Annotated in this window: 61 protein-coding genes and 1 tRNA gene (1 of these 62 running past the window's edge); 36 read left to right on the top strand and 26 right to left on the bottom strand. The window is 63.4% G+C overall.

The window, feature by feature from the left end; genetic code table 11:
- The first annotated feature begins 88 nt into the window (after positions 1 to 88).
- The 5 genes from FJ492_RS03375 (at position 89) to FJ492_RS03355 (ending at position 5,124) form a co-directional block, all read left to right on the top strand.
- Positions 89 to 979 (top strand): LysR family transcriptional regulator, encoded by an 891-nt coding sequence (locus FJ492_RS03375; protein WP_140768482.1) that lies wholly within the window; start codon positions 89 to 91, stop codon positions 977 to 979.
- A 52-nt stretch (positions 980 to 1,031) separates the two neighbouring features.
- A complete protein-coding gene (locus tag FJ492_RS03370) occupies positions 1,032 to 1,601 on the top strand; it encodes a cytochrome b (protein ID WP_140768480.1) in 570 nt (189 codons plus the stop codon).
- Between the two features lie 69 nt (positions 1,602 to 1,670).
- Complete coding sequence (locus FJ492_RS03365; RefSeq protein ID WP_140768478.1) at positions 1,671 to 2,246, top strand: YceI family protein; 576 nt, start codon at positions 1,671 to 1,673, stop codon at positions 2,244 to 2,246.
- A 124-nt stretch (positions 2,247 to 2,370) separates the two neighbouring features.
- Positions 2,371 to 3,357 carry a Gfo/Idh/MocA family oxidoreductase gene (locus tag FJ492_RS03360; protein ID WP_140768476.1) on the top strand — a complete coding sequence of 329 codons (987 nt, stop codon included), beginning with the start codon at positions 2,371 to 2,373 and terminating at the stop codon, positions 3,355 to 3,357.
- Between the two features lie 108 nt (positions 3,358 to 3,465).
- The gene (locus tag FJ492_RS03355; protein ID WP_140768475.1) at positions 3,466 to 5,124 is read left to right on the top strand and encodes an FAD-binding dehydrogenase; all 1,659 of its coding nucleotides are present in this window, start codon (positions 3,466 to 3,468) and stop codon (positions 5,122 to 5,124) included.
- A 77-nt stretch (positions 5,125 to 5,201) separates the two neighbouring features.
- Here the strand turns inward: FJ492_RS03355 and FJ492_RS03350 are convergent.
- Positions 5,202 to 5,278 (bottom strand) — tRNA-Arg (locus tag FJ492_RS03350).
- A gap of 250 nt (positions 5,279 to 5,528) precedes the next feature.
- Positions 5,529 to 7,016, bottom strand: a complete 1,488-nt coding sequence (locus FJ492_RS03345; protein WP_140508425.1) for a HAMP domain-containing sensor histidine kinase — start codon at positions 7,014 to 7,016, stop codon at positions 5,529 to 5,531.
- Positions 7,017 to 7,293: 277 nt separating this feature from the next.
- Between FJ492_RS03345 and rpmH the strand changes: the two genes are divergently transcribed.
- The 9 genes from rpmH to FJ492_RS03300 all read left to right on the top strand — a co-directional run bounded on the left by rpmH (position 7,294) and on the right by FJ492_RS03300 (position 15,494).
- Positions 7,294 to 7,428 (top strand): 50S ribosomal protein L34, encoded by a 135-nt coding sequence (gene rpmH, locus FJ492_RS03340; RefSeq protein ID WP_008833937.1) that lies wholly within the window; start codon positions 7,294 to 7,296, stop codon positions 7,426 to 7,428.
- 14 nt (positions 7,429 to 7,442) lie between these two features.
- Positions 7,443 to 7,796, top strand: coding sequence for a ribonuclease P protein component (gene rnpA / locus FJ492_RS03335; protein WP_027040889.1), 354 nt, complete (start codon positions 7,443 to 7,445; stop codon positions 7,794 to 7,796).
- 14 nt (positions 7,797 to 7,810) lie between these two features.
- Entirely contained in the window at positions 7,811 to 9,631 is a 1,821-nt protein-coding gene (gene yidC / locus FJ492_RS03330; protein ID WP_140768473.1) for a membrane protein insertase YidC, read from the top strand.
- Positions 9,632 to 10,016: 385 nt separating this feature from the next.
- A complete protein-coding gene (locus FJ492_RS03325) occupies positions 10,017 to 10,235 on the top strand; it encodes a hypothetical protein (protein WP_140768471.1) in 219 nt (72 codons plus the stop codon).
- Between the two features lie 37 nt (positions 10,236 to 10,272).
- The gene (locus tag FJ492_RS03320) at positions 10,273 to 12,243 is read left to right on the top strand and encodes a protein-L-isoaspartate(D-aspartate) O-methyltransferase (RefSeq protein ID WP_140768469.1); all 1,971 of its coding nucleotides are present in this window, start codon (positions 10,273 to 10,275) and stop codon (positions 12,241 to 12,243) included.
- Between the two features lie 213 nt (positions 12,244 to 12,456).
- Complete coding sequence (locus tag FJ492_RS03315) at positions 12,457 to 13,017, top strand: fasciclin domain-containing protein (protein WP_140508415.1); 561 nt, start codon at positions 12,457 to 12,459, stop codon at positions 13,015 to 13,017.
- 409 nt (positions 13,018 to 13,426) lie between these two features.
- Entirely contained in the window at positions 13,427 to 14,065 is a 639-nt protein-coding gene (locus tag FJ492_RS03310) for a CatB-related O-acetyltransferase (protein WP_140716260.1), read from the top strand.
- Entirely contained in the window at positions 14,062 to 14,721 is a 660-nt protein-coding gene (yihA, locus tag FJ492_RS03305) for a ribosome biogenesis GTP-binding protein YihA/YsxC (protein WP_015314400.1), read from the top strand. Before FJ492_RS03310 ends, yihA begins: the two co-directional genes overlap by 4 nt.
- A 71-nt stretch (positions 14,722 to 14,792) precedes the next feature.
- The gene (locus FJ492_RS03300; RefSeq protein ID WP_140768467.1) at positions 14,793 to 15,494 is read left to right on the top strand and encodes a hypothetical protein; all 702 of its coding nucleotides are present in this window, start codon (positions 14,793 to 14,795) and stop codon (positions 15,492 to 15,494) included.
- On the opposite strand, the gene FJ492_RS03295 is transcribed toward FJ492_RS03300, so the two are convergent.
- Both FJ492_RS03295 and FJ492_RS03290 read right to left on the bottom strand, forming a co-directional pair.
- Positions 15,491 to 16,303: a tetratricopeptide repeat protein gene (locus FJ492_RS03295; RefSeq protein WP_246675870.1), complete on the bottom strand. Its 813-nt coding sequence runs from the start codon at positions 16,301 to 16,303 to the stop codon at positions 15,491 to 15,493. The genes FJ492_RS03300 and FJ492_RS03295 overlap by 4 nt on opposite strands.
- Before the next feature lie 140 nt (positions 16,304 to 16,443).
- A complete protein-coding gene (locus FJ492_RS03290) occupies positions 16,444 to 17,163 on the bottom strand; it encodes a TetR/AcrR family transcriptional regulator (RefSeq protein ID WP_140508410.1) in 720 nt (239 codons plus the stop codon).
- A gap of 127 nt (positions 17,164 to 17,290) precedes the next feature.
- Here FJ492_RS03290 and FJ492_RS03285 point away from each other — a divergent pair, with 127 nt between their 5' ends.
- On the top strand, positions 17,291 to 18,481 hold the full coding sequence (locus tag FJ492_RS03285; RefSeq protein WP_140508408.1) for an HlyD family secretion protein: 1,191 nt from the start codon (positions 17,291 to 17,293) through the stop codon (positions 18,479 to 18,481).
- Between the two features lie 74 nt (positions 18,482 to 18,555).
- On the top strand, positions 18,556 to 20,148 hold the full coding sequence (locus FJ492_RS03280; RefSeq protein ID WP_140768465.1) for a DHA2 family efflux MFS transporter permease subunit: 1,593 nt from the start codon (positions 18,556 to 18,558) through the stop codon (positions 20,146 to 20,148).
- 118 nt (positions 20,149 to 20,266) lie between these two features.
- On the opposite strand, the gene msrB is transcribed toward FJ492_RS03280, so the two are convergent.
- The 3 genes from msrB to FJ492_RS03265 all read right to left on the bottom strand — a co-directional run bounded on the left by msrB (position 20,267) and on the right by FJ492_RS03265 (position 22,295).
- Positions 20,267 to 20,770, bottom strand: coding sequence for a peptide-methionine (R)-S-oxide reductase MsrB (gene msrB / locus FJ492_RS03275; protein WP_140768463.1), 504 nt, complete (start codon positions 20,768 to 20,770; stop codon positions 20,267 to 20,269).
- 266 nt (positions 20,771 to 21,036) lie between these two features.
- Positions 21,037 to 21,759 (bottom strand): anti-sigma factor, encoded by a 723-nt coding sequence (locus tag FJ492_RS03270; protein WP_140768695.1) that lies wholly within the window; start codon positions 21,757 to 21,759, stop codon positions 21,037 to 21,039.
- Positions 21,756 to 22,295 (bottom strand): sigma-70 family RNA polymerase sigma factor, encoded by a 540-nt coding sequence (locus tag FJ492_RS03265; protein WP_027143843.1) that lies wholly within the window; start codon positions 22,293 to 22,295, stop codon positions 21,756 to 21,758. Before FJ492_RS03265 ends, FJ492_RS03270 begins: the two co-directional genes overlap by 4 nt.
- A gap of 184 nt (positions 22,296 to 22,479) precedes the next feature.
- On the opposite strand from FJ492_RS03265, the gene FJ492_RS03260 reads away from it, so the two are divergent.
- From FJ492_RS03260 to argB, 3 genes are all read left to right on the top strand, one after another.
- Complete coding sequence (locus FJ492_RS03260; protein WP_140768461.1) at positions 22,480 to 22,911, top strand: SgcJ/EcaC family oxidoreductase; 432 nt, start codon at positions 22,480 to 22,482, stop codon at positions 22,909 to 22,911.
- Between the two features lie 106 nt (positions 22,912 to 23,017).
- Positions 23,018 to 24,514, top strand: coding sequence for an amidase (locus FJ492_RS03255; protein WP_140768459.1), 1,497 nt, complete (start codon positions 23,018 to 23,020; stop codon positions 24,512 to 24,514).
- A 162-nt stretch (positions 24,515 to 24,676) separates the two neighbouring features.
- A complete protein-coding gene (argB, locus tag FJ492_RS03250) occupies positions 24,677 to 25,570 on the top strand; it encodes an acetylglutamate kinase (protein ID WP_027143840.1) in 894 nt (297 codons plus the stop codon).
- Positions 25,571 to 25,597: 27 nt separating this feature from the next.
- Here the strand turns inward: argB and FJ492_RS03245 are convergent, their stop codons facing one another.
- The 3 genes from FJ492_RS03245 to FJ492_RS03235 all read right to left on the bottom strand — a co-directional run bounded on the left by FJ492_RS03245 (position 25,598) and on the right by FJ492_RS03235 (position 28,305).
- The gene (locus FJ492_RS03245; RefSeq protein ID WP_140716246.1) at positions 25,598 to 26,056 is read right to left on the bottom strand and encodes a RidA family protein; all 459 of its coding nucleotides are present in this window, start codon (positions 26,054 to 26,056) and stop codon (positions 25,598 to 25,600) included.
- A 76-nt stretch (positions 26,057 to 26,132) separates the two neighbouring features.
- The gene (gene bchE / locus FJ492_RS03240) at positions 26,133 to 27,719 is read right to left on the bottom strand and encodes a magnesium-protoporphyrin IX monomethyl ester anaerobic oxidative cyclase (protein WP_140768457.1); all 1,587 of its coding nucleotides are present in this window, start codon (positions 27,717 to 27,719) and stop codon (positions 26,133 to 26,135) included.
- Positions 27,720 to 27,828: 109 nt separating this feature from the next.
- Positions 27,829 to 28,305, bottom strand: coding sequence for an Lrp/AsnC family transcriptional regulator (locus FJ492_RS03235; protein WP_140768455.1), 477 nt, complete (start codon positions 28,303 to 28,305; stop codon positions 27,829 to 27,831).
- 139 nt (positions 28,306 to 28,444) lie between these two features.
- Here FJ492_RS03235 and phhA point away from each other — a divergent pair, with 139 nt between their 5' ends.
- A complete protein-coding gene (gene phhA / locus FJ492_RS03230; RefSeq protein ID WP_140508396.1) occupies positions 28,445 to 29,281 on the top strand; it encodes a phenylalanine 4-monooxygenase in 837 nt (278 codons plus the stop codon).
- A gap of 66 nt (positions 29,282 to 29,347) precedes the next feature.
- On the opposite strand, the gene FJ492_RS03225 is transcribed toward phhA, so the two are convergent.
- Positions 29,348 to 29,794 (bottom strand): Lrp/AsnC family transcriptional regulator, encoded by a 447-nt coding sequence (locus FJ492_RS03225; RefSeq protein ID WP_198028776.1) that lies wholly within the window; start codon positions 29,792 to 29,794, stop codon positions 29,348 to 29,350.
- A 430-nt stretch (positions 29,795 to 30,224) separates the two neighbouring features.
- Between FJ492_RS03225 and FJ492_RS03220 the strand changes: the two genes are divergently transcribed.
- The 3 genes from FJ492_RS03220 to FJ492_RS03210 all read left to right on the top strand — a co-directional run bounded on the left by FJ492_RS03220 (position 30,225) and on the right by FJ492_RS03210 (position 33,331).
- Entirely contained in the window at positions 30,225 to 30,989 is a 765-nt protein-coding gene (locus FJ492_RS03220) for a transporter substrate-binding domain-containing protein (RefSeq protein WP_245262126.1), read from the top strand.
- A gap of 72 nt (positions 30,990 to 31,061) precedes the next feature.
- A complete protein-coding gene (locus FJ492_RS03215) occupies positions 31,062 to 32,366 on the top strand; it encodes an FAD-binding oxidoreductase (protein WP_140768693.1) in 1,305 nt (434 codons plus the stop codon).
- Positions 32,363 to 33,331, top strand: a complete 969-nt coding sequence (locus FJ492_RS03210; protein WP_140716238.1) for an amino acid ABC transporter permease — start codon at positions 32,363 to 32,365, stop codon at positions 33,329 to 33,331. Before FJ492_RS03215 ends, FJ492_RS03210 begins: the two co-directional genes overlap by 4 nt.
- On the opposite strand, the gene FJ492_RS03205 is transcribed toward FJ492_RS03210, so the two are convergent.
- Positions 33,328 to 33,840, bottom strand: a complete 513-nt coding sequence (locus FJ492_RS03205) for a MarR family transcriptional regulator (protein ID WP_140716236.1) — start codon at positions 33,838 to 33,840, stop codon at positions 33,328 to 33,330. The genes FJ492_RS03210 and FJ492_RS03205 overlap by 4 nt on opposite strands.
- Before the next feature lie 94 nt (positions 33,841 to 33,934).
- Here FJ492_RS03205 and FJ492_RS28640 point away from each other — a divergent pair, with 94 nt between their 5' ends.
- Positions 33,935 to 34,102 (top strand): hypothetical protein, encoded by a 168-nt coding sequence (locus tag FJ492_RS28640; RefSeq protein ID WP_181166567.1) that lies wholly within the window; start codon positions 33,935 to 33,937, stop codon positions 34,100 to 34,102.
- A 231-nt stretch (positions 34,103 to 34,333) separates the two neighbouring features.
- On the opposite strand, the gene FJ492_RS03195 is transcribed toward FJ492_RS28640, so the two are convergent.
- On the bottom strand, positions 34,334 to 35,095 hold the full coding sequence (locus tag FJ492_RS03195) for a GGDEF domain-containing protein (protein ID WP_140715500.1): 762 nt from the start codon (positions 35,093 to 35,095) through the stop codon (positions 34,334 to 34,336).
- Between the two features lie 161 nt (positions 35,096 to 35,256).
- Here FJ492_RS03195 and FJ492_RS03190 point away from each other — a divergent pair, with 161 nt between their 5' ends.
- Entirely contained in the window at positions 35,257 to 35,961 is a 705-nt protein-coding gene (locus FJ492_RS03190) for a pyrimidine 5'-nucleotidase (RefSeq protein WP_140508386.1), read from the top strand.
- An 84-nt stretch (positions 35,962 to 36,045) separates the two neighbouring features.
- Here FJ492_RS03190 and FJ492_RS03185 read toward each other — a convergent pair whose 3' ends face one another.
- The gene (locus tag FJ492_RS03185; RefSeq protein ID WP_140508385.1) at positions 36,046 to 36,891 is read right to left on the bottom strand and encodes an LOG family protein; all 846 of its coding nucleotides are present in this window, start codon (positions 36,889 to 36,891) and stop codon (positions 36,046 to 36,048) included.
- Between the two features lie 143 nt (positions 36,892 to 37,034).
- Between FJ492_RS03185 and dapD the strand changes: the two genes are divergently transcribed.
- The 4 genes from dapD (at position 37,035) to FJ492_RS03165 (ending at position 39,562) form a co-directional block, all read left to right on the top strand.
- Complete coding sequence (gene dapD, locus FJ492_RS03180; RefSeq protein WP_140508383.1) at positions 37,035 to 37,889, top strand: 2,3,4,5-tetrahydropyridine-2,6-dicarboxylate N-succinyltransferase; 855 nt, start codon at positions 37,035 to 37,037, stop codon at positions 37,887 to 37,889.
- 72 nt (positions 37,890 to 37,961) lie between these two features.
- On the top strand, positions 37,962 to 38,324 hold the full coding sequence (locus tag FJ492_RS03175) for a DUF805 domain-containing protein (RefSeq protein WP_027143827.1): 363 nt from the start codon (positions 37,962 to 37,964) through the stop codon (positions 38,322 to 38,324).
- On the top strand, positions 38,317 to 38,700 hold the full coding sequence (locus FJ492_RS03170) for a DUF805 domain-containing protein (RefSeq protein ID WP_246672860.1): 384 nt from the start codon (positions 38,317 to 38,319) through the stop codon (positions 38,698 to 38,700). Before FJ492_RS03175 ends, FJ492_RS03170 begins: the two co-directional genes overlap by 8 nt.
- 85 nt (positions 38,701 to 38,785) lie before the next feature.
- A complete protein-coding gene (locus FJ492_RS03165) occupies positions 38,786 to 39,562 on the top strand; it encodes a hypothetical protein (RefSeq protein ID WP_140768453.1) in 777 nt (258 codons plus the stop codon).
- Here FJ492_RS03165 and FJ492_RS03160 read toward each other — a convergent pair.
- Positions 39,462 to 40,505: a 2-dehydropantoate 2-reductase gene (locus tag FJ492_RS03160; RefSeq protein WP_140768451.1), complete on the bottom strand. Its 1,044-nt coding sequence runs from the start codon at positions 40,503 to 40,505 to the stop codon at positions 39,462 to 39,464. The genes FJ492_RS03165 and FJ492_RS03160 overlap by 101 nt on opposite strands.
- 125 nt (positions 40,506 to 40,630) lie before the next feature.
- Between FJ492_RS03160 and dapE the strand changes: the two genes are divergently transcribed.
- Together dapE and FJ492_RS03150 are read left to right on the top strand one after the other, a co-directional pair.
- Positions 40,631 to 41,824: a succinyl-diaminopimelate desuccinylase gene (gene dapE, locus FJ492_RS03155; protein ID WP_140768449.1), complete on the top strand. Its 1,194-nt coding sequence runs from the start codon at positions 40,631 to 40,633 to the stop codon at positions 41,822 to 41,824.
- Between the two features lie 2 nt (positions 41,825 to 41,826).
- The gene (locus FJ492_RS03150) at positions 41,827 to 42,459 is read left to right on the top strand and encodes a transporter (RefSeq protein WP_140508374.1); all 633 of its coding nucleotides are present in this window, start codon (positions 41,827 to 41,829) and stop codon (positions 42,457 to 42,459) included.
- A gap of 32 nt (positions 42,460 to 42,491) precedes the next feature.
- Here the strand turns inward: FJ492_RS03150 and truA are convergent, their stop codons facing one another.
- The 6 genes from truA to def form a co-directional block, all read right to left on the bottom strand.
- Positions 42,492 to 43,241 carry a tRNA pseudouridine(38-40) synthase TruA gene (gene truA / locus FJ492_RS03145; protein ID WP_140508372.1) on the bottom strand — a complete coding sequence of 250 codons (750 nt, stop codon included), beginning with the start codon at positions 43,239 to 43,241 and terminating at the stop codon, positions 42,492 to 42,494.
- A 23-nt stretch (positions 43,242 to 43,264) separates the two neighbouring features.
- Positions 43,265 to 43,771, bottom strand: a complete 507-nt coding sequence (locus tag FJ492_RS03140) for an N-acetyltransferase (protein ID WP_140508371.1) — start codon at positions 43,769 to 43,771, stop codon at positions 43,265 to 43,267.
- Positions 43,768 to 44,721, bottom strand: coding sequence for a methionyl-tRNA formyltransferase (gene fmt, locus FJ492_RS03135; protein ID WP_140768447.1), 954 nt, complete (start codon positions 44,719 to 44,721; stop codon positions 43,768 to 43,770). The genes FJ492_RS03140 and fmt overlap by 4 nt, the downstream gene beginning before the upstream one ends.
- A gap of 40 nt (positions 44,722 to 44,761) precedes the next feature.
- A complete protein-coding gene (locus tag FJ492_RS03130; protein WP_140508367.1) occupies positions 44,762 to 45,187 on the bottom strand; it encodes a type II toxin-antitoxin system VapC family toxin in 426 nt (141 codons plus the stop codon).
- Positions 45,184 to 45,471, bottom strand: a complete 288-nt coding sequence (locus tag FJ492_RS03125; RefSeq protein ID WP_140508365.1) for a plasmid stabilization protein — start codon at positions 45,469 to 45,471, stop codon at positions 45,184 to 45,186. Before FJ492_RS03125 ends, FJ492_RS03130 begins: the two co-directional genes overlap by 4 nt.
- A gap of 72 nt (positions 45,472 to 45,543) precedes the next feature.
- Positions 45,544 to 46,074 (bottom strand): peptide deformylase, encoded by a 531-nt coding sequence (gene def / locus FJ492_RS03120; RefSeq protein ID WP_140768445.1) that lies wholly within the window; start codon positions 46,072 to 46,074, stop codon positions 45,544 to 45,546.
- Positions 46,075 to 46,177: 103 nt separating this feature from the next.
- Here def and FJ492_RS03115 point away from each other — a divergent pair, with 103 nt between their 5' ends.
- Positions 46,178 to 47,428, top strand: a complete 1,251-nt coding sequence (locus FJ492_RS03115) for a DNA recombination protein RmuC (RefSeq protein WP_140768444.1) — start codon at positions 46,178 to 46,180, stop codon at positions 47,426 to 47,428.
- Positions 47,429 to 47,431: 3 nt separating this feature from the next.
- Here FJ492_RS03115 and FJ492_RS03110 read toward each other — a convergent pair whose 3' ends face one another.
- From FJ492_RS03110 to FJ492_RS03100, 3 genes are all read right to left on the bottom strand, one after another.
- Complete coding sequence (locus tag FJ492_RS03110) at positions 47,432 to 47,836, bottom strand: GFA family protein (protein ID WP_027143814.1); 405 nt, start codon at positions 47,834 to 47,836, stop codon at positions 47,432 to 47,434.
- Between the two features lie 123 nt (positions 47,837 to 47,959).
- Entirely contained in the window at positions 47,960 to 48,913 is a 954-nt protein-coding gene (locus FJ492_RS03105) for a cation diffusion facilitator family transporter (protein ID WP_140768442.1), read from the bottom strand.
- Between the two features lie 118 nt (positions 48,914 to 49,031).
- Positions 49,032 to 49,841: a transglutaminase family protein gene (locus FJ492_RS03100; RefSeq protein ID WP_140508358.1), complete on the bottom strand. Its 810-nt coding sequence runs from the start codon at positions 49,839 to 49,841 to the stop codon at positions 49,032 to 49,034.
- Positions 49,842 to 50,052: 211 nt separating this feature from the next.
- On the opposite strand from FJ492_RS03100, the gene FJ492_RS29425 reads away from it, so the two are divergent.
- Together FJ492_RS29425 and sugE are read left to right on the top strand one after the other, a co-directional pair.
- Positions 50,053 to 50,178: a hypothetical protein gene (locus tag FJ492_RS29425; protein WP_023772267.1), complete on the top strand. Its 126-nt coding sequence runs from the start codon at positions 50,053 to 50,055 to the stop codon at positions 50,176 to 50,178.
- A 201-nt stretch (positions 50,179 to 50,379) separates the two neighbouring features.
- The gene (gene sugE, locus FJ492_RS03090) at positions 50,380 to 50,694 is read left to right on the top strand and encodes a quaternary ammonium compound efflux SMR transporter SugE (RefSeq protein WP_135921973.1); all 315 of its coding nucleotides are present in this window, start codon (positions 50,380 to 50,382) and stop codon (positions 50,692 to 50,694) included.
- A 223-nt stretch (positions 50,695 to 50,917) separates the two neighbouring features.
- Here the strand turns inward: sugE and FJ492_RS03085 are convergent, their stop codons facing one another.
- Positions 50,918 to 51,346 (bottom strand): DUF6481 family protein, encoded by a 429-nt coding sequence (locus tag FJ492_RS03085; protein WP_015314444.1) that lies wholly within the window; start codon positions 51,344 to 51,346, stop codon positions 50,918 to 50,920.
- A gap of 221 nt (positions 51,347 to 51,567) precedes the next feature.
- On the opposite strand from FJ492_RS03085, the gene FJ492_RS03080 reads away from it, so the two are divergent.
- Positions 51,568 to 52,629, top strand: coding sequence for an LLM class flavin-dependent oxidoreductase (locus FJ492_RS03080; protein ID WP_140768440.1), 1,062 nt, complete (start codon positions 51,568 to 51,570; stop codon positions 52,627 to 52,629).
- Here FJ492_RS03080 and FJ492_RS03075 read toward each other — a convergent pair.
- Entirely contained in the window at positions 52,532 to 53,050 is a 519-nt protein-coding gene (locus tag FJ492_RS03075) for a hypothetical protein (protein WP_246675896.1), read from the bottom strand. The genes FJ492_RS03080 and FJ492_RS03075 overlap by 98 nt on opposite strands.
- A 466-nt stretch (positions 53,051 to 53,516) precedes the next feature.
- Here FJ492_RS03075 and FJ492_RS03070 point away from each other — a divergent pair, with 466 nt between their 5' ends.
- Positions 53,517 to 53,835, top strand: partial view of an AI-2E family transporter gene (locus tag FJ492_RS03070; RefSeq protein ID WP_140508354.1) — the start only. The gene runs 851 nt beyond the window's last position; the window shows 319 of its 1,170 coding nt (coding positions 1-319); the start codon lies at positions 53,517 to 53,519; the stop codon falls past the right edge of the window.

The raw sequence follows: 53,835 nt of genomic DNA, 5'->3' as shown, positions 1-53,835 counted from the left end.
TCCTTGTTGTGATGCGGCAGACATAACGGCTTGCAGTCCGTTCGATAATCGGCTCTTCTTCGTACGGGTCGTTCCAAGAAATAGATCAATGAACCGAGCACATCTCTCACAGCTTGCGGTGCTGGCAACCGTTGCCCAATGCGGCAGTTTTCGCGGTGCGGCCAGGGAACTGGCGATCGCGCCTTCGGCGGTGAGTCATGCGGTCTCCAGCCTGGAAGCACGGCTTGGCGTGCGCCTTTTGGCGCGCAGCACGCGCAGTGTCGCCCCGACCGAGGAAGGCGCGCAGCTGCTGGAGCGATTGCGCCCGGCACTTTCCGAGATCGACCTAGCGCTGGAGACAGCCGTCGAGGCGCGCGACCGGCCGGCCGGGAACCTGCGGCTCAGCGTGCCGCGCACGTCAGCGCATCTGGTGCTGACACCACGGCTCGGCGCCTTTACGTCGGCCTATCCCGACATCGTGCTGGAGATCGTCATCGAGGATCGCTTCACCGACGTGGTGGAAGGCGGTTTCGATGCGGGTGTGCGGCTCGGCGAAAGCCTGCAGCGCGACATGATCGCGGTGCGCATCGGGCCGGACATTCGTGGCGCGGTGGTGGGCGCGCCATCCTATTTCGAGACAAGCCCCAAGCCGCGGCATCCACGCGATCTCGCCGACCATCGCTGCATCCGCTTCCGCTTCTCCAGCGGTGTCCTCTACCGCTGGGAGTTCGAGAAGGACGGCGAAGAGGTCGAGATCGCGGTGCAAGGACCGCTGATCCTCGACGAGGACCATCTGATCGCTCGGGCCGCCGTCGACGGCGCCGGCCTTGCCTTCGTCTTCGAGGAGTATGTCCGCGCGGCGCTTGCCGACGGCCGGCTGATCCGCGTCCTGGAGGACTGGTGCCCGTCCTTCGACGGTTTCTTCGTCTACTATCCGAGCCGCCGGCAAATGCGGCCGGCGCTGAGGGCTTTCGTCGACTTCTTCAAGGTGAGCGGGTAGTCCATCCTCCCCAAGGGTGGAAGAAACCCAGCCTGGCATTCGTTCGCCTCCCATGCAGACCATCACCAACACCGCGACCCGCTATGGCTGGGCAACCATCGTCCTCCACTGGTTGATCGGGATTATCTTCATCGGCCAGTTCATACTCGGCTTCGTCATGGTCAGGACCCAAAGCCAACGCACGGCCTTCGAATTGATCCAGTTGCACAAATCCCTGGGCTTTCTGCTGCTTGGCCTCGTCATCCTGCGTATCGCCTGGCGGTTTGGCGATGCGGTACCGCCCTTGCCGCCTTCAGTCGACATCCTTGAACGGCGTACGGCACCGCTGGCGCATCTGGCGCTCTATGTATTCCAGGTCGCCCTGCCTCTGTCCGGATGGGCGCTGGTGTCGGTTTCGACGCTGGAAATCCCCAGCATGCCGTTCAACCTGTTCGTCATGCCCAACCTGCCGCTGCCCGAATCCGACGCCGCCGAAACTTTTTGGGCGTCGGCGCACTGGTATCTCGCCTATGCCGGCATCGCGCTCGTTGCGCTGCATGTCTGCGCGGCCCTGCGCCACCATTTCCTGCTGCGTGACAGCGTGCTCACGCGCGTGATCACGCCTTCGTCAGCCGGGGAATAGAACGGGCCTTGGTCTCGTTTGTGAGGTGAGGACGCCAGAGAGCGTTGCCTCCTGACAAGGAACAACCCTATGCGTGCGCGAATCCTCGGATTGGCGGCTGCCGCCGCCTGCCTTGCCATGCCAGTCCATGCGGCAGTCGTGCTTAGCGATGCTGCCGGCAACTATACGATCAGCCAGGCTGGTTCCGCGATCCGCTTCACCATCGGCAAAGCCGGCGGCGGCGGCTTCGACGGCGCCTTTGCCCGTTTCAAGGGCACGATCCGCATCGACAACAAGGATGTCGGTCGCTCTAAGGTCGACCTCACCATCTATCCCGAAAGTGTCGGGACCGGCCAGGGCCGCATCGATGCCTTCCTGCGCTCCGACGCGGTGTTCGACGCGGCCAACAGCCCCGAAATCCAGTTCCGCTCTGCCAGCGTGACCCGCACCGGCGACACGACGGCGCTCGTCACCGGCCGCCTGACGGCGCGCGGCAAGACGTTTCCGGAAAAATTCACCGCCGAGCTCGACGGGTTGAAGGATGGCACGATAAAATTCCACGTCACCGGCAAGGTGCTGCGCTCGCGCTACGGCATGGATGTCGGCACGCCGCTCTATTCCAACGTCGTCGATTTCGACATGACGCTGACGGGAAAAAGGGGCTAAGCGCGGCTGCGGTACCTGGTTTCCTCGCCCACTTTCGCGGCGCGAGGAACAGAGCACCCGCATTGGCTTTTCCACCGATTTCAGGCAAACCTCGTGGCCGGTAAAATCGACATGGAGAAGCGTGATGTTCCGATGGGGTGTGTTGTCCACGGCCAAGATCGGCCGGGAGCAATTGTTGCCGGCGATCGTCGGGGCGGAAAACGGCGTGCTCTCGGCGATCGCCAGCCGCGACCTGTCGAAGGCCAAGGCATTGGGCGACCGCTTCGGCGCGCGCCACGCCTTCGGCTCCTATGAGGAGTTGCTCGCTTCCGACGAGGTCGACGGCGTCTATATCCCGCTGCCGACCTCGCAGCACGTCGAATGGACGGCCAAGGCCATCGAAGCCGGCAAGCATGTGCTGGTCGAAAAACCGCTGGCGCTCGACGCCAAGGACATCGCGCCGCTGATCAAGCTGCGCGACGCCAAGAAGGTGCTGGTCTGCGAAGCCTTCATGGTCATCTACCATCCGCAATGGATCAAGGTGCGTGATCTCATCGCCAGCGGCGCCATCGGCCGGCTGCGCCATGTGCAGGGCGCTTTCTCCTACTACAATGTCGACCCCAACAACATGCGCAACAAGCTTGATCTGGGCGGCGGCGCGCTGCCCGATATCGGCGTCTACCCGACCGTGTCGACGCGCTTTTCGACCGGCAAGGAGCCGCTGCGCGTGCAGGCGACGATCGAGCGCGACAAGACATTCGGCACCGACATCTATTCCTCGATCCGCGCCGATTTCGGCGATTTCGAACTGTCCTTCTATTTGTCGACCCAGATGGCGGCACGCCAAGTGATGGTGTTCCACGGTGAGAAGGGTTTCGTCGAAGTGTTCTCGCCCTTCAATGCCGGGCTCTACGACCATCACCGGGTCGAACTGCACAACCAGAACCACACCGAGGCGCAGGTATTCCGCTTCCCCGGCACGCAGCAATACAGGCTCGAGGTCGAGACCTTCGCGCGGGCAGCACTTGGCGGCAAGGAGCGGGTCTTCACGCTCGAAGAATCCGTGCTCAACCAGAAAGTCATCGACGCCATCTTCCGCGCCGGAGACACAGGCGGCTGGGAGACCGTCTGAGCCTTTGTTTGATGCAATTCCCTAGGGAAAGCGCTACGCGCTTTTCCCGGGAAAACCGCCCCACACTTTTCCTGGAATTGCTTGCTTAGCCGGTTAACCGGAGGAAAAATGGCTGACGACGCGGATGTGATCATTATCGGCGCCGGCCTTGCCGGGCTGGTTGCCGCCGCTGAGCTTGCCGAGGCCGGCAAGAAAATCATCATCGTCGACCAGGAGCCGGAGCAATCGTTGGGCGGTCAGGCGTTCTGGTCGTTCGGCGGACTTTTCCTCGTCGATTCGCCGGAGCAGCGGCGCATGCGCATCCGCGACTCCCATGATCTGGCGCTCGAGGACTGGATGGGCACCGCCGCTTTCGACCGGCCGGAAGACCATTGGCCGCGCAAATGGGCGGAGGCCTATGTCGGCTTTGCCGCCGGCGAGAAGCGCTCCTGGCTGATCGAGCGCGGCCTGAAGTTCTTTCCAGTCGTCGGCTGGGCCGAACGGGGCGGCGGCAATGCCATCGGCCACGGCAATTCGGTGCCGCGCTTCCACGTCACCTGGGGGACCGGCCCCGGCGTGCTCGAACCTTTCGTGCTGCGCGTGCGCGAGGCGCAAAAGCGTGGATTGGTCGACTTCAGGTTCCACCATCGTGTCAATGCGCTGACGCGGACGGGGGCAGCCGTGACCGGGGTACAGGGCGATATCCTGCAGCCGAGCACTGCCGAGCGTGGCCACAAGAGCTCGCGCGAGGTCTCAGGCGATTTCGAGCTTCATGCCCAAGCCGTAATCGTCGCCTCCGGCGGCATCGGCGCCAACCACCAGCTGGTGCGGGAAAACTGGCCCAAGCGGCTGGGCAACGCGCCGAAGCGCATGATCACCGGCGTGCCGGACCATGTCGATGGCCGCATGCTGGCCATATCGGAACAGGCCGGCGGCTCGATCATCAACCGCGACCGCATGTGGCACTATGTCGAGGGCATCAAGAATTGGGCGCCTATCTGGACCGATCACGCGATCCGCATCCTGCCCGGCCCGTCCTCGCTGTGGCTCGATGCGCGGGGAAAACGCCTGCCGGTGCCGCTCTATCCCGGCTTCGACACGCTGGGCACGCTCAGCCACATCATGAGCACCGGCTTCGACTATTCCTGGTTCATCCTGACGAAGAAAATCATCCAGAAGGAATTCGCGCTGTCGGGCTCGGAGCAGAACCCCGATCTGACGGGAAAAAGCTGGCGCAAGGTGCTCGGCCGCGCCACGAGCGGAATCCCCGGTCCGGTCAAGGCGTTCATGGAAAAGGGCGAGGACTTCATCGTCGAGGCCGATCTTCCGAAACTGATCGCGCGCATGAACGCGCTGGCCGGCGGCGAACCGCTGCTTGACGTCGCAACGGTCGAGCGCGAAATCCGCGCCCGCGACAGGCAGCTCGACAATCCGTTCTCCAAGGACATGCAGATCACCGCGCTGCGCGGGGCGCGGGCCTATCTCGGCGACCGGCTGATCCGCACGGCAAAGCCGCACAAGATGCTCGACCCCGCGAATGGACCGCTGATCGCGGTGCGCCTCAACATCCTGACCCGCAAGACCCTGGGCGGCCTGCAGACCGATCTCGACAGCCACGTGCTCGATGCCGACGGCCAGCCGGTGCCGGGCCTCTATGCCGTCGGCGAAGCCGCCGGTTTCGGCGGCGGCGGCGTGCATGGTTACGCGGCGCTCGAAGGCACGTTCCTGGGCGGTTGTATCTTCTCGGGCCGCAGCGCCGGCCGGGCGGCGGCACGCTCGGTGGCCTGAGGCGGCAACGGCTTGCCGGCACTTGGCTGAGCCGCCGCCATCGACCGTGCAACCAATAAACCGCAGCTTAGGAGATTTGGCGCGCCCGAAGAGATTCGAACTCCTGACCCCCAGATTCGTAGTCTGGTGCTCTATCCAGCTGAGCTACGGGCGCGCATCAGGCCATGTTTTCGACGGCCCCGCGATCCGGTCCGAAAGACCGGCCGCGAATGTGTGCAGTTCCCTAACGACTGAATTTACGAAAAGCAAGCCGATCCGGCAAAAGTTTTGTCGCAAGCCTGTCACGCGGCGATGCCGGCGCCGATCTCGGCACTTCGAGCCGCTGTGGGGCCGGCCTAAATCCAGACAGCGGACGATCGGGAACGGTTGGGGAGAGCGACGGGGAAAGGCACAGCACGAAACCCTCAGGCCGGGCGGCGCAGGCCACCACGGGCCTGGTCGAGCCGCACCGGCTGGTCGGGGATGGTGACGGCGAATGTGGTGCGCCCGCCGATCGATTCGACCAATTCCACCGTGCCGCCATGCGCCCGGATCAGTTCGTGCGCGATCGCAAGGCCAAGGCCGGTGCCGCCGCTGCGCGCCGAGCCGCGAAAGGCCGCGAACAGGTTTTCGCGCGCCTTCGGCGGCAGGCCGGGACCTGTGTCGGTGACGGCGATGCGGCTGACACTGCCCATGCGCTCGGCCGAGACCGCCAACCGCCGCACCACGGCGCTTTCGGTGTCGGCCGCCATCGCCTGCACCGAGTTGCGGCAAAGATTGGTGAGCACCCGGAAGAGCTGGTCGGAATCGGCATCCACCTCGAAAGCCATCTCGACGGCGTTGATGAACTCGATGCCCTCCTCGATGTCGAGCAGGCCGTGCACCTCCTCGACCAGTTGGCGCAGCCTCACCCTGCGGCGCGAAGGCGGCGGCTCCTGCGTGCGGCCGTAATGAAGCACGCCCTCGGAATAGGAGACGGCGCGGTCGAGCGCGCGCAACAGTTTTGGCGCGAAGGCCTGCACGGTCGGATCCTTGACCTGGCGCAGGCGGTCCGACATCAGCTGGGCCGAGGCCAGGATGTTGCGCATGTCGTGGTTGATCTTCGATACCGCCAAGCCCAGGTCGGCAAGATGCTTCTGCTCGGCCAGCATCCTTTGCAGCCGCTCCTGCATCTGCGACAGTTCGCGCTCGGCCACGCCGATCTCGTCGGCGCGGTCGGCGGGGTGAATGATCCGCCCGGGGTCATCGGGAGCCTCGGAGAAGGACAGCATCGAGCGCGTCATGGTGCGGATCGGGCCGATCATAATCAGGTCGATCGCGGCATAGACCAGCATGGCCGTGAACAGCGAGATCAGGAGCGAGACGAAGGCGACGTTGCGCGAGTAGATGAGCATGGCCTTGCGCAGGGAATAGTCCGGCATGATCAGCTCGAACTCCTTGTCGCTGTCGCCGACCGGTCCGAAAACGCGCAGCATCCTGTCGCCGCCGAAAAACAGCGTGTCCAGCGCGCCGGTCATGCCCTTGACCATGCCGACGCTGGCGAGATCGATGTGCTCGTCGACCTGCGGCGGCATGTCGGCCACCACCAGAAGCCGCGAGACGCCGCCGTCGCGCACCGCGATCGCCTTGGCGCCGATGGCCATCAGCACGTCATTCTGGGCCGTGCGCGACAGCGACGTCGAATCGCCCTGCACCAGCACGATCGACACGGCGGCGGCCGTGCTCAGCCTCTCCTTGAGCCAGCTCAGCCTATAGCTGGCAATCCAGGGCAGGAAGATCAGCACTTCGGCCAGCAGCACGAAAACGATGGTGAGCAGCAGCAATTTGGTCGACAGACCGCGCGACAGCGGTACCGTGCGGACGGCTGCTGGCGCCGTTCCGGTTCCTTCCCCTGCTTGGCTGGCTTCGCTCATGCGACTCGATCTTCACAATCACTTGATCAGCCAAGATTAGGCGATTACGGCTTTTTTGCCAATTTCCCCCTTGGTCGGAAAAATAGATGCTCCAAAAGAGGTGCGTCTTTAGCGCGCCGACGCCGGATTGACTTCCAAAACCCTTCTTTCTATAAGCCCGCTCACGCTCGGGCCATTCGTCCCGGCGCGGTTTCGATCGCGCCAAAGCCGGCCCGGCAAAGCTCCTGTTACAAAGTGACAGAATCAAGAAGGGCCGCACCCCGCGGTATTAAAACAAATGAAGCGTACCTACCAACCGTCCAAACTCGTCCGCAAACGCCGGCACGGCTTCCGTGCCCGCATGGCCACCAAGGGTGGTCGTGGCGTCGTCGCAGCTCGCCGCAACCGCGGCCGCAAGCGGCTCAGCGCCTAAGCGAGACGAGATCGTTGCCCGCAACCGGCAAGCCAGTGGGGCAAAATCCCAAGCGGCTTCTGAAACGCGCGGAATTCCTGGCCGTCCGTCGTGGTGAAAAGCGACGCGGACGGTTTTTCCTCGTCGAGGTCCTCGACCGCGGCGACGGCGGGGTGCCGCGCGTCGGCTACACCGTCACCAAGAAGGTCGGCAACGCTGTTGTGCGCAACCGCGTCAGGCGGCGGCTGAAAGAGGCCGTCCGCGTCCATGCGGCAGATGACATGGTGCCCGGCAATGATTATGTCATCGTCGGGCGCGATGATGCGCTGCGCGCGCCTTTCGGCCAGTTGAAGGCCGAACTCTCCCGCCGACTTCGCGGAACACGATAGGCCAAGGGCTCTCGATGGAAAACAACCGGAACTTCTTCATCACCATCGCGCTGTCGGTGCTGATCCTGGCGGTATGGCAGTACTTCTACGTGCTGCCGCGCAGCGAGGCCCAGCGCGAGGCCGCCAAGGTCGAGCAGCAGCGCGTCGAGGAACAGAAGAAGGCGGCCGAAGCGGCCAATCCGGGCGCATCGACGCCGGCCCCAGGCACTACCGCCCCGGGCGCCATTCCCAACGCCCCCGGCGGTGACGTCGTCACCGCGGCCGGCCGCGATCAGGCGCTGGCGGCATCCAAGCGCGTCAAGATCGACACGCCGAGCCTCGAGGGCTCGATCAACTTGACCGGCGCGCGGCTCGATGACCTCAAGCTCAAGCACTATACCGAGACCGTCGACAAGAATTCGCCCGAGATCGAACTGCTCAACCCGCAGGCTCTGCCCACGGGCTATTTCGCCGAGATCGGCTTTGTCGGCAACGACAAGACCGGCGCGGTGCCGGGTGCCGAAACGGTGTGGAGCGTGGACGGCAATCCGACGCTGACCCCGTCGACGCCGGTGACGCTCACCTATACCAACGACAAAGGCCTGACCTTCAAGCGCACCTTCTCCGTGGACGTCAATTACATGTTCACGGTGTCGGACACGGTGCAGAATTCCGGCTCGAGCGCGGTTTCGCTGTTCAATTACGGCCGCGTCACGCGCTACGACAAGCCGGCCGTCGCCAGCACCTATGTGCTGCATGAAGGCCTGATCGGCGTTACCGGGACCGAGGGCCTACAGGAGCACAAATACGCGGCGATCGAAAAGGACAAGCAATACCAGCCCGGCAAGTCGACCGACGGCTGGCTCGGCATCACCGACAAATACTGGGCGGTGACGCTGGTGCCGACCGAGAAACAGCCGTTCCAGCCGCGTTATGCCTATTTCGAGGACGGCCGCCACCGCTACCAGTCCGACTTCCTGACCGACCCGATCAATGTCGAGGCCGGCCAGTCGGCGACCGTCGAGACCGAGGTCTTCGCCGGTGCCAAGGAAGTCGCCAAGATCAACGCCTATGCCGAAGAGCGCCACATCAAGCGGTTCGACCTGCTGATCGACTGGGGCTGGTTCCACTTCATCACCAAGCCAATGTTCTGGCTGATCGACACGCTCTACAAATTCCTTGGCAATTTCGGCCTGGCGATTCTCGCCACCACCGTCATCGTCAAGGCGCTGTTTTTCCCGCTCGCCAACAAGTCCTACGCGTCGATGGCGAACATGAAGAAGGTGCAGCCCAAGATGCTCGAAATCCGCGAGAAATACGCGGACGACAAGATGAAGCAGCAGCAGGCGATGATGGAGCTGTACAAGACCGAGAAGATCAATCCGCTCGCCGGCTGCTGGCCGGTGGCGCTGCAGATTCCGGTCTTCTTCTCGCTCTACAAGGTGCTCTACATCACCATCGAGATGCGCCACGCGCCGTTCTTCGGCTGGATCCAGGATCTGGCCGCGCCCGATCCGACATCGATCTTCAACCTTTTCGGGCTGGTGCCGGTCACGCTGCCGCACATGCTGATGATCGGCGTCTGGCCGCTAATCATGGGCGTCACCATGTTCCTGCAGATGCGCATGAACCCGACGCCGCCGGATCCCACGCAGGCCGCGATCTTCACCTGGATGCCCGTCATCTTCACCTTCATGATGGCCGGGTTCCCGGCGGGTCTGGTCATCTACTGGGCCTGGAACAACACGCTGTCGATCCTGCAGCAGGGCGTGATCATGAAGCGCCAGGGCGCCAAGATCGAACTCTGGGACAATCTGGTGGCGTTGTTCCGCAAGAAACCCTCGCCGGCGGAATAGCCGGCGCCTTTTTGGCAAAAGAGCCCGCCCGGCAGACTGAACCATAAGTGGGCGGTTTGGGCAGGGGCGGATTTGACGGCTGGGTCCTGTGTTCCACAGGGCTCAGCCTTTTAATTTCAGTGATGCAGCGTGCGATGCCGTGGTCCGGCACGCGCTAGGGACCAGGGACCGAACCGGCATCCTCCTGGCCTGCCGTCATTGATGGCAAACCAGCCGAACCTCGCTGCTGCCGGATTGCCCCGCATGGAACTTATCCTGCATTCAAGAGTTCGCGCAAAAGGCTTCCTAAAGCTCCCGCGTGGGAGGATCAGGTCGACGCGCCTGTCCAAATTCAAGGCAGTGCAGCGGATCGGCCTCATCATGCTACTTGCAGCGAGGCATTCCGATGAGCAGCAACATTCACCCAAAGACACGCAAGCCCTCCGACAAGGATTTGAAGCAGAATCCCGGAATTGGCGCCTCCAGGGGCACGATCAAGGGTGGCAATCTTCTCGAAGAGGACGAGGAACTGGACGGCGAGAATACTTTCAAGGGAGATGTCGATAACGACACCACGCCGCAAGGCGGGGTCAATCCCCGGCAGACCGGGCGAACCAACGAATAGGAGCCTGGCACGACCGGCGCCCTGATTGGAGGCTGTTATGCTGGATTTCGAACACGCCAGGCATCGGATGGTGGAGGCGCACATCGCGCGCCGCGGTGTGAATGACAAGCGGGTTCTGAATGCGTTGCGCCGGGTCGCGCGGGAGCAATTCGTCGACGAGGGTTTTGAGGAATTCGCCTATGAGGACAGCCCGCTGCCGATCGGCAGCGGACAGACGATCTCCCAACCCTTCATCGTGGCGAAAATGGCTGAGATGGCCGAGATCGAGGCGACCGATCGCGTGCTGGAAATCGGCACCGGCTCGGGCTACGCGGCAGCCGTACTGGCCGAACTTGCTGAACACGTTTTCACCGTCGAGCGGCATCGATCGCTCGCGCAACAGGCGGAACGGCGGCTCAATGCCGCCGGTTACCGAAACATCGAAGTCAGGGTCGGCGACGGCACGAAAGGCTGGCAGGAAAAGGCACCCTTCGACGCTATCGTCGTCGCGGCCGCCGCCAAGTCCATTCCCCTCGGCTTGCAGGAGCAGTTGGAGATCGGCGGCAGGCTGATCATTCCGGTCGGTGAGGACCCTTACTCGCAGCGCCTCGTTCGCCTCACGCGGATTGCGGCAAACAAGTTCGAGGAGGAGGATCTCGGTGGTGTCATGTTCGTGCCGCTGATCGGCGAGCATGGCGGGCACGAGGAAAACGCGCCGTCGGCGCGCGAGATACGCCCTCCTCCATTGCCGCGGCAAATCGCGCGGGCGGCCGAAGATTTGCCGCCGATCGACGATCCGGCCTTCGGCGCAATGTTCGACCGGTTCGGCAGCCGGCGCGTCGTCCTGCTCGGGGAAGCCAGCCACGGCACTTCGGAATTCTATCGTGCCCGCGCGGCTGTCACCCGACGCCTCCTCCAGCGACACGGGTTCACCATCGTGGCCGTCGAGGCGGACTGGCCGGATGCAGCACAGATCAACCGGTATGTGCGCGCAGAGGAACGGCAGTCGAAGGCGCAGCCGTTCTTCCAGCGCTTCCCGACCTGGATTTGGCGCAACACCGAGGTGTCCGAATTCATCGGCTGGCTACGCAACTACAATCGGGACTTGCCCGATCACGCGAAGGCAGGCTTCTACGGACTCGATCTCTACAATATGAGCGGCTCGATCGCCACGGTGCTTGCCTACCTAGACAAGGTCGATCCCGAAGCGGCCGCCGTAGCGCGCGAGCGCTATGGCTGTCTGATGCCCTGGCAGAACGAGCCCACCACCTACGGGCGCGCGGCGCTGCGGCCGGGCTACAGAACCTGCGAAGAGGCCGTGGTGCGACAGTGCATGGATCTGTTCGAGCGATCCATGGCCGAAGGCGACGGCGCTCTGCTCGACGCCAAACAGAGTGCACGTCTGGTCGCATCGGCCGAGCGGTACTACCGCGTGATGTATTATGGCGGCGCCGAGACCTGGAACCTCCGCGATCGGCACATGTTCGAAACGCTCGATCAGCTTCTCGAAGCGCATGGATCGGATTCGAAGGCCGTGGTGTGGGCGCATAACTCGCATATCGGCGACGCGCGGCATACCGACATGGGTATCGTCCGCGACGAGTTGAACATCGGCCAGCTCTGCCGGGAACGCTTCGGTGCGCGGACGGCGCTGATCGGTTTCGGAACAGATACCGGTACCGTCGCCTGTGCCTCGGATTGGGACGGTGAGATGGAGGTGAAGGACGTGAATCCTTCGCTGCCGAACAGCTTCGAGCGACTGTGTCACGACAGCGGCAAACCATCGTTCCTGCTGGATTTTGGGCGCCATGGCCAGCTCGGCGACGATCTGGCGGCGCCGAGGCCGGAACGCTATATCGGCGTCATCTACCGGCCGGAGACCGAACGGCTCAGCCACTACATGGACTCGTCCGTCTCCCGCCAGTTCGACGCCTTCGTCTGGTTCGATCGAACGTCCGCTGTTACGCCGCTCACAATGTCGGCCGACAGCACCGGCAAGATACCGGATACATTTCCGTTCGGCATCTGAATGTCCGGAACTCGATGCCAGTGCGTTGGCGGGTCAGACTGTCCTCAACCGCACCGCCTGTCGAAAGCGCCTGGCTCGTCCGGGCTTTTTCTCTGGGCGGCATCCGTTCACGTTCCCGTGATCGGCGAAACTGAAAGCGCTCGCGCGGCGTGACTGCTTGTGCGTTTCCAAAGGCTATCAATTCCGATCAGCCCTCACCCGGAGGAAGACCACATGCGCTTGCCCACATTCAGGACCATCGCCGTATCAGCCCTTGTCGCCGGCATGGCGATTTCCGCTCCCGCCTATGCCAAGAACCCGAATGTCGGCGGCGCGCCGATGTACGCCACCAAGAACATCGTCGAGAACGCGGTCAAGTCGAAGGACCACACGACGCTGGTCGCCGCCGTCAAAGCGGCCGGCCTGGTCGACACGCTGCAGGGCGCTGGCCCCTTCACCGTCTTTGCACCGACCAACGAAGCCTTCTCGGCACTGCCGAGCGGCACGGTCGACACGCTGCTGAAGCCCGAGAACAAGGACAAGCTCACCAAGGTGCTGACCGCACATGTCGTGGCCGGCAAGATTTCCGGCGCCGAGATGATGGAGAAGGCCAAGGCGATGGGCGGCAAATACGAGATGAAGACCGTCTCGGGCGACACGCTCACCGTCGAGATCAAGAAAGGCAAGCTCTACATCATGGACGAGTCCGGCGGCGAGGCGAAGGTGACGATCGCCGACGTAAACCAGTCGAACGGCGTCATCCACGTCGTCAACAAGGTTCTGTTGCCGAAGTAGCGGCTTCCGGCGAAAAGGGGCGCTGGCGGATCGTTGGGGCTTTCTCGGTCCGCCATCCCCGCCTCATGACGAGGTGCCATGTTTCTTGGGAAGCCCTATCGGCGAGGCCGGGGTCCTGTCGTCCCTCGCGGGACCCCGGTTTCTTTTGCTCCCTGTGAGGACGGATTGGCCTCAGCGGCGGTCCACCTTCGACCGCTTCCACCGCCTCGAACGGTCTGGTCTATCAGGGCAATGGGTTCGACAGGCGCGCTGTCCAACCCGATCGTGATCCGCCGCGGCGACAAATCAGCTTGTCCGCCACGGAAGACTCGCTCCCCGGCCGATTGGTGCTATAGGGCGGATCACGCTATTTTGAGCAGGCGCCTCCGGTCACGGATGCGCCTCTCTGCCAGTTCCCGGACGAACCCACATGAACGGACCCAATCCCGGCATCAAGCACCCGATCCCGATGCACACGCGCGTCGGCTTCCTGAAACCGCTGGTGACAGTGCCGAATATCGAGATCGGCGACTTCACCTATTATGACGACCCGGACGGGCCGGACAAATTCGCCGAAAAATGCGTGCTGCATCACTATCCCTTCATCGGCGACAAGCTCATCATCGGCAAGTTCTGCGCCATCGCCGAAGGCGCACGCTTCATCATGAACGGCGCCAACCATGCCATGTCCGGCTTTTCGACCTATCCGTTCAACATTTTCGGTCATGGCTGGGAAAACGGTTTTGACCCGGCGACCTGGTCGAAGGAAGTGCGCGGCGATACCGTGGTCGGCAGCGATGTCTGGATCGGCATGGAGGCGGTGATCCTGCCTGGCGTGGAAATAGGCCATGGCGCCATCGTCGCCGCCAAATCGGTGGTGACGCACGATGTGCCGCCCTATGCGATCGTCGCCGGCAACGCGGCGAAAGTGGTCAAGATGCGTTTCGACGACAGGACGATCCGGCGGCTGCTGGCGGTGGCATGGTGGGATTGGCCGGTGGACAAGGTCGGCCGCAACCTCGACGCCATCAGGGGCGCCGATATCTCTCTTCTGGAGGCAGCAGCTTGAACGTTCCCAACAGCACCGCGATCGGCACCGACCTGTTCACGCGCGGGTGGATCTTCATCCGTGGTGTGCCGGCCATGAAGTTCCTGCCGCCGGAAGGGCCGCCCGAAATCGCCTTTGCCGGCCGCTCCAATGTCGGCAAGTCGTCGCTGATCAATGCCCTGGTCAACCAGAAGGGGCTGGCGCGCACCTCCAACACGCCAGGGCGCACGCAGGAGCTCAACTATTTCGTGCCGGACGGGTTTTCCGGCGAGGGCACCGACCTGCCGCCAATGGCGCTGGTCGACATGCCGGGCTACGGCTACGCCACGGCGCCCAAGGAGAAGGTCGACGAGTGGACCAAGCTGGTCTTCGATTATCTCAAGGGCCGGGTCACGCTGAAGCGGGTCTATGTGCTGATCGATGCCCGCCACGGCATCAAGGCCAAGGACGACGAGGTGCTGTCGCTGCTCGACAAGGCGGCGGTGTCCTACCAGATCGTGCTGACCAAGACCGACAAGATCAAGGCCGCCGGCGTGCCGCGACTGATCGAGGAGACGCTGGCCAAGATCAAGAAGCGGCCGGCGGCGTTTCCGTTCGTGCTGGCGACCTCATCGGAAAAAGGCGAAGGTCTCGAGGAACTGCAGGCCGCGATCGTGCTTGCGGCCAATGGCGGCTAGTCATCCTACGCGATCCGTTGACCGCGCCCTGGCAATCCGTCAACATCGCAATGCCGTTCGAGGGCAACCGGATGCGTATCGTTTTTCGTTGTGATCCCGCGCTTGCCGAAATGCTGCCTCGGCCGGTTCCCGCGCGCGGCGTCCTGCCCGACTGGCTCCGCAAGATGCCTCCGAGAGCCTATTCGGAAATCCATGGGCGAGAGATCAGGACGGTAAAACAGTGTCCGCCCTTCGTCGATGCCATGACGCATGGCTTCATGATCCCGCTGCCATGCGACGTGACCGTTGAGAACGGGGCCTTTGAATGGCGGTGGGACATCGCCGAGCCGTCAACGAAGGGCCACCCGCGTTCGCCGCTCAGCTTCCATGTCGCTGAACAGCTCGCCGGCGCACCGTTATCGAATGGGCTGGCGGCCATAAAATTCAACAGTTTCTGGACGATCGAGCTGGAGGAAGGCTGGTCCCTCTTCGCCACCCATCCGGTCAACCGCGATGATCTTCCTTTCCGCCTGGTGACTGGTGTGGTCGATTCAGATCACTTCCAGGACGCCGGCATCAATTTCCCGGCGATTTGGACCGACCAGGGTTTCTCCGGCGTGCTGGCGAAGGGCACACCGATTGCGCAATGCTTTCCCGTGCCGCGCGCCGCGCCCGAACTTGTCTTCGAAAGCTTCGATGCCGTGCGCAAAGCCTCCTATGAAAAAACCGTCGCCGATGTTCTTGCCGAACCCGGCGTCTACCGGAAGCAGTTTCGCGTAAAGCGCGCCCGCTAACCTGCAAGCAAGCCCTTCAACGTTTCGCGATCGATCCAAAGCTTGCCGTGCGGCGCTGACGTCAGGGCCATCGCGATGATGCCGAAGGTTGTGGCGCGCTGCTCGTAGGCCGCTCGATAGGCCTCGATCGCGGCGTCCATGTCGCCCGCTTCCTGAAGCACTACCCCCAGATTGACCGCCGCCTCGGCGTTGTCGGGGCGTATCTCCAGCGCTTTGCGATAGGCGGCCGCTGCCCCCACATGATCATGCAGATCCTGCCTGACAAGGGCGAGATCGAACCACGCCGATGCAGGCGCGTTTCCCTTTACGGCCCGCTCCAGCAAAGGTGCCGCGTCGGCGGGCATTCCCTCCTCGAACAGCATGCGGCCCAAACGCGCTGCCGCCTCCGCCGACAAGGGATCGGCAAGTGTCACCTGTCGCCATGCCTCGAGCGCCTGGGTCCGATCGCCTGTCTCATCGAGCGTTCGCGCCCGCTCGATGAGCACAGCGGCACCAGGCGCCAATTCGGCCGCGCGTGAGAAATGGAACAGCGCTTGGTCAAAATCCCGTGCCGCCCGCGCCAAGCGGCCGGCGAGCAATTGAGCGGACGCGTTGTCAGCCCGGATCGCCAGACTTGCCTGAATATGGGAGCGGGCTCCCGAAATCTCTCCCTTGGCGAAAAGAACGGCGGCCATGAGGTGGTTGACGGCAGGGTCGTCCGCCGCCTGGCGAAGAGCCTCCTCGCAAAGCAGCCGTGCCTGCTCGTGGCGACCGGCGTTGAAGTCCGCCACGATGCGTCGCATCTCATTCTGGAGCTTCGGAACGCCCATCCCGATCTGCCTTCACACTCGCGAACGAGAACCATTCCCGCGGAATGATCAGTTCTACCCACATCCAGACGTCGACGCTCAGCGCCTTGAGGTCAAGCCGGCTTCCGCAAAAAAATGGACGGCCGTTTCGGAGAGTCCTGTCAGGACGAATGTAAGGTCTTTTCTTCCTCTGCCAGCCTTTCGGTGCCGTAGGCTTTCAGGAACATGTCGACGCCGGACCTGACGATGTGGTCGATCTCGTCCTGGGTCGGGGCCTTCGTTCGGTAGGCGAAGATGCACTGCCGGAAAAGACCGGCCAGGCACAATTCGGTGAACTGATAGGCGGCGAGGTCGACATCTTCGATCTCGAGCAGGCCGCGCTCGATGGCGGCATTGAGGAATGTCACGACCTTGTCATGGCCGCGCTTGGGCCCGCGTTCGTAAAATCGGGCCCCCATGTCCGGTATCCTGTCGGAGGCGCCGATAACCGTACGCTGCGCCTGGATGACCCTGGCCGAGGTGATCTTCATGGACAGCACCTTGCCGAACTTGATCAGCGTCTGGCGCAGGTCGTCGGCGCGTTCGAGCATGTCGTACATGTTCTTGAAGATGGTGCCGCGCTCTTCCTCGATCAGCGCCTCGAACAGCTCTTCCTTGTTGGCGAAATAGACATAGATCGTGCCCTTGGAGACGCCGGCCTCGCGCGTGATGTCGTTCATCGAGGCGGCCTCGAAGCCCTTTTCAATGAAGACACGACGGGCGCCGTCGATGATCTGGCTGCGCTTGACCGGGTCCTGTCCAGCCGCCGGCCGGCCGCGGCGCAGACCTTCCAGCAGGTCTTCGCACGCGTCGATGTCGGCGTTGCCCACGATCTCACCCATATAAGTCGCACCTCGAAATAATTCGAACCAACCGGTTCGATTGCCTCTTGATATGGTCCTCTTTACGCGCTATGTCAACGGCCGGATCGAACCGAACGGTTCAGTATTATAACATTAGAGAGATGTCATGTCCTCGAACACGCCCGCCACCGCCGAAGTCCGTCCTTTCCCCAACGCCAAGGTTGCCCCGGCGACGGAAGCACCCGATGTGCATGTCCAGCCGGCAGTCGCACCGCCGCCGGAGGCCGAAGCTCCGGCCAAGAACAAGCGCTCGGTACGCTCTTTCCTGCTGCCGATCATCGGCCTTGCCCTCTTGAGCGGCGGCGCCTGGTACGGCTATGACTACTGGACCACCGGTCGCTTCATGATCTCGACTGACGATGCTTATGTCCAGGCCGACATGTCGTTTGTCTCGCCAAAAATTTCCGGCTATGTCGATCAGGTTCTGGTCAGCGAGAACCAGCAGGTGAAGGCCGGCGATCCGCTGCTGACGATCGATGCCGGCGATTACAAGATCGCCGTTGCCCAGGCCGAGGCGCAGATCGCCACACTGGCCAAGACGCTCGACCGCATCGACGCGCAGACCAAGGCCGCGCAGGCCTCCCTGCAGCAGGCACAGGCGCAGAAGGTCGCCGACCAGGCCGCCGCTGACAATGCCGGCCGTGCCCAGCAGCGCGCCGCGCAACTGGTCAAGACGCATGTCGGCACGCAGGCACAGCTGGACGACGCCCAGACCGCGCTCGACCAAGCCAAGGCCGCGCTCGTCGGCGCCGATGCGCAGATCGCCGCCGCGCAGGCCAATATCGGCGTACTCGAGGCGCAGCGCGCAGAATCCGCCAGCACACTGGCATCGCTGCAGCTCGGCCGCGACAAGGCCGCGCGCGATCTCTCCTTCACCGTGCTCAAGGCGCCGTATGACGGCGTCGTCGGCAACCGCTCCGTCGAACAGGGCGATCTGGTCAGCCCCGGCCAGAAGCTCGCCGTGGTCGTGCCGATGGACAAGCTCTATATCGTCGCCAATTTCAAGGAGACGCAGCTTGCGCGGCTCGTGCCTGGCGAAAAGGTCAACATCTCGGTCGATGCCATTGATGGCCACCCCATCCAGGGGACCGTCTCCTCGCTGGCGCCGGCGTCAGGCGCGGTGTTCTCGCTGCTGCCGCCGGAAAACGCGACCGGCAACTTCACCAAGGTGGTGCAGCGCGTGCCGGTCCGCATCGAGGTGCCGGCCGACGCGCTGAAAACCGGCAAGCTGCGCGCCGGCTTGAGCGTCGTCGTCGCCGTCGACAGCCGCACCGCGCCTGCCGCGACCAGTAACTAATCGCTTTTCGGAGGGCGGCTTGGTGGCTGATTGAAGCACCGAGCCGCCCGGCCTGCCTCAAGGAGGCTCAGGACATGGCAACCGCAACCATCACCGCAGGATCGCCGCCGGCGATACCGGCCGCGCCCGACACCATCTCGACCCGACGCGTCATCGCCTTCCTGGCGATGGTGTTCGGCATGTTCATGGCGATCCTGGATATCCAGATCGTCTCGGCCTCGCTGGCCGAGATCCAGGCCGGCCTCAGCGCCAGCTCCGACGAGATACCGTGGGTGCAGACGGCCTATCTGATCGCCGAGGTGGTCATGATCCCGCTGTCGGGCTTCCTCAGCCGGATGCTGTCCACGCGCGTGCTGTTCACCGTCGCGGCCGCCGGCTTCACCGCGGCCAGCGCCCTTGCCGCGACCGCCACCAACATCGACCAGATGATCGTCTACCGCGCCGTGCAGGGTTTCATCGGCGGCGGCATGATCCCGAGTGTCTTTGCGGCGGCCTTCACCATCTTCCCGCCCTCGCGCCGCGCCATCGTCTCGCCGATGATCGGCCTGGTGGCGACGCTGGCGCCGACCATCGGCCCGACCGTCGGCGGCTATATCAGCCACGCCTTTTCATGGCACTGGCTGTTCCTGGTCAATGTCGTGCCCGGCATTCTGGTCGCGACCGCGGCCTGGTCGCTGATCGATTTCGACAAGCCCAATCTCAAGCTGTTCTCGAAGTTCGACTGGTGGGGTCTCGCCGGCATGGCCGCCTTCCTCGGCTGCATGGAATATGTGCTCGAGGAGGGTCCGAACAACGACTGGCTGCAGGACCAGGCCGTGTTCATCTGCGCCATCGTCATGATCATCGGCGCGGTGATCTTTTTCTGGCGTGTCTTCACGGCCGAGGAACCGATCGTCGACCTCAAAGCCTTCAGCAACATAAATTTCGCCTTCGGCTCGCTGTTTTCCTTCGTCATCGGCATCGGCCTCTATGGCCTGACCTATCTCTACCCGGTCTTCCTCGGGCGCATCCGCGGCTACGATTCGATGATGATCGGCGAAGCGCTGTTCGTCAGCGGTCTGGCCATGTTCTTCACCGCGCCCATCTCCGGCATCCTATCGAGCAAGATGGATCTGCGGCTGATGATGATGATCGGCCTGTTCGGCTTCGCCACCGGCACCTGGTGGATGACGCATCTGACCGCCGACTGGGACTTTTACGAGCTGCTCATCCCGCAGATCCTGCGCGGCTGCTCGATGATGCTGTGCATGGTGCCGATCAACAATATCGCACTCGGCACCTTGCCGCCGGACCGGTTGAAGAACGCGTCCGGACTGTTCAACCTCACCCGCAACCTTGGCGGCGCCGTCGGTCTTGCCATCATCAACACCGTGCTGATCGATCGCAATGCCTTCCACTATGCCCGGCTCTCCGAGCATGTGCAGTGGGGCAGTGCCGCCGCGCAGACCAAGCTGCAGAACATGACGCTCAATTTCGAGCAGACCACCGGCCTGGATGCCACAAGCGCGGCGATCTCCAAGCTGTCGGGCATGGTCCACCAGCAGGCGGCGCTCCTGTCTTTCATGGATGTGTTCTATCTGCTGACCGTACTGTTCGGGACGCTGGGCTTCTTCACCATGCTGATTAGGAAGCCGGGCGCGCCCGGTGGTGGCGGCGGCGGGCACTGAAGCAAAGAAAAAGTGGGCAGCGGTTTCGGGAAGCTCCTCCAGTCCACGCCCGAAAAGCTCTGACCACGCAAAAAACTCCGGGCCGCAAAGCCCGGAGTTTTTTATTGCCTTGATATCGTCAGGCGGTCGCCGGCTTGAAGGCCAGCGCCACGCCATTGATGCAGTGGCGCAAGCCGGTCGGCGCCGGACCGTCGTCGAAGACATGGCCGAGATGGCCGCCGCAGCGGCGGCAATGCACTTCGGTGCGGGTCATGCCCAGCGACCGGTCCTCGGTCTTGCCGATGCCATTGGCGATCTCCTGCCAGAAGCTCGGCCAGCCGGTGCCGGAATCGAATTTCGTCTCCGATGGGTAGACCGGCAGGTCGCAGCCGGCGCAGGCGAAGATGCCCTTGCGGTGTTCGTTGAGCAGCGGGCTGGTGCCTGGATACTCCGTGCCTTCCTTGCGCAGCACGTCGAAGGCGGCCGGCGACAGGATGGCTTTCCATTCGTCGTCTGTCTTGGTGATCTCGAATTTCTCGGCGGCTTGTGCGGCCTGCGGGCTGCCCATGCGCAGCATCGTTGCCGCGGCCCCTAGGACGCCGATAGCGGCGGCACCACTCAAAAGAAAGTCGCGACGGTTCATGACCAGTTCCTCCTGTCGTCTGTTTTGCCAAACTATGCCGCCGCCCGAAAGTCAAAAGCCGGTGACGGTTGCCCCCAAAACGAGACTCCGCGCCGTACACGGTTGACCGTGGGCGGCACGGAGCATTCGTGTCGATTGCGGAGCAGGGGAGCGAGACGACGCGATCGACGGAGGGCTCTTGCAGCGGGTTCGTCCGCGGCAAGCTCCTTGTTACATTTTCGGCTCCATCACGTTTTCGGGAGCAGAACCCTGTCCGAACGGGTCGATCAGATGCCCTTCAAATCGCCTGCGGCGACGACGGGGCCGGTCGGCTGGCCGGTCGGCGAGCCTCCGACAGGCTCAAGGCTGACGGCCAGCACGGCGCCCCGCGCGAGTTTCTGCTGCACCGCCGGCGCAACGGTCACATGCGCGGTCTGGCCGGCCGCGATGACGCCCATCGAGACCGGAGCATTCTTGCCCTCGATCATCCACAGCTCGAAGTCCTTGCCGGCGGCGCGCTCGCCGGAGACGAGGGAGAGACCGACATCGTGGCGGGCAGCGTCGTAGACGGCCAGATATTTGACGTCGCTGCCCTCGGCCGCAAGCGAGGCGACAAGGCGCGTCTGCGGCTGTGCGGCCGGTGGGTTGAGGTAGGGGACGGCGATGTAGAGCGCCAGAGCAGCGACAGCCGCCGCCGCAAGGCCGCGCCAGAAGGCGAGGCTGGACCACAGGCCGGCGGGTGCTTGAGGTGACGTAGCCGATGTCGACGAGAACAGCCGGCGATCGATCGCCGGCTTCACCGAAGCCGGCGGCTCGATTTCCGGATAGGCTGCGGCCAGCGACGACAGGCGAACTTCCCAATCGTCGACGAGCCGCGCGAAATCGGCTTCGGAATCGATGCGCCTGGATGCTATCTGCCGCTCTTCCGCCGACAGAACGCCAAGAACGTATTCGGCGGCGAACAGGTCGTCGCCCCCACGTTCCGGTCCGTTGTCCTCTGCCAGCGTCATCTTTCCAGACATTCTCTGAGTTTCATCAGGCTGCGGCGCAGCCAGGTACGCATCGTATTCAACGGCACGCCGTGGCGTTCCGCCAGTTCGGCATAGCTTTCGCCCTTGAGGTAAGCACCGCGGACGGCCGCCGCCCGGTCCGTTTCCAATTCATCGAGACAGTGGTGGATGCGTCCGAATTCATCGCCCGCCACCGCCATCGCTTCGGGTCCCGGCGCCGGATCGGCCACCTCGAGCGCGGCATCTATATCGACGGCAGGCTTGCGCCGCGCCCTGATGCGATCGATCGCATGATTGCGCGCGATTGCCACCAGCCAGGAGATCGGGCTCAGATCGGAGACAGCAAAACGGTCCGCCTTCGTCCAAATCTTGACGAAGACTTCCTGCAGCGCTTCTTCCGCATCTCCCCGGTCGTTCAATACACGAAGGCAAACGCCGAAAAGTTTCGCACTGGTCTGCCGGTAGAGCAGGTCGAATGCGGCCCGATCCTTCATCGAAGTCCGGACGATCAGCTTAGTGATGTCCTGCGGCGTCATGCGCGCCAAATTAGGCAAAAGCGTTGTATTTGCAACGACGGAAATATTCCGCGCCCCTAAAGTTTGGGCGTCCGCACACGTGCCTCGGGGCAGTGTCCCAGTTTGAAATTCAAAATTGGCAATCGCATTTGAGGCGATGACCCCAACATGCTAGGCTTTTAGCGGAAAGCAACGGAGATTTGTCATGGGGTTGGTGGTCGCCAAACCTGAGGATGTCGCACCTGCCTTTGCCGATGCTTGGAACAGACATGACATGGACGACTTCGCAGCGTTGTTTGCCGACGACGCTAATTTTGTCAATGTCGTGGGCATCCGGTGGAAGAACCGCACCGAGATCGAAAGGGCGCACCGCGCAACTCATCAAACCATCTTTCGTGACAGCCGATTGGAGGGTGTTATCTCGTCGGTTGTTGAATTATCCTCCGGCCTTGCATCCGTGCACTATACATGGATCCTGACCGGCGCATCCACTCCGGACGGCTCATCCGCCGGAACACGAGAAGGCATTCTGCTTCTGGTTGTGAAGGAAGAACAATCGGGCTGGCGGATAAAGGTTGCCCAGAACACCGACATCGTCCCGGGGGCGATTGCTCCCCCTCCCACCGCTAGAAGATAGCCGTCTTACAAAAAGTCGCCGCTCAACTTCCAAACCGAGACACTATTGGCCTGGATTGCCAAGGGAATCGCCGCTGGCTAGCTTGGCGGACGTGGGGGGAGCGCGCATGTCGGTCGAACGGATCCTGTGGGAAGAAGACGCAACCGGTCTTGCCGGTCTGGTGCGCAAGGGTGAACTGTCGGCGATCGAGTTGACCGAGGCGGCGATCGCCCGTGCCGAGGCCACCCGCCCCGAAATCAATGCAACGGCAGAGCCGCTCTATGAGTCCGCACGGACCCGCGCGAAGAGCATCGACCGTTCCTTGCCGCTGGCCGGCGTGCCCTTTGCCATCAAGGATCTCGGCATCGCCATCAAAGGGGTGCCGTCGCATGGCGGAAGCCGCATTCCGGCCTGGGTGCCGGATTTCAACTCGGTGATGACCGAGCGCTATCTCGCGGCCGGGCTGATCCCGATCGTCACCTCGACGTCGCCCGAGCACGGGCTGCGGCTGATGACCGAATCCAAAGCCTTCGGCATAACCCGCAATCCCTGGAATACCGGCCACACCACCGGCGGCTCGTCGGGCGGTTCGGCAGCGCTGGTCGCCGCCGGCGTCGTGCCGGTGGCGCACGCCTCGGATGGCGGCGGCTCGATCCGCGTGCCGTCGGCCTGCAGCGGGCTTGTCGGCCTCAAGACCTCGCGCGGCCGCATCCCGCTGTCGCCGCTGGTGAGCGAAAGCTGGTACGGCATGGTCGTCGATCACGCCGTCACCCGCTCGGTGCGCGACTGCGCACTGCTGCTCGACCTCACCCATGGTCCAGACACGCTGGCGCCCTATGCCGCGCTGCCGCCAAAGGGCACATTCGCTGCGGCTGCCGCGCGCGATCCCGGCAAGCTCGGGCTGGCGGTGTACCGCAAGTCGCCGCTTGGCCTGCCGATTTCGGCCGAGACGCTCAGGGCGCTCGACATTGCCGTGGCGCTCGCCCGTGAAGGCGGCCATTCGGTCGAGGACATCGAGCTGCCCTTCATCGGCCGTGATTTCTTCGCCGACTTCTGCACCACGGTCGCCTCCGCCGTCGCCGGCTCGTTGCGGTCCGAAGCGCTGCGCGTCGGCCGTTCCGTGACGGGCGACTTAGAGCGCGCCACGCGGGTGCTCGGCCGCTTGGGCGAAATGGTCTCGGCCGGCGAGACCTATGCCGGCCTGCAGCGGCTGCACGCCGCCTCGCGGCAACTGATCGAGGAGACCGCGCGCTATGATGCGGTGCTGATGCCTGTCATCGCGCACCCGCCGCTCGCCTGCGGCGCCATGGATCCGAAAGGCGCCGACGAACTGATCGAAAACCTGCTCGACAAGCTTCACCTCACCGCGCTGCTCAGGATCAAACCTCTGTTCGGCCAGCTGATGGACAAGAGCCTTTGGTTCACGCATTGGCCCGCGATCCACAATGTCAGCGGCCAGCCGTCGATCGCGCTCCCAGTCCATGTCACGGATGCCGGCCTGCCGCTCGGCATCCAGGCCGCCGGCCGTCCGGGTGACGAGGAAACGCTTTTGTCACTCGCCGCGCAGATGGAGAAAATCTCGGGCTGGCCGACACGGCGGGCGCCGCTGATGGTGCCGTCATAATGACGACATCGTGAACCGCTCGAATATGGCAGCAATGCCATTTGCGGCTCGCGTCAATTGCCGCTAAGACGCCGCCGTCTCCACCTGATGCATGTCGCCCAAAAGTGCCCAGCGGTTTGGGACAACGACATGCATAGAACCAGAAGCCAGGGAACCACGCCGATGACGGACGTCGCCGCCACCGCCGAAATGCAGGCCGCCCTCTTGTCGCGCGCGCTGCCCTACATGCAGCGCTACGAGCACAAGACGGTCGTGGTGAAATATGGCGGCCATGCCATGGGTGATCTCGAACTCGGCAAGGCCTTCGCGCGCGACATCGCGCTTCTGAAGCAATCCGGCGTCAACCCGATCGTCGTCCATGGCGGCGGCCCGCAGATCGGCGCCATGCTGGCCAAGATGGGGATCGAATCCAAATTCGAGGGCGGCCTGCGCGTCACCGACCAGAAGACGGTCGAGATCGTCGAGATGGTGCTGGCCGGTTCGATCAACAAGGAGATCGTCGCGCTGATCAATGCCGAGGGCGAATGGGCGATCGGCCTGTGCGGCAAGGACGGCAACATGGTGTTCGCCGAAAAGGCGCGCAAGACCATGATCGACCCCGATTCCAACATCGAGCGTGTGCTCGATCTCGGCTTCGTCGGCGAACCGGTCGAGGTCGACCGTACGTTGCTCGACCTTCTGGCACGCTCCGAAATGATCCCGGTGCTGGCGCCGGTGGCGCCCGGCCGCGACGGTCACACCTACAACATCAACGCCGACACTTTCGCCGGCGCCATTGCCGGTGCCTGCAAGGCCTCGCGCCTCCTGTTCCTCACCGACGTGCCGGGCGTGCTCGACAAGGACAAGAAGCTGATCGACGAGCTGACGGTCGCCGAGGCCAGGGCGCTGATCAAGGACGGCACGGTCTCGGGCGGCATGATCCCAAAGGTCGAGACCTGCATCGAGGCCATTGAGCGCGGCGTCGAAGGCGTCGTCATCCTCAACGGCAAGACGCCGCATTCGGTGCTGCTGGAACTTTTCACCGAACACGGCGCCGGCACACTGATCGTGCCCTGATATTTTGCCCTTCGGCGCCTGGCGTCCTCAGTCCGGCAGAGCGGCGACGGCCACGATCTCGATGACGAGATCGGGATGCGCAAGTGCTGCAACCCCGATCACTTCCGATGGCGGCGGATTGTTGTAGCTGCAGTGCTTCGGGCAGTGCTCGGCGAAGAATTCGTCCATGACGTCCAGCCGGAAGTTGGGCGAGCTCAGCGCGCCGCCGTCTGGAAACGGCCCTTTGACGTACTGTGTGATCTTGACGAGATATTCGAGCGAACTGCCGAGTTCTTCCAGGTCCGATTTGATGTTCTCCAATATGGATCGCCATTGCGTCGCCGCGTCGCCAACGGCGCCACCCTTGCCGCTCGACGGGTCATAGTTCTCTGCCGTGCCCGTATTGCCGGCAAGGAAGACATATCCCTTGGCGCCGGTCACGACGGTGCCTTTGCCCCAAGGCATAAGCCGGCCGCCTTTCATCTGCTTATGCGTGACAAGGTCCATCGCTTCCTCCTGCCAGTCACCATCGTCCGATCGCTGGAAATTAGCGCGTGCACCGCTGGCGGCCAGGCGGGACGGGTCAGGCCGGCGGCGGCGAGATGCGAAAGGCACGCTGCTCGGGCGCCACATGCAGCACGGCGGCAGGCACCGTTGCAGGTCTCTTCGACGGACGCTGGAAGACCATCGATTCCTCCTCGGCGTCCTGCGGCGCGCCCCAGAATTCGGCTAGCGTCGGGCCGCCTTTCACCCGGTGGTCTGTCACCAGAAAACCCCAGACTTCGCGGAACCAGACGCGGCGGCCCATTTTTGTGTACCAGCGCATCGAATGCCGCTGCTCGGGGTCGGGATGGAACAGGATGCGCGCCAGCGCCTTCGGCCGCGACTGCACCGCCAGTTCGATCAGCTTGACCGAAAAGAACAGCATCCACGGCTTGAGCCGGCTCATGTGCAGCACCTGGTGCTTGTAGTCCCACAGGCGGGCGTCCCTTTGGATGATCCTGCGGTCGCGAGCGATGCGGAAGAACGGCGTCCACCGATGCGGCGTCACATAGAGCGCCTGGATCTGGTCCGGGTCATAAGCGATGAGTTGGCGAAAGCCGCGCCAGAGATCGCGGAACCCCTCATCCTCGAAGCCGGCCACCCAGGTCGCCATCGACAGGATGCCGTGCCTTCGCAGCAGCCGTATCGCCTCGCGATCGGACGAGGTGCTGCCGCCCTTGCGGATCAATTGCAAGGTCTGCTCGTCGGTGTTTTCCATCCCGAGCAACCAGCGGATGACGCCGGCCTTGCGGTAAAGGTGCAGCATGTCGGCGTCGCGCACGATGTCGTCGGCGCGAGTCGAACCGACGATCAGCACCGGCACGTCCTCGGCGATCATCGCCTCCAGGAAAGCGCGCCAGGCCTTCTTCGAGACGGTCGGGTTCTCGTCGGCGAGGTTGATCAGCTCGACGCCGTGCTGGCGGTGCAGCCAGGCGATCTCCTTGGCGAACCTGACGGGGTCGCGATGCCGCCAGCGGGTCCAGAAACCGCGCTGGCCGCAATAGTTGCACAGATGCGGGCAGCCGCGCGAAAACTGCATGACCACGGCGCGCTTGCCGCCCCAGTAACTGTATCTGCGGTGGTCGATCAGTTCCCAACCGACGCGGTAGGCGTCGAGGTCGGCGATGGTCATCGCCGCTTGCGTGGCGAAAGGACGATTGAGATCGTCGCGATAGGCGATGCCGGCAACGCTTGCCGGCGGCTGGCGCATTTCCATCGCCTCGACCAGCGCCACCACGGTCGCCTCGCCCTCGCCGCACACGATGAAGTCGAAAACGTCCGTTTCGGCGAGGATGTCGCGCCAGTGATAGGTCGGGAACACGCCGCCGTAGAGGATGATCGTCGCCGGTTCGCGCGCCTTGATCATCCCCGCGATCAACAGGGCGGTCGGGTGCGCCGAGGTCGATCCGGAATGGCCGATCAGGACGAAGTCGGGGCAGTCCTTCAGGGCTTCCGCGACGACCGAGGCGAGCGGCATCGGCCCGAACTCGGCATCGACGAGCCGCACCTCGTGGCCGGCGTCTATCAGCGGGCCGCCGATCGCCAGAAGACCAAGCGGCGGCAAATGATCGTCGGGCACGCGGCTGCCGATGGCTGTGTGCGGCGGATTGATCAGGACGATGTTCATGGCGGACCTCCAGGGAGTTGGTCCGCGCATGCTGGCCGGCGATAGTGCCGCCCGATTGGCCCGTTTCAGCAGTTTGCTTGCAGCTTTTCCGCAAAAACGAGGAATAGCATCAGCGTCTGAGATGCGCGAGCGGCACGTGGCCGGGTCCCTTGATGTTCTGCAGCACCAGTTGCGTGTGGACGTCGCGCACGCCGTCGAGCCGCATCAGCCGGTGCATGACGAAGGCGTTGAGCTCGTCGACCGACGGCACCATGACATGCAGCAGGAAGTCATGGTCGCCGGTCATCGTCCAGCACGACGACACCTCGTCCATGCGCTGCACCGCGGCGATGAAGTTTTCGGGCGAGCCGTCGCTATGGCTAACGAGGCGCACCTGGATGAACACCTCGACCATCAAGCCGACCGCGCGGCGGCTAATCATTGCGGCAAATCCCTTGATGATGCCGGCTTCCTGCAACGCTTCGAAGCGCCGCGCGCAGGGCGTGGTGGAGAGGCCGATCTCCTGCGCCAGCTCGGAGACGGGCTTGCGCCCGTCGCGTTGCAGGACATCGAGCATCCTGATTTCGAAATCGTCGAATTGAGGCATTTTTACTCCTCTCATGCGGATTATGAGTGAATGTTATCCCGAATATGGCGGGCGGTCCATCATCAAAACCGATTTGCCTCGGCAGATCCGGTTACGCTCCGCGTACGTTAGCCATTGATGCTTTGCGAGGAGAAAAACCATGACGACGATGAGCGTTGCCGAATATGCCCGCGACTGCGCGGCGCAGGGGTTGCGTGGTGACTACTCGGTATGCCGCGCCGATTTTACCGTGGCGCAGGGTTATGACTATTCGGCCGAGGAGCAGGCGGTGTGGCGCACGCTGTGCGACCGCCAGACCAAATTGACGCGCAAGCTCGCCCACCACTCCTACCTCGATGGCGTCGAGAAGCTCGGCCTTCTCGATCGCATCCCCGATTTCGAGGACGTCAGCGCCAAGCTGCGCAAGCTGACCGGCTGGGAAATAGTCGCCGTGCCCGGCCTCATTCCGGCCGCCCCCTTCTTCGATCACCTCGCCAACCGCCGCTTCCCGGTCACCAACTGGCTGCGCACCAGGCAGGAACTCGATTACATCGTCGAGCCGGACATGTTCCATGACTTCTTCGGCCATGTGCCGGTGCTGTCGCAGCCGGTGTTCGCCGACTTCATGCAGATGTATGGCAAGAAGGCCGGCGACATCATCGCGCTCGGCGGCGACGAGATGATCACCCGGCTCTACTGGTACACGGCCGAATACGGCCTGATGCAGGAGGCTGGCCAGCCGCTGAAGGCGTTTGGCGCCGGGCTGATGTCTTCGTTTACCGAGTTGCAGTTCGCGGTCGAGAGCACGGAGGCCCACCATGTGCCGTTCGATCTGGAGACGGTGATGCGCACCGGCTACGAGATCGACAAATTCCAGCGCGCCTATTTCGTGTTGCCGTCCTTCGACGCCTTGCGCGATGCCTTCCAGACCGCGGATTTCGAGGCGATCGTCGCGCGCCGCAAGGGCCAGCCGGCGCTCGATCCGGCGACGGTCTAGTCCGACTGCATGGCGGCCCCGGTTGGCGGAGCGTTCTCCTCCGCCGCCGGGACATCCCGCCACCTCCTACAATGCGTAGATGGTCCGGTTGAACTTCGTCTCCATCACCACATGGGAAGCGGTTTTGATGACGCCGCCGATTTCATTCAGCGCATTCACCTCTCGGTTCAGCTTCTCGAGCGTCTCGGCGGCAAGGTGGATGATCAGGTCCCATTCGCCGGTTATGGCGTAGACCGCCTGGATCGAAGGCATCGCCTTGATCTTTCTGGAGACGTCCGGATAGCTCTTGTTGTTCAGGGCGGCGAGCGTGAAACAGTGGACGGCGTTCTGGGCCGCCGCCTTGGTCAGCCGCACGGTATAGCCTTCGATGATGCCGCCGGCCTCCAGCTTCTGGATCCGCTCCTGCAACGCTGTCCGCGATACGCCGAGCTGACGTGCCAGTGACGCGACCGGCTCACGCGCATTCTTCTGCATCAGCGCGAGCAGCTGACGATCCTTCTCGGTCAATTCCACAAACAAATCCTCTCGCTCGATCCGCGCTGCAACCATCACACCCGCCGCGCGATCCTATCGGCTGAACAGCCCCCGCGACAATCGGGAAGACGGGCCGGCGCGGACGGAACAAAGCGAACATATCCGGCACTTTGCCGTCTCAAGGCACGCAATGACTGCGCGACCGCCATAATCCCGCATTTCGCCGGGTAGAACCCTTCCTTTTGCGACCTGACTGTCTGGGGTCACAAACGCCGGTCCATCAGGGGAACCAGCTTCGGCTGTGGTGGGCACAAACCGAAACCGGTCCACGTTGAAGCTGTGGCTGAAAGCGCTGAGATCCGACGTCAAGCATCCTATCAGTTTCAACCACAAGGGAGGGATAACTTTGAAAAAGCTACTCGATTTAGCCGTTCTTGCCGCCGCGACATTCGCGATCACAACGGCTGCCATGGCCGGGGAAACCCTGGACCGCGTCACGTCGAAAAAGGCGATGGTCATCGCCACCAACGCGGCCTGGCCACCACAGAGCTTTCTCAACGACAGCAACGAACTCGCCGGTTTCGACATCGATGTCTCGCGCGAGATCGGCAAGCGCCTTGGCGTCGAGGTCTCGTTCGAAACGCCCGATTGGGCGACGCTGACCGGCGGGCGCTGGCAGGGACGCTACGACCTCGGCGTCGGATCGGTGACGCCGACGAAAGCCCGTTCCAAGGTGATCGACTTTGTCGGCATCTATTATTACAGCCCCTATGTCTACGTCCTGCACAAGGACAGCGGCGCGAAATCGGTCGCCGATCTCAACGGCAAGATCATCGGCGTCGAGACGGCCACCACGTCGGAGGATTTCATCCGCCGCAAGCTCGAAATCGACGCACCCGGCCTGGCTCCCATCGAATACAAGCTCGAGCCGGGCGAGATCCGCACCTATGCGGATTCCATGCTTCCCTTCGATGACCTGCGGCTTGGCGACGGCGTGCGCCTGAACGCCGTGATCGCCCCGGAGCAGACGGCGCAGAATGCCATCAAGAACGGCTATCCCGTGAAGATCCTGGAAGGCGAGTACGCTTTCCGCGAGCCGCTCGTCGTCATCGCCGAGAAGAAGGATCCCGAGTGGACCGCAAAGGTCGCTGGCATCATCACCGGGATGAAGACGGACGGCACGCTCGCCGCGCTGACCACGAAGTGGTACGGCAAGGACTACAGCGCCAAGTAAAGTCATTCCGCCGGCTGTCCCTGGGCAGCCGGCGGCGTCACCAAACGCATGCCCCTCACCGCAAAGTCATCGATGGCCTATCCGGACACCTATTACGCCCGCACTCTGACCGACCGGAAGACGAGGCCTCCGCTGCAAGGCGAGGCGCAATGTGACGTGGCCGTCGTCGGCGCCGGACTGGCCGGGCTGACGACAGCGCTGCAGCTGGCGCGCGCCGGACTGCACGTCGCCGTGCTGGAAGCCCAGGTCGTCGGTTTCGGCGCTTCGGGCCGCAATGGCGGTTTCGTCACGCCCGGCTTCGCCACCGGCGGCGACAATATCGCCGCACGGGTCGGCGGGGAGGCGGCGCGCGACCTGCATCGGCTGTCGATCGAAGGCGTGGAATTCGTGCGCGACACCATCGAGACGCTCGGAATATCGGCCGCCCTGCCGCGTGCCGGCCTGCTCAGCGTCTTGCGCTATGACGACGGCGACGCGCTGAAGGCCTATGCCGACCAGATGGCCCGCAACCATGGCTATGAACTTCAGTATCTCGATAGAGAAGACGTCCGTGCGGTGCTGAAGTCCGTCCGTTACCACCAGGGCCTGCGCGACCCGAACGCCTTTCACATCCATCCGCTGAACTATCTGCGTTGCCTGGCTGACGAGATCGAGCGCCTGGGTGGCAAAATCCATGAAAGCTCGGAGGTCGTAGAATGCGATCTCTCGGGGTCGCAAAAGATGCTTCGCACCAGACAAGGCACGCTTCGGGCACCCCAGATCGTGCTCGCGACCGGCGGCTACACCGGCCCGGTGTTCGGCCAGCTCTACCGCGCCTTTCTGCCCATCGCGACCTATGTGATGGTTTCCGAGGCGGCTCCCCGCCTCATTGCGCAAGCCGTCGCCACCACGGATGCCGTCGGTGACAACAGGCGGGCCGGTGACTATTATCGCCTGGTCGAGGGCGGCAATCGCCTTTTGTGGGGCGGGCGCATCACCACGCGCGCCGCTTCCGCCGACGCGCTGGCGCACGAGTTGCGCCGTGAGATGGTCGGCACCTACCCGCAGCTTGCCGGTCTCAGGACCGAGCTGGCCTGGTCCGGGCTGATGTCCTACGCCCGGCATCTGATGCCCCAGATCGGAGAGCTGCGCTCCGGCGTCTGGTACTGCACCGCTTTCGGTGGCCATGGCCTCAACACCACGGCGATTGCCGGAAAAATTGTCGCGGAGGGCATTCTGGGCGTTTCCGACCGGTACCGGCAGTTCGCGCCGTTCGGACTGAGCTGGGCCGGCGGCGCCGCCGGCTTGGCCGCCGCGCAGCTCACCTACTGGAAACTGCAGGCGCAGGACTGGTGGCGGGAACGCCGCGCCACCGCCAAGGACAAGGTGACGGCATGATCGGCAGGCTGATGCTCTCCTATCCAGGGCTTGTTCGCCACGCGGCGGCGGCGCTTTTTCCGGCGCTGCTGGCCGCGGCCCTCTACGCCATGGGTATCAAGTCGAGCTGGATCGGCTCGTTGATGCCGCTTGCATCCGACTGGTTGCATGCCAACCCAGCCCTGTCGCGCGCCCTCTCGGCCGTGTTGATCGCGCTCCTGGTGCTGGTGAACTGCAAGCTGCTGCTGCTCCTGCCCCGACGCCAGCAGATCGCCGGCGTCTGGATCGAGCTGTTCGCGCTGCTGATGCTGTTCTTCTATTCCTTCGACCTCTCCTTTGCCTTCATCGCCAGGAAGGTCGGCTTCCTGATCACCCAGGGCGTCACCACGACGCTTTACATTTCGGCGATCTCGATCCTTATCGCGACCTTGATCGCGCTGGTCGGCGCCATCGCCAAACTGACTGGCAACGGCATCGTTTACGGACTGGCCACCTTCTACACGTCGCTGTTTCGTGGCCTGCCGTTGCTGATGCAGATCTACATCATCTATCTCGGCCTGCCGCAGGTCGGCTACGTGATCGGCGCGGTGCCGGCTGGCATCGTGGCGCTGTCGCTGTGTTATGGCGCCTACATGACCGAGATCTTCCGCGCCGGCATCGAAAGCATTCCGCGCGGCCAAAGCGAAGGCGCAACGGCGCTCGGCCTGAGTCCGGGCCAGACCATGGCGCTGGTCATCCTGCCGCAGGCCATGCGCGTCATCATTCCGCCGACCGGCAACCAGTTCATCGCCATGTTGAAGGATTCCTCGCTGGTATCGGTCGTTGGCGTCTGGGAGATCATGTATCTCGCCCGCACGATGGGTCAGACGGAGTTCCGTCACATCGAGATGCTGATCACCGCCTCGATGATCTACTGGGTCCTATCGATCGCGCTAGAATTCGGCCAAGCCTATCTCGAACGGCGCTTCGGCCGATCGGAACGCTAGGCGGTTGACGATTCAAATCGGCGCGGTTGCGGCGCCTCGGCCTTCAGCCGCACAAGCTGGTCGCGTTGCAGATCGAGCGCGGCGGTGACGAAGCGCCGAATGGTGGCAAGCTCGGCGTCGCTGAATGAGGCAATGACCTTCTCGCCTTCCCGCGCGATGGCGCCGTAATATCGCGCCGACAGCTCCCGTGTTGCCTCCGTTGCCTCGATGACCACTTTGCGCCTGTCCTCGAGGCTACGCGTGCGCGTCAACAGGCCGCGCGCCTCCAGCCGATCGATCAGCGCCGTCACCGCTGCCGGTGTCAGCCCGGTCGCGGTCGCGATCGCACCGGCCGATTGCGGGCCGCCATGGAGCAGGCCGATGCAATGGCGCTCAGCCATGTTGAGGCCGAGTCTCGCCCCCACCGCCTCGTCATAGGCCTGCGTCGCGTCCTGCCACTGCATGATGGCAAGGCCGATCGCGGTGGCCAGTTCGGTGCGATCTCCGCTTGACGAATTTGTTTCGATCATCTAATTATCAATCCGTCTAACATTTAGACTGTTATAGCAATATGCGGCCGCGGCTTGCTGTAGGCAAGGGTCGGCCGCCAACGAGGAGTGGAAAATGAGCCCGATCCAACAACATGCGCCTCTCTCGCATGAGGAAGAGTTCAAATATGCCAAGCTGGCGATGGAATGGTACGGCTGGGGCTCGCCCATCGGCGTCGGCATCCTGCTGGTGTCGCTGGCAGCCGCCGCCGTACTGATGCGCATCGCCGTCTACGGCCTGTAATGATGGCTGTCGCCGCCACCGAGGCATTGCCAGTCGCCATCATTGGCGCCGGCGTCGCCGGGCTGGCTCTTGCGCCATGCTTCGTCGGCAAACAGTTGGCGTCTGCCTACTCGAGGCACGATCGCGCGAAGCCTCTAGCGAAGGTGCGTTCTCACCCTGGCGCCCACCATTGAGGACGCCGTGTTGTGGCCGCCTGCCTCGTTGCGACGGCCGACGGGCATTAGTGATCAGTCACGCGGCGGCCGAGATATCCGTGCCCAGGATCGTCAGGTTGCGGCCCGCATGCTTGGCCTGGTAGAGACGCCGGTCCGCAGCGCGCATCAGCTCCGATACGTTGACATCCTCGCCGCAGACGGTGCCGCCTATGCTGACCGTCAACGGGATGGTTCGTTCATCGACAGGCCGGAAGCGGATCAGCTCGACCTCGCGGCGGATCCGTTCGGCAACGCGCTTGGCCTCCTGTTCCGTGGCTCCGGTCAAAAACGCGCCGAACTCCTCGCCGCCGATGCGGCCGAGCACGTCACCGCTGCGCACGCCGCGCTCGATGGCGCTGGCGATCAACAGCAGCGCGTCGTCACCGGTCAGGTGGCCGAAATTGTCATTGATCATCTTGAAATGATCGGCGTCGATGATCAGCAGCGCGCCGCGGTCGGACTTGCGCCGGGAGCCGTCCAGCGCGGCAAAGAAGCTTTCCCGGTTGAGCATGCCGGTCATGTCGTCGCGGCTCGCCTTTTCCGCCAGGCGGCGGTGCGCTGCGGCGAGTTGGGCATGGGCACGGGCAAGTTCGCGATGGGCGTTCTTCAGCCTGTCGCTCTGCCAGAACGTGCCGGCGCATGCCGTCCAGGCAAGGACCAGCGGACAGAGCGTCGATGTCAGCCAGATCGTGCGGGTGACCGGGAATCCCATGGCTGGCACGATGATCAACGTCAGCAGGAGAGAGGCCGCGACGGAGGCGAAGGCGATGGCGGCGGCTTTGAGAATAATGCTGTTCATCGCAGGCTCCCCACAGGACTGTCTCTGTGCCAGCAAGCCCTGAAGGCTATCTTTCCGGGATGCATAAAATTTGAATCGTGTGGCTATTTCTGCAACTTCAACGCGCAGAAGTTGTGGATAAAGTCCCTTTCAGAATCCCTGTTTCATGCCATAAGGAGCGCATGACCACGCTTCCCGACCCCGCCCGCTTCGCCCATGTCACCGACTGGGTATTCGACCTCGACAACACGCTCTATCCGCACCACTCGAATCTGTTCTCGCAGATCGACGTCAAGATGACCGCCTATGTCGGGGAACTGCTGGCGCTGCCGCGCGAGGAGGCGCGCAAGCTGCAAAAGGAGCTGTATCGCGAATACGGCACGACGCTGAACGGGCTGATGACGCGCCACGGCATCGATCCCGACGACTTCCTCGAGAAGGTCCATGACATCGATTATTCGTGGCTGGTGCCCGATCCCGTTCTCGGCACCGCCATCCGCCAGCTTCCCGGCCGCAAGTTCATCTTCACCAATGGCGACCGCAGACACGCCGAGCGCACCGCGCGCCAGCTCGGCATCCTCGAGCATTTCGATGACATCTTCGATATCGTCGCCGCCGGCCTCAACCCCAAGCCGGCGCGCCAGACCTACGAGAAGTTCGCAGAACTGCACGCCGTCACCGGCCACAATGCGGTGATGTTCGAGGATCTCGCCCGCAACCTTTCCGTGCCGAAGTCGCTTGGCATGACCACGGTTCTCGTGGTGCCGCGCAATTTCGAGCCGACCTTCTCGGAAATCTGGGAACGCGACCCGGCCAACGAGGATGACGTCGATTTCGTCACCGACGATCTCGCCACGTTCCTCACGACCATAATCGTGAGTGAGTGAGGAATTGAGGGATTGAGGAATTGGTCAGGACGCCCCAGTTCCTATTCATTTCCCCAGTTCCTCATTTCCCTGCTCCCGCAATTCCTATTCCCCTAGCTTGTAGAAGCGGTTGATGATGCTCCAGGCTTCGTCGGCTGTGTCGACGAAATCGATGATGTCCTGGTCGCCCGGGCTGATGGTGCCTTGCTCGGCGAGGAAGTCGAGGTCGATCGCCCGCTTCCAGAAGGATTTGCCGAACAGGATCACCGGCACGCGCTCCATGCGCCCGGTCTGGATCAGCGTCAGCGTCTCGAAGAACTCGTCCATCGTGCCGAAGCCGCCGGGAAACACCGCCACGGCCTTTGCGCGCATGACGAAGTGCATCTTGCGGATGGCAAAATAGTGGAAGTTGAAACAGAGCTCCGGCGTAACATAGGGGTTCGGTGCCTGCTCGTGCGGCAACACGATGTTGAGCCCGATCGACGGCGCGCCGACATCGGCGGCGCCGCGGTTTCCCGCCTCCATCACGCCAGGCCCGCCGCCGGTCACCACGACATATTCGCGATAATATGACGTGGCCGACTGCTGCGAGCAGAGGCGGGCGAATTTGCGCGCCTCTTCGTAATATTTGCTGTTTTCCTCGAGGTTCTTCTTCTGCGTCTCGTTCTTGGCGGCCCAGGCCTCGCCGCCCGGTTCGGGCAGGCGCGCGCCGCCGAACAGGATCACCGTCGAACGGATGCCGCGCTCGGCCAGGATCATTTCCGGCTTCAGCAGTTCCAGTTGCAGCCTGACCGCTCGCAATTCGCGCCGCGTCATGAAGTCGGGATCGTTCCAGGCCAGGCGGTAGGTTTCGGCCCGCGTCTGCGGCGTGTCCGGCACGCTTTTCGACCGCTCCAGATCCTCGTCCGAATGCGGCAGCGGCGTCCATCCCGCCTTTTCCATGGGAGTCATCGAATCCACCCGTCCATTCCTTTACTTGCGTCGTCCCGTGACGCAGCCGCGATTGACCCCCATTGAGCCTTAACATAGGGTCCGCGCGACTTTTAAACAGGTTAAGGCGCAGCCCCTTAACAGCTTGGTAATGGAGCAAATTCATGTCGAAGCCCGATCTGGCGAGCCTCGAAAAGACCATCGACAGGGCCTTTGAGGAACGCGACGCCATTTCGACCGCGACCCGCGGCGAGGTGCGCGACGCCATCCAGTCGGCACTCGACCTACTCGACCGCGGCACCGCCCGCGTCGCCGAACGGCAGGCCGACGGCAAATGGCACGTCAACCAGTGGCTGAAGAAGGCCGTGCTGCTCTCCTTCCGGCTCAATCCGATGGAGATCATCAAGGGCGGCCCCGGCGAGGCCGTGTGGTGGGACAAAGTGGCGTCCAAGTTCGACGGCTGGAGCGCCGTCGATTTCGAGAAGGCGGGCTTCCGCGCCGTGCCGTCATCGATCGTGCGCCGTTCAGCCTATGTCGCGCCCGGCGCCGTCTTGATGCCGTCCTTCGTCAATGTCGGCGCCTATGTCGATAGCGGCACCATGGTCGATACCTGGGCTTCGGTCGGCTCCTGTGCCCAGATAGGCAAGAATGTCCACCTTTCGGGCGGCGTCGGCATCGGCGGCGTGCTGGAGCCGATGCAGGCCGGCCCCACCATCATCGAGGACAATTGCTTCATCGGCGCGCGTTCCGAAGTGGTCGAGGGCTGCATCGTGCGCGAAGGCTCGGTGCTCGGCATGGGCGTCTTCATCGGCCAGTCGACCAAGATCGTCGACCGCGCCACCGGCGAGGTCTTCTACGGCGAGGTGCCGCCGAATTCCGTTGTCGTCGCCGGATCGATGCCGGGCAAGGCGTTTCCAAACAACGAACCGGGCCCAGGCCTCTATTGCGCCGTCATCGTCAAGCGGGTCGACGCCAGGACCCGGTCCAAGACCTCGATCAACGAATTGCTGCGCGATTGATCTTTCAGCCGGGCAGGTGCACCTTCCGCCGGCGCGACGATCGGTCGCGCTGGTTCAACATGGAGGGGTGACATGGACTGGAAATATCTGCTCACAAGCTTTGACGGTCGCATCAACCGGGGCAAGTTCTGGGCTGGCATCGGCGTATTCATCGTTATCGGCGTTATTGCTTTCATTCTCGATGCGATCCTCGGCACGCGTTTCACCACGGCCAGCGGTGCCCAGATCGGCATCATCGGCATCCTCTTCGCGCTGGCATCGATCTATTTCGCGATTGCCCTCTATGCCAAACGCTGGCACGACCGCAACAAGTCGGGCTGGTGGACGCTGATCGGCTTCGTACCCGTCATCGGCGGCATCTGGCTGCTGGTCGAACTCGGCATCCTCGAAGGCACCAGGGGTGCCAATCAATATGGATCGGACCCGCTTGCCTGAAAAATCGGATCTCAACTGGCTTTTCTTCAAGACCTCGGGCCGCGTCAGCCGCGCGGCCTATTTTCTCGGCGGATTGCTCGTCGCCATCATCCAGGCGTTCCCGCTGTACCGCTTCACGCTGGTGCCGGAGGGCTCGGCCGAGAGCAACATGTGGTCGTTCATCTTTTTCATCGCCTTCATCGCCTCGCTGTGGTCGAACATCGCGCTGGCGGTGAAGCGGCTGCACGACCTCGACAAGCCGGGCATCGCCGCGCTGATCCTGTTCGTGCCGGTCGTCTCGATCGTCGCCTTCCTTGTGTTGTGCCTGTTTCCAGGGCAGCCTGGGCCCAACCGCTACGGCCGGCGCACCAACGAGCCGGCTGAATCAAAGAAATAGAGCATGATGTCGTCCGAAACGGCTTCACACTTTTCGGCATCACGCTCTAAGGGAGCCGATAAGGGGGCCGATCGGATATCTCGCCATGCGCTACCGCACGCTTGATCCGAAACTGATCATCGAAACCGCCGAGCGGCTTGAAGGCCGCGTGGCTGACCGTTTCCCGGACGCCGGGTTGCGCGGCGTCGCCGCCGAACTGGTGTCATTGTCGCGCGATCTGGCCAAGGCCGCCAAGGCCCTGGAAGCGCCGATCTGGTGGCTGCGTGGCATCATTGTCGCCGCCGTGATCGCCGGTGGGCTGATCTTTCTCTTCGTCGGCACCATCCTGCCGCTCATTCACATCTCCCAGGCCGACGACGCGGTGCAGTCGGTGCAAGGCATCGAAGCCACGATCAACATGATCATCCTCGCCGTGCTCGGCTTCCTCGCCCTGATCCGCACCGAGGAGCGCATCAAGCGCAAGCAGGTGTTTCGCCAGTTGCACGGCCTGCGTTCGCTGATCCACGTCATCGACATGCATCAGCTCACCAAGGATCCGGCGGCGCTGTCGGCCAGTTTCAAACCGACCTCGCATTCGCCGGCCCGCATCACCAATGCCGCGGATCTCGCGCGCTATCTCGACTATTGCTCCGAAATGCTGTCGATCACCGGCAAGATCGCGGCGCTGTTCGCCCAGTCCGTCAATGACGCTGTCGTCATCGACGGCGTCAACGACGTCGAGAACCTGGCGTCCAACCTGTCGCGCAAAATCTGGCAGAAGATCACGTTGATCGACGGCCGGCCGGCGGCGCCACAACCTTCTCCGGCGCCAGACCCGGCGAGCCGAGCCGCTCGGCTTCCGCCGCGAGCACCAGGGCGCTGATCCGCTGGACCGTCGGCGCCGGCGTGCCGGCTTTTTCAGCGAGCCGCAAAACAGCACCCTGCAGGTCGTCGATCTCGGTCGGCCGGTTGCGCCGCAGATCGTCCCACATGGACGAACGCGCCTCGGGGTCGATCGCCAGCATGCGCCGCGCCAGCAATTTGAACAGCCAGTCGGGCAGCCTGAGCACCTTCGACAGCAGCGCCGGCCGCACGCCGGCGATGCGCGCCGGCTCAACGCCGGAGGCCTTCATGGCCCGCAGCGCCTCGTCGATCTGGCCAGCGAGGATCAGCCGCCAGCGCCTGTCGGCGAGTTCGGTTGCCAGCGGAAGGCCCGACAGCGCCACCAACGCATTGTTCAGGTTCATCAGAAGCTTGCCCCACAGCACGGCCTTCATGTCGCCATGCGCTTGGACAGCGAGACCTTCGACGTCGAGAAGGCCGGCAAGGCCGGCATCCCCATCCTCGACCATCACCTTGCCATCGCTGGCGCGGTGGACGCGCAGCGGCAGCTCTCCATCGGCTGATTGCACGACATTGAACGGCACCATGCCGGCCAGCACCGTTTGCCGGCCAAGCGCCGCGCGCAGCCTGTCGGCATTGTCGACGCCGTTCTGCAGGCTCACGACCACGGCATCCGGACGGGCATGGGCCCTGATGAGTGCTGCCATATCCTGCGTCGCGCCGCTCTTGACGGTGACCAGGATCACGTCGGCCTCCGCCAAGGCGGCGGCAGGATCGGTGGTGACGGCAAGCGCTTCGGGCTTGATCAGGCGATCGCGGCCGTCGAGGTCGCTGACGCGCAATCCGCCCTGCCGCAGCGCTGCCTCGACGCGCGGCCTGGCGAGCAGGACAACCCGCCGCCCGGCGAGCGCCAGGCAGCCGCCGGCATAACAGCCTATGCTGCCGGCGCCGGCAATGACGATCCTCTTTTCGCCGTTTGCCATCTCTTACTCCGCGTCGGCCAGAACTATACGACATGAAAACCATAATGTCGGCGGTATCGTCGGCCATTGGCTTGGCCCTATGTCTGGCAGTGACAGGCCTTTCGCTTTCGACTATCGCTTTTGCCATGACGCTGCCGACTGACCCCGCCGCAAACCTCGTCTCTCTCATCCGCTGTGCCTCGGTGACGCCAGCCGAAGGCGGCGCCCTGAGCGCGCTGGAGGCTATGCTGAAACCGCTCGGCTTTCTGGTTGATCGGCCGGTGTTCTCCGAGGACGGCACGCCCGATATCGAGAACCTCTATGCACGGCGCTCCGGCAACGGCCCGCATCTGATGTTCGCGGGCCATACCGACGTCGTGCCCATCGGCGACGAAGCCGCCTGGACGCATCCGCCTTTCGCCGCCGAGATCGCCAATGGCGAGATGTATGGCCGCGGCGCCGTCGACATGAAGGGCGGCATTGCCTGCTTCATCGCCGCGGTGGCGCGCCATGTCGAGGCAAATGGCGGCCCGAAGGGCTCGGTATCGCTGCTGATCACCGGCGACGAGGAAGGTCCGGCCATCAACGGCACGGTCAAGCTGCTCGAATGGGCCGCGTCCAAAGGCGAAAAGTGGGACGCCTCGATTGTTGGCGAGCCGACCAATCCGGACACGCTCGGCGACATGATCAAGATCGGCCGGCGCGGCTCGATGTCGGGCAGCATCACCGTCAATGGCCGCCAGGGCCATGCCGCCTATCCGCAGCTTGCCGACAATCCGGTGCGCGGGCTGATGAGTCTGGTGGACGCCTTGCTGCATCCCGTCTTCGACAAGGGAACCAAGGATTTCCAGCCGACCAATCTGGAGGTGACCTCCATCGATGTCGGCAACCCGGCCACCAACGTCATTCCTGCCAAGGCGACCGCCACCTTTAACATCCGCTTCAACGACAACTGGACGGCAGAGACGGTCCAGGCGGAAATCCACAACCGCCTCGATCAGGCCGCGGGGCGCAAGAAATACCGGCCAGGCAAGAAGACGCCGGTCGACTATGACTTGGTCTGGCGCGACCGGCCGAGCCATGTCTTCCTGACCCGCGACGACAGGCTGGTCGAGACGCTGAGCGGCTCGGTCAAGGCGGTGGTCGGCAAAACGCCGGCGCTGTCCACCTCCGGCGGCACATCGGATGCGCGCTTCATCAAGGATTATTGCCCGGTGGTGGAATTCGGCCTGGTCGGCAAGACCATGCACATGGTCGACGAGCGCGTCGCCATCGCCGATCTGGAAACGCTGACGCGGATCTACCAGCGCTTCATCGATGACTGGTTCGGACAGGGCTGAGCATGCTTACCGCGGACGAAACCCAAGCTTCGCTGACCGGCGCCTGGCGGCTGATGCTCGGCAAGGTCGACGGGCTGCGCCTGCTCGACCTGTCGGCCGACGGCTTCTGGAATTCGTTCTTCGCCATCATCGTCGCGGCACCGGCGCTGATCGTCGGCTGGGTCGGCATCGCCAACGAGATCAGCGATCCTGATGCCTTCGCTGGCCGCTTCAGCATGCTGGTGCGGCTGGCGACGGTCGATATCGGCTCCTGGGTGCTGCCGCTGGTCGCGCTCGCCTTGGTGGCACCACGCGCCGGCATTGGCGGGCGCTTCGTCCACTATGTCGTCGCCAGCAACTGGGCCTCGGCCATCACCGCCTGGCTGATGCTGCCTTCGGCGCTGATCAGGCTTTTCCTGTCGTCGACAAGCCAGGTCGCGAGCCTGGTGTCGCTGCTGTTGTTTTCCCTGTCGATGGTGCTGACCTGGCGCATGACCACCGCCACGATCGGCAGGGGCGCGGCGGTCGGCACCGCCGTTTTCGTCGGCATGTTCATCGCTTCGCTGCTGGCGCTGTTCGGGCTGCAGATGCTGCTTGGGATCAGCGTGCCGGACGATGTCGGGCCCCAGAGCCTTTCCGGGCTCTATTCCGGATAGAGCGAGGCTCTTATCCCGGATAGAACCGTGTTCTATCCGGGATAGTCGACGCCTATCAGGAAAAGTCCATCGGGCGGCGCTACCTGACCGCAGGCGGCGCGGTCTCGCGCCTCGAGCGCGGTCTTGAGATCGCCTGATGTCCAGCCGCCGTCGCCGACCCGCTTGAGCGAGCCGACCATGGAGCGCACCTGGTTGTGCAGGAAGGACCGCGCCGAGGCTCTCACCTCGATCACGTCGCCCGTCCGGCTCACATCGAGCCGCTCCAATGTCCTGAGCGGGCTGTTGGCCTGGCACTGGGTGGAGCGGAAGGTGGTGAAGTCGTGCCGGCCGAGCAGGAGCTTCGCCGCCTCATGCATGGCGGCGGCATCGAGCCGCTTCGGCACCCACCACACCTTACCCTTCTCCAGCGCCGAGGGCGCCCGCCGGTTGAGAATGCGGTAGAGATAGTGCCGGCCGATGGCCGAGAAACGGGCATCGAAATCGTCCGGGGCGATCGTGGCCTTCAGGATGACGATGCGCGCGCCGGCCACCTGCAGGTGTGCATTGATGGCATCGCGCACCTTGTCGTCGGGCCACGCCTTGGCAAGGTCGACATGCGCCACCTGCGCGGTCGCGTGCACGCCGGCATCGGTGCGGCCGGCGGCGCGCAGCCGGACCGCCTCGCCGCAGAATTTCTCGATCGCCTGTTCGATCGCCTGCTGCACCGAAGGCTGATCGGCCTGGTGCTGCCAGCCGGCAAACAGGCTGCCGTCATATTCGATATCGAGGCGAAAACGCGGCATGCCGGTCGGTTATACGCCCTCGCCTAGGCGGCGAGAGCGGTAAAGGCGGAGGCGTAGACCAGTCTGCCGGCTTCGGGTGCGTCGCCCCAGGCCAGCGCCTGCAGCGCTTCGCCTTGGTATTCGCTTTCGAACTTTTCAGCCCGGGCGTGGCTATAGCCGAAACGGCCGTAATAGGCCGGATCGCCCAGCACGATAGCCAGCGTCTCGCCGGCATCCCTGAGCCGGATATGGGCCTCGCGGATCAGCGCGCCGCCGATGCCGGAGCCGTGAAAAGACGGCTCCACCGCCAACGGGGCAAGCGCCACGGCGGCAAAACTGTTGCCGCCGTTCTGCACGAACAGCCGCGAAAACAGGATGTGGCCAACGGCCTGGCCGTCCTCCTCCGCCACCAGTTCGACGACAGCGTCACCGCCGGTTACCAACGCGTCGACCAGTCCGGCCTCCGTCTGCTGGCCGAATGCGTGTTCTTCGACGAGGCGAATGGCCTCGCGGTCCCGCGGCGTCGCCGCGCGTATCGACATCATGCTCATGAGAATTTCAGTCCTTTTTCGATCTTGGCTCCGCGCAGGAACTCCGACGCGGCAGCGGGCCTTCCGCCCGCACGTTGAACTTCGACCACCCTGATCGCGCCTTTTCCGCAGGCGACCGTCAGCCGGTCATCGAGAATTCCTCCCGACTCGCCCAAATCTTCCGAAAGCGACAGGCCTTCGGATAGCGTCGAGCGAAGCAGTTTCAGCCGTTCGATGCGGCCGCCAATGTCAATCTCGGACCAGGCGCCAGGAAAGGGCGACAGGCCACGAATGTGGTTGTGGACCTCGGCCGCGGGCCGTGTCCACTCCACGCGCGTCTCGGATTTATCGATTTTCCTGGCGTAAGTCACCCCTTCGGCCGCTTGCGCGGTAAATGTCAGGATGTTCTGTTCCAGCCGTGCCAGCGCTTCCGCCATCAGGGCAGCGCCAACACTCATCAACCGATCATGCAGATCGCCGGCTGTCATATCGGGGTCGATGGCGCATTTTTCAACCAACCCCACCGGACCCGTGTCGAGGCCCTCCTCCATGCGCATCACCATCATGCCGGTCTCGGTGTCGCCGGCCATGATGGCGCGCTGCATGGGCGCGGCGCCGCGCCAGCGCGGCAAAAGCGAAGCGTGGCCGTTGACGCAGCCAAGCCGGGGTGCCTCCAGAACCGCCTTGGGTAGGAGCAAGCCATAGGCGACAACCACGGCGATATCGGCGCCAAAGGCGGCAAAAGCGGCCTGTTCGGCCTCGCCCTTCAACGATGTCGGCGTGCGCACCTCGATACCCAGCCGCTCGGCCTCGCGCTGCACGCGGGACGGCGTCAACTCCAGCCCGCGCCGGCCTGCGGCGCGCGGCGGCTGCGTATAAACAGCTGCTATCTCATGTCCGGCTTCAGCGATGGCACGCAGCGTCGGCACCGAAAACTCCGGCGTGCCCATGAAGATGACGCGAAGGGGCATTTTCTTTTGCGGCCTTGTTCCTGCCTTGCCGTGACCCGGCTCAGGCACTCGTTTCAAACGGGTTTACGAGCTTAAGGTCAAGCCCGTCGAAGTCGCGAACATTGCGGGTTGCCAGCGTGGCGTCATGCGCGAGACAGATCGCGGCGATCATGGCATCAGCAAGGCTGATTGGGCGCCCGAGCCGTTCCCGCGTCGCTCGGAGCTTGCCGGCAAGGCGAGGGATAGAACCAGCAAATTCCACGACGCGACCGGAGAACTGCTTCGAGATCAGGTGATCGAGAGCACGGACATGGCGATCGGAGCCGGTCTTGTTCAGAAATCGTCCGGCACCGAAGGATTGCTCCATGACGACAGGGCCGCACAGGTACAGGTCAAGCAACTCCTGTTTGCGAAACCATTCGACCACGTTCGCATCGGGTGCCGTCCTGCTCGTTTCGGAAATGACGTTGGTGTCGAGGACGATCACTCGAAATCCTCGGCCGGGCGCCCAAAGTCGCGTTTTCTATCCGCTTCGATCTCGTCCATGATCTCGGCGAATTCGTCGTCGATCGCATTCTCCGTCGCGAACGCGGAGCGTATATTGTCCCATGCCGACAGACCGGGCTCTGGCTTGGCCTCCTTTTCGGCGACCATGCCTTTCCGTAACAGATCGATTGCTTTTCCCGATAGGCTCTGGCCGCCGCTTCGTGCAGCCTGTTCGATTTCGCGTTTCAACGGCTCGGGAATGTCCCTGATCAGCATATCGCCCATGCAATTCTCCAACGTTGATATCAATGATATCACAGCGAAGATTGTTGCTCAATGGATTCTGCGCTCGCTACCCTATCCCGCCAGCTTGCCTGGCGCCTTGTCCCTGGCGAGCTTCTTGAACTTCTTCACCACCATGTCGCGCTTCAGCTTCGAGATGTGGTCGATGAACAGCACGCCGTTGAGATGGTCGATCTCGTGCTGCAGGCAGGTCGCCATCAGCCCTTCGGCCTCCATCTCCTGCAGCGTACCGTCGCGGTCGAGATATTTGACCCGCACCGAGGCCGGGCGCTCGACCTCGGCATAATAATCGGGGATCGACAGGCAGCCTTCCTCGTAGATGGACCGCGCGTCGGCGCTTTCGAGAATCTCCGGGTTGATGAAGACGTGCGGCGCCGGCGTTTCGTCTTCCTTGGCTAGGTCGATCACCAGCATGCGCAGCGGTTCGCCGATCTGGATAGCCGCCAGCCCGATGCCGGGTGCGTCATACATGGTCGCCAGCATGTCGTCGGCCAGTTTGCGCAAGGGCGCGTCGACGCGCTCCACCGGCTTGGAAACCTGGCGCAGGATGGGGTCGGGAAGGATGATGAGCGGCTTGATCGGCATGGCGTTTCACCTAAGACCTCAAAAGAAAGGCGTCAACCGGTAGGCCTGAGCCTCGTTCACGTTTTGATCTGTGCCGGCCTGCCGAATCGGCTATGCTGTCCACATGAATGATCTGAGCACCATCCTTTCGGAGCCTGTCGTACGGCTCGGCGCCTCGACAATCACGCTCGGCCACGCGCTTACCTTCGGCGTCTTGCTGTTTCTCGGTCTGTTCGTGGCGCTCGTCGCTGCGCTGTGGCGGTCGGCCAAGGCGCGCGCGGTCGCCGCCGCGGAAGCCGCCGACCATGCCCGCGACGCCGAGACACGCATGGCTGGTATTTTGCAGGCGCAGGCGGAAATGCAGGGCCGCATGGGGGCTATTGCCGAAGTGTTCGGCGCCCGGCAGGCCGAATTGACGCAATCGATCGGCCAGCGGCTCGACGCCATGACCGGCCGCATCGGCCAGACCATGACCGAGCAGACCAAATCAACGCATGAGAGCCTGGCGAAGCTGCAGGAGCGGCTGGCGGTCATCGACACCGCGCAAGGCAACATCCAGTCGCTTGCCGGCCAGGTCGTGCAGTTGCAGGCGATCCTCTCCAACAAGCAGACGCGCGGCGCCTTCGGCCAGTCACGCATGGAGGCGATCGTCGCCGACGGCCTGCCGCATGGCGCCTATGAATTCCAGGCGACGCTGTCGAACGGCAGCCGGCCGGACTGCCTGGTGAAAATGCCGAACGGCGCGCCGTCGCTTGCCATCGATGCCAAATTTCCGCTGGAAGCCTGGAACGCCATCCGCGCCGCCGACGGGGCCGACCTGCAGAAGGTCGCGGCCCAGGCCTTCCGCCGCGACATCGAGGTCCATGTCCGCGACATTTCGGAAAAATACCTGCTCCAGGGCGAGACGCAGGACACGGCCTTCATGTTCGTGCCGTCGGAATCGGTGTTCGCCGAAATCCATGAGAATTTCGAAGCGGTTGTCCAGAAGGCGCACCGCGCCCGGGTCATCATCGTCTCGCCTTCGCTGCTGATGCTGTCGATCCAGGTCATCCAGGCGATCCTCAAGGATGCCCGCATGCGCGAACAGGCGCATCTGATCCAGGGCGAAGTCATCAGGCTGATGGAAGACGTCCAGCGTGTCGACGAGCGGGTGCGCAAATTGCAGGGCCATTTCGGCCAGTCGGCCAAGGACATCGAAGACATCCTCGTCTCGACCTCGAAAGTGACCAAGCGCGGCCAGAAGATCGAGGCGCTGGAATTCGGGGAAGGCGAGCCCGACGCCCCACACGGCGGCGCCAAGGTGGAGGCCGCACCGCGCGTGGCCGATTCCAAGACGGGACAGCTGAGGCTGAGGGTCGTCGAAGGCGACGACTGAACGCTACTGCTCCTCCACTGTCGTCATGCCCTCGAATTCCGGAAGCCAATGCAGCGCCGAGCGGTGCCATTTCTGGTGTCTCGGAACCAGGTCCTGGCGCTGCCGCGAGGTCCCGACCCTGATGCCATAAACCTTTGGACCGTCGCCGACCGAGGTCGCATAAAGATGCGAGCCGCAGTCGGCACAAAAAGCCTGGGCACGCTTGGCGCCGCTCGCCACGGTCTTGATATAGATTTTCGGCGCGCCCCTGGTGATCCGGTAGTGATCTTCCTGCGTGGGAACAGTGACGCGAAAGGCCGTACCGGTCAGCTGTTGGCAATCGGTACAGTGGCAGATCGAGGTCTTTTCCGGGTCGACCTCCGCCTCATAGGTGATGGCACCACAATGACAGCCGCCGTCGATCTTCATCGTCATTCCTCCAACATCGATCAGGTAATCTTAGCGGCGCGGCGACGCGAAGCAACGGCGCGGCGCTGGTCCAGAGGCCAAGGCATGATCAGGAAGAGGGGATTTTCGGATCATACTCAAACTCTATCCGGACGCGGATTCGATCAGCTTGCGCCGCTTTTCCCAGGTGCCTGACGTCTGCGGCTTGACGAACAGCCGCGTGATCTCAGGCATTTCCTTCCTTAGCCGGGCCTCGAGACGCTCGACGCAGGCCTCAATGTCCGGCGCCGCCAGATGGTCCTCGAATTCGATGCTCAGGGCGGCAACGATCTCTTCCGGTCCCATATGCACCGTCAGCACACCGTTCGCCCGCTGCACCGCCGGATCCTGCTGGACGATCGCCAGCACCTTCCTCTGCACCTCGGGTGAGGCCGGCTCACCGATGAGCAGGCCCTTGCTTTCACGCGCCAGGAAGATCGCTGTCGCGCCGAGGATGAGCGCGATGCCGATCGAGGCGGCGCCGTCGAGTTCGGGCATCTCGAAAATCTCCGCCGCCGATATGCCGGCAAAGGCGACCGTCAGGCCGAGAAGGGCCGCGCTGTCTTCGAACAGCACCGTATAGACGCTCGGGTCCTTGCTCGATTGCACGGCTTCCAGCCAGCCTTGCTTGCCCTTCTGCCTGCGGAATTCCTTCAGCGCCACCAGCCAGGAACTGCCTTCGAACAGGAAGGACAGGCCGAGAACGATGTAGTTCACCTTGACGTTGGCGACCGGTTCCGGCGCCATGATGTGGATGATGCCCTCGTAGAATGACACGCCGGCGCCCAGCGCGAAGACCAGAAGGGCGACGATGAAGCTCCAGAAATAGAGTTCACGGCCGTGGCCGAGCGGATGGGTGGGGCTGGCCGGGCGTTCGGCCCGGTGCATGCCGTAAAGCAGCAGGCCGCCATTGCCGGTATCGACCAGCGAATGCACGCCTTCCGACAGCATGGCCGAACTGCCGGTGAAAAAGGCCGCGGCGAACTTGGTCAGCGCTATGGCGAGGTTGCCGGCGAGCGCCGCATAGATGACCGTTCTGGAGCCGCCATGCCCTGCCATGCAGGTCTATCCTCTTGAGGTACAATGTAGCGGCCCTGCCGCGGAGCTGCACAGCCATCACAACGCGCCAATCGTCGGGTCGTTCAACGTCTTCGAAACCTGCTGGCAACAACGCCAGCTATTCCTGGATTTCGTCCGTCCATACCTTGAAGCCCGCAAGCATGCCTGGCCCGAAAATATGGGTCAGCGGCACGTCCGCCGCGTCACGGCCCGAGGCGATCAGGATGCGGCCGATACGTGGCGCGTTGTTGCGCGGATCGAAAGCGTGCCAGCGGCCGCCGAGGTAGACCTCCATCCAGGCGCAGAAATCCATGCTCGCCCAGGGCTTCGGCATGCCGATGTCGCTGATGTAGCCTGTGCAGTAGCGCGTCGGGATATTGAGTGCCCGGCAGAATGTGACGGCGAGATGCGCGAAATCGCGGCACACGCCACTCCGTTCACGCCAGGCTTCCGCGGCGGTGCGCGTCACCCGTGCGTTGCCGTAGTCGAAGGCGATGTGGTTGTGGACGAAATCGCACACCGCCTGCACGCGCGGGATGCCGGGCGGCGTATGGCCGAACAGCCGCCATGCCTCGCTTGCCAGGAGGTCGCTTTCGCAAAACCGGCTGGGCAGCAGGAACAGGAGCGTTTCCGCCGGCAGGTCGCGCACCTCGTGCTGCCACGCCATCAGCTCGCCCATCTCGAGTGTGCCGGGGTCGCGGATCACCGCATCGGTACCGAAAGTGAAACGCCCGGGCGGAGCGACGAACCGGTTGCACCAGTTTCCGAAACTGTCGCGATAACTTTCAATCGGCACCGGCGGGCTGGAGGTCAGAAAATCCGGGCGCTCAAGATCCGAAGCGCGGGAATAATGGACATTGAGCATTGCGATGAGCGGCGTCTCCTGCGGAAAATCGAAGCTCATCTCGCAGCCGATGTGGATCCGCATTGTCGTCCCGACCGGCCTGCCTGACGATCACCCGGCGGTGCACGGGTCGATGCAGCAGTGCGAAGACAACCATGGCATGGACCGCCCGGGTTTACGAGCAAATTAGAAACCGGTTGAAAGCGGCCTGCCGGCGTTGGCAGCAAGCACTAGCCTCTTGCAGTCCGGCGTTTGTCTTGTTTCACTCCGTCTCCCGCAACAGGAGGAACGAATCATGGCCAAAGGTGCGATGAAGGCAGGCAAGGAAGCCCGCAAACCAAAGAAAGACGCCAAGAAGCCTGTAGCCGCTCCGGCCCTGAAGGCGCCGCCGGTCAAGGCAATGAGGATCAAGGAAAAGTAAGTCTCGGCAACACGACGGGGCGGGACTTCACCGGCGGCATTCGACAATGCCGCCGGCACGTGTTGATCGGCGTTCGGACAGCCCTATGTCGACGACGCGGGGACGACCTCGCACTTTCCGAAAAATTCGGTCGGGACGACCCGCCATTGTCGACTGAGCATCCGAGGCCGGAGAGGCTGGATGTTCCGATGGAGCGTTGCGATGTCCTGGACTTTTCTGTTTTTCGCCGGCCTGTTCGAAATCGGCTGGGCGATCGGCCTCAAATATACCGACGGCTTCACCAGGCTTGTGCCGACCGTGCTCACGGTCGCTTCGATGATCGTCAGCCTCACCTTGCTCGGCCTGGCGCTGAAGGCGCTGCCTGTCGGCACCGCCTATGCGGTGTGGACCGGTGTCGGCACAGTCGGCACGGCGCTGCTCGGGATCTGGTTGCTGGGCGAGCCTGCCACGGCGATCAGACTCGGGTGCATCGCGTTGATCGTCTGCGGTATCATGGGGCTGAAATTCGCGGCTTGAACGGCCCTGTCCGCCGGCAGACGGTATCGACCGCGCCGATATCCCCGGACGTCAAGCCGATATCCCCGGACGTCAAGCCGACATCCCTGGATGTCAAGCGACATCCTGGATGTCAAGCCGATATCCAGGAATGCAGGGGCTTCCGGTGGCAACATGGACAACCGCGAAAAGGGCCGCGCCTTGGCGCGTCCCTTGTTCATCATCCGTCGCGGCGAGTGCGCTCTTAGCGACCCGTAAAGCCGGGAGGTGTCCTGCCGGTGCGCTGCTTGCGTGCCGCATAGCGCGCGTCGCGCTTTGCCTTGCGCTCGGCTTCATCGGCAAGCAAACGAGCAATACGCTCGTTCTCCTCGGCTTCCCGAAGCTTGGCATCCGCTTGCGCTGCCTCTTCGGCGGCAATGCGCGCCGCTTCGGCTGCGGCCTCACGCTCGGCCTTCTCAATCGCCTCGCGTGCCAGCTTTTCCTGCTTCAGCTTGGCCTTCTCGGCCTCGCGGATCTCCCGAGCCGCAAGGATCGCCTTGCGTTCGGCCTGTCGTGCCAGCACCGCAGGATCGTCTGCTGCCGGCTTTGACTTGAAGCGCTCCAGAAGCGCCTTCTTTGCCTCGGTCGCGGCATTGCGCCGCTCGAAAATGTCTTTTTCCCTGTAGATAGCCAAGTCCACTTCCTTGAAGTCTATTCGCGACGCTTACATACGCGCGAAAACCGGGAGTTCAAGCGCCAAAACGGCATGCCAGCCATGAAATTCCGGGATGTTGCACCGGGGAGACGCATTTCCCGCCGAAATCGACATGCACTGTTCACCAGCCGCCCTCTGGCGGCGTGGCGGGCGTGTCGCTACCTCTAGCGCGACAATCAACACACTGGGATGACATCCAAATGGAACTCGGCCTCTACACTTTTGCCGATGTGAGCCCTGTGCCGGGTCCCGGCGCCATCGGCCCGCATGAGCGGCTGCGCAACCTGATCGACGAGATCGAACTGGCCGACCAGGTCGGCCTCGATGTCTTTGGCCTCGGCGAACACCATCGGCCGGACTATGCCGCCTCGGCGCCGGTCGTGGCTTTGGCCGCGGCGGCGGAGCGTTCGAAGCGCATCAGGCTGACCAGCGCGGTCACCGTCCTGTCCTCCGACGATCCGGTGCGCGTTTTTCAGCAGTTTTCCACGCTCGACCTTCTGTCGGGCGGCCGCGCCGAGATCATGGCCGGGCGCGGATCGTTCATCGAATCCTTCCCGCTATTCGGCTATAACCTCGAAGACTATGACGAACTGTTCGCCGAAAAGCTCGACCTTTTGCTAGCCATCCGCGATCAGGTGAAGGTGACCTGGTCAGGCAATCTGCGCGCGCCGATCAACGATCGCGGCATCTATCCCAGGCCCTTCCAGGACAGGCTGCCGGTCTGGATCGCCATTGGCGGAACGCCTCAATCGCCCGCCCGCGCCGGCGCGCTCGGCCTGCCGCTGGCGCTTGCCATCATCGGCGGCGAACCAGCGCGCTTCGCGCCGCTGTTCGACATCTACCGTGAGGCAGCCAAGCGGGCCGGCAGCGATCCGGCAGGGTTGGCCACCAGCATCAACGTGCATGGCTTCATCGCCGGGACGACCGAGCAGGCGGCGGACGACTTCTACGGCCCGCAGGCGGAAGTGATGAACCGCATCGGTCGAGAGCGTGGCTGGGGCCCGACATCGCGCGCGCACTTCGATCAATCGCGTGGTGCCAATGGTGCCCTGTTCGTCGGCAATCCGGAGCAGGTGGCGGAAAAGATCGTCGCCCAGCACAGGATCTTCGGCAACGACCGCTTTCTGCTGCAAATGGCCATCGGCACCATGCCGCACGCCAAGATCATGAAGGCGATTGAGCTTTACGGCACCAAGGTGGCGCCGGTCGTGCGCAAGGAAACGGCGAAACCCCCGCCGGCCGTGGCGGCGCCTGTCGCGTGAACTTAGTGGGACTCCGCAAGGATAGGGCTTGTTCCATGGGCCTTCCGATAGGTTTGGCTATCACGTTGCCCGGTGCGAGGCTGTATCCATCATCGCGGCATGATGGATTTCGGTCGCCTCGTCGGCTGGGAACATGCACTCGATGCGCAGTTCCTGGGCGGCGACGGTTTGGGGGGCCCACCGTGGTAACCATCGAAAAATAGTTCAGGCGGCGACCGTCCTTGATGAAGCCGAGCGGAATGACCGGCATGAAGCCGATCGCCACCGGATTTTTCCAATCACTGTTCACGTCCGGATAGGCGAGCAGCGCCGCCAGCAACTCCCTGGTCTTTTCGTCGACGACGCGGCCGATGGATTCGCGATAGACCCGCTCGAACAGGCTCCGCGCCACGTCAGGCCAATTGGCGACGAACGGGCGCATGCCTTCGGCATCGAACATGAGGTGGAGCATGTTGCGCGTTGAAGAGAACCGGATTGTTGGCCATCGTCGCATGACGTTCGGAAGAAAGCCAAACCTCTCCTCCAGCGCCTTCAACGCGGGCCTGGATTTCTCCGGCGCCGACTCGGTTGTTTGAAGGGTAAATCTTTGCATCGTGATGTCCTCTTTTCAGGGTAGCACGTAATCGCGCGGGCGATCTTCGCCACGCCAGCCTTGCGATCCCACGGTTGCGAAGGCCTGCTCCCGTACCAGGCCCGCCACGTGCCCGGACTCAATTACAGGGCATGTAATACGGAACACTCGCAGCCGAGCGTCCGTTGAGCTACCGGCGGCAGGACCCCGCAACGGCGGCCCGTGCCGTCAGTGCCGGCTAACGGAACCTTGAAGCCGTGCCGGCGTTTTCCGTCTGCGGATTGCATCAGTTGTGGTGTGCCGCCGAGGGACCACGATGAAAGCCGAGTCCGCCGCTTTGGGCGCAGGCGTTGCCGAAGCTGAAGAGTCGCGTGTGGCGGCGCGCGCCGATACACGCCTGATGCGCTCGCTGCTCATCGGCATCTTCCTGTTCATGACCGTCTATGCGCTCTATTTCGCGCGCGCCTTTTTCATGCCGGTTATTCTGGCCTTCCTGCTGACACTGACACTGACGCCGATCGTGCGGCTGCTGCGCAAGCGCGGCATTCCCGAAGTGGTTTCGGCGACGCTTCTGGTGCTTGTGTCCATCATCGTCTTCGCGAGCGCCGGCTATGTGCTCAGTGGCCCCGTCATCG

It is taken from the genome of Mesorhizobium sp. B2-5-4 (genome assembly GCF_006441095.1).
GTDB lineage: Bacteria > Pseudomonadota > Alphaproteobacteria > Rhizobiales > Rhizobiaceae > Mesorhizobium > Mesorhizobium salmacidum.
The sequence above is the reverse complement of the archived record's forward strand: the minus strand, read 5'-3'. Positions and strand labels throughout refer to the sequence as shown.

Excerpts from the sequence above, each read along its gene's own strand:
- FJ492_RS03150 (WP_140508374.1), top strand. The coding sequence starts at position 41,827 with ATGCTTACCGCGGACGAAACCCAAGCTTCGCTGACCGGCGCCTGGCGG.
- bchE (WP_140768457.1), bottom strand. The coding sequence starts at position 27,719 with ATGAACATCGTCCTGATCAATCCGCCGCACACAGCCATCGGCAGCCGC.
- yidC (WP_140768473.1), top strand. The coding sequence starts at position 7,811 with ATGGAAAACAACCGGAACTTCTTCATCACCATCGCGCTGTCGGTGCTG.
- FJ492_RS03115 (WP_140768444.1), top strand. The coding sequence starts at position 46,178 with ATGAATGATCTGAGCACCATCCTTTCGGAGCCTGTCGTACGGCTCGGC.
- FJ492_RS03270 (WP_140768695.1), bottom strand. The coding sequence starts at position 21,759 with ATGACGCTGGCAGAGGACAACGGACCGGAACGTGGGGGCGACGACCTG.
- argB (WP_027143840.1), top strand. The coding sequence starts at position 24,677 with ATGACGGACGTCGCCGCCACCGCCGAAATGCAGGCCGCCCTCTTGTCG.
- truA (WP_140508372.1), bottom strand. The coding sequence starts at position 43,241 with ATGCCGCGTTTTCGCCTCGATATCGAATATGACGGCAGCCTGTTTGCC.
- FJ492_RS03080 (WP_140768440.1), top strand. The coding sequence starts at position 51,568 with ATGGAACTCGGCCTCTACACTTTTGCCGATGTGAGCCCTGTGCCGGGT.
- FJ492_RS03300 (WP_140768467.1), top strand. The coding sequence starts at position 14,793 with ATGCGTATCGTTTTTCGTTGTGATCCCGCGCTTGCCGAAATGCTGCCT.
- FJ492_RS03205 (WP_140716236.1), bottom strand. The coding sequence starts at position 33,840 with ATGATCGAAACAAATTCGTCAAGCGGAGATCGCACCGAACTGGCCACC.
- FJ492_RS03175 (WP_027143827.1), top strand. The coding sequence starts at position 37,962 with ATGGACTGGAAATATCTGCTCACAAGCTTTGACGGTCGCATCAACCGG.
- FJ492_RS03355 (WP_140768475.1), top strand. The coding sequence starts at position 3,466 with ATGGCTGACGACGCGGATGTGATCATTATCGGCGCCGGCCTTGCCGGG.
- FJ492_RS03375 (WP_140768482.1), top strand. The coding sequence starts at position 89 with ATGAACCGAGCACATCTCTCACAGCTTGCGGTGCTGGCAACCGTTGCC.
- FJ492_RS03140 (WP_140508371.1), bottom strand. The coding sequence starts at position 43,771 with ATGAGCATGATGTCGATACGCGCGGCGACGCCGCGGGACCGCGAGGCC.
- FJ492_RS29425 (WP_023772267.1), top strand. The coding sequence starts at position 50,053 with ATGGCCAAAGGTGCGATGAAGGCAGGCAAGGAAGCCCGCAAACCAAAG.
- phhA (WP_140508396.1), top strand. The coding sequence starts at position 28,445 with ATGACGACGATGAGCGTTGCCGAATATGCCCGCGACTGCGCGGCGCAG.
- FJ492_RS03245 (WP_140716246.1), bottom strand. The coding sequence starts at position 26,056 with ATGGACCTTGTCACGCATAAGCAGATGAAAGGCGGCCGGCTTATGCCT.
- FJ492_RS03260 (WP_140768461.1), top strand. The coding sequence starts at position 22,480 with ATGGGGTTGGTGGTCGCCAAACCTGAGGATGTCGCACCTGCCTTTGCC.
- FJ492_RS03295 (WP_246675870.1), bottom strand. The coding sequence starts at position 16,303 with ATGGGCGTTCCGAAGCTCCAGAATGAGATGCGACGCATCGTGGCGGAC.
- fmt (WP_140768447.1), bottom strand. The coding sequence starts at position 44,721 with ATGCCCCTTCGCGTCATCTTCATGGGCACGCCGGAGTTTTCGGTGCCG.
- FJ492_RS03190 (WP_140508386.1), top strand. The coding sequence starts at position 35,257 with ATGACCACGCTTCCCGACCCCGCCCGCTTCGCCCATGTCACCGACTGG.
- FJ492_RS28640 (WP_181166567.1), top strand. The coding sequence starts at position 33,935 with ATGAGCCCGATCCAACAACATGCGCCTCTCTCGCATGAGGAAGAGTTC.
- FJ492_RS03195 (WP_140715500.1), bottom strand. The coding sequence starts at position 35,095 with ATGAACAGCATTATTCTCAAAGCCGCCGCCATCGCCTTCGCCTCCGTC.
- msrB (WP_140768463.1), bottom strand. The coding sequence starts at position 20,770 with ATGAACCGTCGCGACTTTCTTTTGAGTGGTGCCGCCGCTATCGGCGTC.
- FJ492_RS03285 (WP_140508408.1), top strand. The coding sequence starts at position 17,291 with ATGTCCTCGAACACGCCCGCCACCGCCGAAGTCCGTCCTTTCCCCAAC.
- FJ492_RS03315 (WP_140508415.1), top strand. The coding sequence starts at position 12,457 with ATGCGCTTGCCCACATTCAGGACCATCGCCGTATCAGCCCTTGTCGCC.
- FJ492_RS03360 (WP_140768476.1), top strand. The coding sequence starts at position 2,371 with ATGTTCCGATGGGGTGTGTTGTCCACGGCCAAGATCGGCCGGGAGCAA.
- FJ492_RS03075 (WP_246675896.1), bottom strand. The coding sequence starts at position 53,050 with ATGCGCCCGTTCGTCGCCAATTGGCCTGACGTGGCGCGGAGCCTGTTC.
- FJ492_RS03310 (WP_140716260.1), top strand. The coding sequence starts at position 13,427 with ATGAACGGACCCAATCCCGGCATCAAGCACCCGATCCCGATGCACACG.
- FJ492_RS03370 (WP_140768480.1), top strand. The coding sequence starts at position 1,032 with ATGCAGACCATCACCAACACCGCGACCCGCTATGGCTGGGCAACCATC.
- FJ492_RS03265 (WP_027143843.1), bottom strand. The coding sequence starts at position 22,295 with ATGACGCCGCAGGACATCACTAAGCTGATCGTCCGGACTTCGATGAAG.
- FJ492_RS03210 (WP_140716238.1), top strand. The coding sequence starts at position 32,363 with ATGATCGGCAGGCTGATGCTCTCCTATCCAGGGCTTGTTCGCCACGCG.
- FJ492_RS03365 (WP_140768478.1), top strand. The coding sequence starts at position 1,671 with ATGCGTGCGCGAATCCTCGGATTGGCGGCTGCCGCCGCCTGCCTTGCC.
- def (WP_140768445.1), bottom strand. The coding sequence starts at position 46,074 with ATGCCGATCAAGCCGCTCATCATCCTTCCCGACCCCATCCTGCGCCAG.
- FJ492_RS03185 (WP_140508385.1), bottom strand. The coding sequence starts at position 36,891 with ATGACTCCCATGGAAAAGGCGGGATGGACGCCGCTGCCGCATTCGGAC.
- rpmH (WP_008833937.1), top strand. The coding sequence starts at position 7,294 with ATGAAGCGTACCTACCAACCGTCCAAACTCGTCCGCAAACGCCGGCAC.
- FJ492_RS03105 (WP_140768442.1), bottom strand. The coding sequence starts at position 48,913 with ATGGCAGGGCATGGCGGCTCCAGAACGGTCATCTATGCGGCGCTCGCC.
- FJ492_RS03220 (WP_245262126.1), top strand. The coding sequence starts at position 30,225 with ATGGCCGGGGAAACCCTGGACCGCGTCACGTCGAAAAAGGCGATGGTC.
- FJ492_RS03235 (WP_140768455.1), bottom strand. The coding sequence starts at position 28,305 with ATGCCTCAATTCGACGATTTCGAAATCAGGATGCTCGATGTCCTGCAA.
- sugE (WP_135921973.1), top strand. The coding sequence starts at position 50,380 with ATGTCCTGGACTTTTCTGTTTTTCGCCGGCCTGTTCGAAATCGGCTGG.
- FJ492_RS03100 (WP_140508358.1), bottom strand. The coding sequence starts at position 49,841 with ATGCGGATCCACATCGGCTGCGAGATGAGCTTCGATTTTCCGCAGGAG.
- FJ492_RS03125 (WP_140508365.1), bottom strand. The coding sequence starts at position 45,471 with ATGGGCGATATGCTGATCAGGGACATTCCCGAGCCGTTGAAACGCGAA.
- FJ492_RS03280 (WP_140768465.1), top strand. The coding sequence starts at position 18,556 with ATGGCAACCGCAACCATCACCGCAGGATCGCCGCCGGCGATACCGGCC.
- dapE (WP_140768449.1), top strand. The coding sequence starts at position 40,631 with ATGACGCTGCCGACTGACCCCGCCGCAAACCTCGTCTCTCTCATCCGC.
- FJ492_RS03320 (WP_140768469.1), top strand. The coding sequence starts at position 10,273 with ATGCTGGATTTCGAACACGCCAGGCATCGGATGGTGGAGGCGCACATC.
- FJ492_RS03325 (WP_140768471.1), top strand. The coding sequence starts at position 10,017 with ATGAGCAGCAACATTCACCCAAAGACACGCAAGCCCTCCGACAAGGAT.
- dapD (WP_140508383.1), top strand. The coding sequence starts at position 37,035 with ATGTCGAAGCCCGATCTGGCGAGCCTCGAAAAGACCATCGACAGGGCC.
- FJ492_RS03160 (WP_140768451.1), bottom strand. The coding sequence starts at position 40,505 with ATGGCAAACGGCGAAAAGAGGATCGTCATTGCCGGCGCCGGCAGCATA.
- FJ492_RS03345 (WP_140508425.1), bottom strand. The coding sequence starts at position 7,016 with ATGAGCGAAGCCAGCCAAGCAGGGGAAGGAACCGGAACGGCGCCAGCA.
- FJ492_RS03290 (WP_140508410.1), bottom strand. The coding sequence starts at position 17,163 with ATGGGTGAGATCGTGGGCAACGCCGACATCGACGCGTGCGAAGACCTG.
- FJ492_RS03215 (WP_140768693.1), top strand. The coding sequence starts at position 31,062 with ATGGCCTATCCGGACACCTATTACGCCCGCACTCTGACCGACCGGAAG.
- FJ492_RS03255 (WP_140768459.1), top strand. The coding sequence starts at position 23,018 with ATGTCGGTCGAACGGATCCTGTGGGAAGAAGACGCAACCGGTCTTGCC.
- FJ492_RS03165 (WP_140768453.1), top strand. The coding sequence starts at position 38,786 with ATGCGCTACCGCACGCTTGATCCGAAACTGATCATCGAAACCGCCGAG.
- FJ492_RS03110 (WP_027143814.1), bottom strand. The coding sequence starts at position 47,836 with ATGAAGATCGACGGCGGCTGTCATTGTGGTGCCATCACCTATGAGGCG.